Annotated in this window: 59 protein-coding genes (2 of these 59 running past the window's edge); 11 read left to right on the forward strand and 48 right to left on the reverse strand. The window is 36.2% G+C overall.

Translation table 11 applies throughout. The features are described 5' to 3' along the window. Positions 1-114 carry the end of a helix-turn-helix transcriptional regulator gene (locus tag IGJ32_RS08545; RefSeq protein WP_010737898.1) on the forward strand. Its footprint begins 552 nt before the window's first position, so the window shows 114 of its 666 coding nt (coding positions 553-666); its start codon lies off the left edge, out of view; its stop codon occupies positions 112-114. Positions 115-369: 255 nt separating this feature from the next. Here IGJ32_RS08545 and IGJ32_RS08550 read toward each other — a convergent pair whose 3' ends face one another. Genes IGJ32_RS08550 through IGJ32_RS08560 form a run of 3 tightly spaced genes read right to left on the reverse strand, consistent with a single transcriptional unit; the run spans position 370 to position 3,502 of the window. Beyond that, positions 370-1,788 carry a cation:dicarboxylate symporter family transporter gene (locus tag IGJ32_RS08550; RefSeq protein ID WP_034700793.1) on the reverse strand — a complete coding sequence of 473 codons (1,419 nt, stop codon included), beginning with the start codon at positions 1,786-1,788 and terminating at the stop codon, positions 370-372. Between the two features lie 14 nt (positions 1,789-1,802). Next, positions 1,803-3,131 (reverse strand): CoA-disulfide reductase, encoded by a 1,329-nt coding sequence (locus tag IGJ32_RS08555; RefSeq protein ID WP_342081811.1) that lies wholly within the window; start codon positions 3,129-3,131, stop codon positions 1,803-1,805. A 17-nt stretch (positions 3,132-3,148) separates the two neighbouring features. Next, positions 3,149-3,502 carry a Rid family detoxifying hydrolase gene (locus IGJ32_RS08560; RefSeq protein WP_010737901.1) on the reverse strand — a complete coding sequence of 118 codons (354 nt, stop codon included), beginning with the start codon at positions 3,500-3,502 and terminating at the stop codon, positions 3,149-3,151. Positions 3,503-3,768: 266 nt separating this feature from the next. Between IGJ32_RS08560 and IGJ32_RS08565 the strand changes: the two genes are divergently transcribed. Next, a complete protein-coding gene (locus IGJ32_RS08565; RefSeq protein ID WP_034700797.1) occupies positions 3,769-4,908 on the forward strand; it encodes a trans-sulfuration enzyme family protein in 1,140 nt (379 codons plus the stop codon). A gap of 236 nt (positions 4,909-5,144) precedes the next feature. Here the strand turns inward: IGJ32_RS08565 and IGJ32_RS08570 are convergent, their stop codons facing one another. From IGJ32_RS08570 to IGJ32_RS08580, 3 genes are all read right to left on the reverse strand, one after another. Further along, the gene (locus IGJ32_RS08570) at positions 5,145-5,504 is read right to left on the reverse strand and encodes a MerR family transcriptional regulator (RefSeq protein ID WP_010718439.1); all 360 of its coding nucleotides are present in this window, start codon (positions 5,502-5,504) and stop codon (positions 5,145-5,147) included. Positions 5,505-5,773: 269 nt separating this feature from the next. Continuing rightward, a complete protein-coding gene (locus IGJ32_RS08575; protein ID WP_342081812.1) occupies positions 5,774-7,180 on the reverse strand; it encodes a M24 family metallopeptidase in 1,407 nt (468 codons plus the stop codon). Positions 7,181-7,190: 10 nt separating this feature from the next. Next, entirely contained in the window at positions 7,191-7,952 is a 762-nt protein-coding gene (locus IGJ32_RS08580; RefSeq protein WP_034700802.1) for a DeoR/GlpR family DNA-binding transcription regulator, read from the reverse strand. 260 nt (positions 7,953-8,212) lie between these two features. On the opposite strand from IGJ32_RS08580, the gene IGJ32_RS08585 reads away from it, so the two are divergent. After that, entirely contained in the window at positions 8,213-8,770 is a 558-nt protein-coding gene (locus tag IGJ32_RS08585) for a pentapeptide repeat-containing protein (protein WP_342081813.1), read from the forward strand. 176 nt (positions 8,771-8,946) lie between these two features. On the opposite strand, the gene IGJ32_RS08590 is transcribed toward IGJ32_RS08585, so the two are convergent. From IGJ32_RS08590 to IGJ32_RS08640, 11 genes are all read right to left on the reverse strand, one after another. Beyond that, positions 8,947-9,633: a response regulator transcription factor gene (locus IGJ32_RS08590; protein ID WP_010718443.1), complete on the reverse strand. Its 687-nt coding sequence runs from the start codon at positions 9,631-9,633 to the stop codon at positions 8,947-8,949. A gap of 10 nt (positions 9,634-9,643) precedes the next feature. Next, entirely contained in the window at positions 9,644-12,226 is a 2,583-nt protein-coding gene (locus IGJ32_RS08595; RefSeq protein ID WP_274456562.1) for a sensor histidine kinase, read from the reverse strand. 85 nt (positions 12,227-12,311) lie between these two features. After that, on the reverse strand, positions 12,312-12,845 hold the full coding sequence (locus IGJ32_RS08600) for a potassium-transporting ATPase subunit C (protein WP_342081814.1): 534 nt from the start codon (positions 12,843-12,845) through the stop codon (positions 12,312-12,314). A 12-nt stretch (positions 12,846-12,857) separates the two neighbouring features. Further along, the gene (kdpB, locus tag IGJ32_RS08605) at positions 12,858-14,888 is read right to left on the reverse strand and encodes a potassium-transporting ATPase subunit KdpB (RefSeq protein WP_143351483.1); all 2,031 of its coding nucleotides are present in this window, start codon (positions 14,886-14,888) and stop codon (positions 12,858-12,860) included. 9 nt (positions 14,889-14,897) lie between these two features. Next, a complete protein-coding gene (kdpA, locus tag IGJ32_RS08610; RefSeq protein ID WP_096708909.1) occupies positions 14,898-16,574 on the reverse strand; it encodes a potassium-transporting ATPase subunit KdpA in 1,677 nt (558 codons plus the stop codon). 309 nt (positions 16,575-16,883) lie between these two features. Further along, on the reverse strand, positions 16,884-17,837 hold the full coding sequence (lacD, locus tag IGJ32_RS08615; protein WP_232088589.1) for a tagatose-bisphosphate aldolase: 954 nt from the start codon (positions 17,835-17,837) through the stop codon (positions 16,884-16,886). Positions 17,838-17,871: 34 nt separating this feature from the next. Then, the gene (lacB, locus tag IGJ32_RS08620; RefSeq protein ID WP_063627351.1) at positions 17,872-18,387 is read right to left on the reverse strand and encodes a galactose-6-phosphate isomerase subunit LacB; all 516 of its coding nucleotides are present in this window, start codon (positions 18,385-18,387) and stop codon (positions 17,872-17,874) included. A gap of 14 nt (positions 18,388-18,401) precedes the next feature. Continuing rightward, entirely contained in the window at positions 18,402-18,830 is a 429-nt protein-coding gene (gene lacA / locus IGJ32_RS08625) for a galactose-6-phosphate isomerase subunit LacA (protein ID WP_010718450.1), read from the reverse strand. Between the two features lie 27 nt (positions 18,831-18,857). Further along, on the reverse strand, positions 18,858-20,291 hold the full coding sequence (lacG, locus tag IGJ32_RS08630; protein WP_063627353.1) for a 6-phospho-beta-galactosidase: 1,434 nt from the start codon (positions 20,289-20,291) through the stop codon (positions 18,858-18,860). Positions 20,292-20,304: 13 nt separating this feature from the next. Continuing rightward, positions 20,305-21,963 (reverse strand): PTS transporter subunit EIIC, encoded by a 1,659-nt coding sequence (locus IGJ32_RS08635; RefSeq protein WP_342081815.1) that lies wholly within the window; start codon positions 21,961-21,963, stop codon positions 20,305-20,307. A 12-nt stretch (positions 21,964-21,975) separates the two neighbouring features. Continuing rightward, a complete protein-coding gene (locus IGJ32_RS08640; RefSeq protein ID WP_034700819.1) occupies positions 21,976-22,287 on the reverse strand; it encodes a PTS lactose/cellobiose transporter subunit IIA in 312 nt (103 codons plus the stop codon). A 219-nt stretch (positions 22,288-22,506) separates the two neighbouring features. Between IGJ32_RS08640 and IGJ32_RS08645 the strand changes: the two genes are divergently transcribed. After that, positions 22,507-23,265 carry a DeoR/GlpR family DNA-binding transcription regulator gene (locus IGJ32_RS08645; RefSeq protein WP_034700821.1) on the forward strand — a complete coding sequence of 253 codons (759 nt, stop codon included), beginning with the start codon at positions 22,507-22,509 and terminating at the stop codon, positions 23,263-23,265. Positions 23,266-23,492: 227 nt separating this feature from the next. On the opposite strand, the gene IGJ32_RS08650 is transcribed toward IGJ32_RS08645, so the two are convergent. The 3 genes from IGJ32_RS08650 to IGJ32_RS08660 form a co-directional block, all read right to left on the reverse strand. After that, positions 23,493-24,452 carry a transketolase family protein gene (locus IGJ32_RS08650; RefSeq protein ID WP_034700823.1) on the reverse strand — a complete coding sequence of 320 codons (960 nt, stop codon included), beginning with the start codon at positions 24,450-24,452 and terminating at the stop codon, positions 23,493-23,495. Beyond that, positions 24,453-25,310: a hypothetical protein gene (locus IGJ32_RS08655; protein ID WP_034700825.1), complete on the reverse strand. Its 858-nt coding sequence runs from the start codon at positions 25,308-25,310 to the stop codon at positions 24,453-24,455. A 1,573-nt stretch (positions 25,311-26,883) separates the two neighbouring features. Beyond that, on the reverse strand, positions 26,884-28,302 hold the full coding sequence (locus tag IGJ32_RS08660) for a glycoside hydrolase family 1 protein (protein WP_342081816.1): 1,419 nt from the start codon (positions 28,300-28,302) through the stop codon (positions 26,884-26,886). A 194-nt stretch (positions 28,303-28,496) separates the two neighbouring features. On the opposite strand from IGJ32_RS08660, the gene IGJ32_RS08665 reads away from it, so the two are divergent. Together IGJ32_RS08665 and IGJ32_RS08670 are read left to right on the forward strand one after the other, a co-directional pair. Continuing rightward, positions 28,497-29,210 carry a GntR family transcriptional regulator gene (locus IGJ32_RS08665; RefSeq protein WP_034700829.1) on the forward strand — a complete coding sequence of 238 codons (714 nt, stop codon included), beginning with the start codon at positions 28,497-28,499 and terminating at the stop codon, positions 29,208-29,210. Positions 29,211-29,357: 147 nt separating this feature from the next. Then, positions 29,358-30,704 (forward strand): PTS sugar transporter subunit IIC, encoded by a 1,347-nt coding sequence (locus IGJ32_RS08670; RefSeq protein ID WP_342081817.1) that lies wholly within the window; start codon positions 29,358-29,360, stop codon positions 30,702-30,704. 562 nt (positions 30,705-31,266) lie between these two features. Here the strand turns inward: IGJ32_RS08670 and rplS are convergent. The 9 genes from rplS to IGJ32_RS08715 form a co-directional block, all read right to left on the reverse strand. Next, complete coding sequence (gene rplS, locus IGJ32_RS08675) at positions 31,267-31,614, reverse strand: 50S ribosomal protein L19 (RefSeq protein ID WP_002286913.1); 348 nt, start codon at positions 31,612-31,614, stop codon at positions 31,267-31,269. A gap of 137 nt (positions 31,615-31,751) precedes the next feature. Further along, on the reverse strand, positions 31,752-32,501 hold the full coding sequence (gene trmD / locus IGJ32_RS08680) for a tRNA (guanosine(37)-N1)-methyltransferase TrmD (RefSeq protein WP_342081848.1): 750 nt from the start codon (positions 32,499-32,501) through the stop codon (positions 31,752-31,754). After that, a complete protein-coding gene (rimM, locus tag IGJ32_RS08685; RefSeq protein WP_342081818.1) occupies positions 32,491-33,015 on the reverse strand; it encodes a ribosome maturation factor RimM in 525 nt (174 codons plus the stop codon). The genes trmD and rimM overlap by 11 nt, the downstream gene beginning before the upstream one ends. A 150-nt stretch (positions 33,016-33,165) precedes the next feature. Next, on the reverse strand, positions 33,166-34,008 hold the full coding sequence (locus IGJ32_RS08690; protein ID WP_342081819.1) for a hypothetical protein: 843 nt from the start codon (positions 34,006-34,008) through the stop codon (positions 33,166-33,168). Between the two features lie 107 nt (positions 34,009-34,115). Continuing rightward, positions 34,116-34,364, reverse strand: coding sequence for a KH domain-containing protein (locus tag IGJ32_RS08695; protein WP_010718463.1), 249 nt, complete (start codon positions 34,362-34,364; stop codon positions 34,116-34,118). An 11-nt stretch (positions 34,365-34,375) separates the two neighbouring features. Beyond that, positions 34,376-34,651: a 30S ribosomal protein S16 gene (rpsP, locus tag IGJ32_RS08700; RefSeq protein ID WP_010718464.1), complete on the reverse strand. Its 276-nt coding sequence runs from the start codon at positions 34,649-34,651 to the stop codon at positions 34,376-34,378. Between the two features lie 100 nt (positions 34,652-34,751). Next, positions 34,752-35,522 carry an ABC transporter permease subunit gene (locus IGJ32_RS08705; protein WP_342081820.1) on the reverse strand — a complete coding sequence of 257 codons (771 nt, stop codon included), beginning with the start codon at positions 35,520-35,522 and terminating at the stop codon, positions 34,752-34,754. After that, on the reverse strand, positions 35,519-36,418 hold the full coding sequence (locus tag IGJ32_RS08710) for an ABC transporter ATP-binding protein (RefSeq protein ID WP_207413661.1): 900 nt from the start codon (positions 36,416-36,418) through the stop codon (positions 35,519-35,521). Before IGJ32_RS08710 ends, IGJ32_RS08705 begins: the two co-directional genes overlap by 4 nt. Continuing rightward, complete coding sequence (locus IGJ32_RS08715; RefSeq protein WP_010737914.1) at positions 36,418-36,618, reverse strand: PLDc N-terminal domain-containing protein; 201 nt, start codon at positions 36,616-36,618, stop codon at positions 36,418-36,420. The genes IGJ32_RS08710 and IGJ32_RS08715 overlap by 1 nt, the downstream gene beginning before the upstream one ends. Positions 36,619-36,956: 338 nt before the next feature. Between IGJ32_RS08715 and IGJ32_RS08720 the strand changes: the two genes are divergently transcribed. Next, the gene (locus IGJ32_RS08720; protein WP_010718468.1) at positions 36,957-37,511 is read left to right on the forward strand and encodes an NADPH-dependent FMN reductase; all 555 of its coding nucleotides are present in this window, start codon (positions 36,957-36,959) and stop codon (positions 37,509-37,511) included. Positions 37,512-37,727: 216 nt separating this feature from the next. Here the strand turns inward: IGJ32_RS08720 and IGJ32_RS08725 are convergent, their stop codons facing one another. The 5 genes from IGJ32_RS08725 to IGJ32_RS08745 form a co-directional block, all read right to left on the reverse strand. Beyond that, positions 37,728-38,447: a thioredoxin family protein gene (locus IGJ32_RS08725; protein ID WP_342081821.1), complete on the reverse strand. Its 720-nt coding sequence runs from the start codon at positions 38,445-38,447 to the stop codon at positions 37,728-37,730. After that, positions 38,444-39,919, reverse strand: coding sequence for a hypothetical protein (locus IGJ32_RS08730; protein WP_368020268.1), 1,476 nt, complete (start codon positions 39,917-39,919; stop codon positions 38,444-38,446). The genes IGJ32_RS08725 and IGJ32_RS08730 overlap by 4 nt, the downstream gene beginning before the upstream one ends. Then, on the reverse strand, positions 39,858-40,631 hold the full coding sequence (locus tag IGJ32_RS08735) for an ABC transporter ATP-binding protein (protein ID WP_010718471.1): 774 nt from the start codon (positions 40,629-40,631) through the stop codon (positions 39,858-39,860). Before IGJ32_RS08735 ends, IGJ32_RS08730 begins: the two co-directional genes overlap by 62 nt. 141 nt (positions 40,632-40,772) lie before the next feature. Continuing rightward, positions 40,773-40,985, reverse strand: a complete 213-nt coding sequence (locus tag IGJ32_RS08740; RefSeq protein WP_010718472.1) for a hypothetical protein — start codon at positions 40,983-40,985, stop codon at positions 40,773-40,775. A gap of 42 nt (positions 40,986-41,027) precedes the next feature. Next, positions 41,028-41,927, reverse strand: coding sequence for a hypothetical protein (locus IGJ32_RS08745; protein WP_342081823.1), 900 nt, complete (start codon positions 41,925-41,927; stop codon positions 41,028-41,030). A 173-nt stretch (positions 41,928-42,100) separates the two neighbouring features. Here IGJ32_RS08745 and IGJ32_RS08750 point away from each other — a divergent pair, with 173 nt between their 5' ends. Beyond that, positions 42,101-42,322, forward strand: a complete 222-nt coding sequence (locus IGJ32_RS08750) for a helix-turn-helix domain-containing protein (RefSeq protein WP_228196763.1) — start codon at positions 42,101-42,103, stop codon at positions 42,320-42,322. A gap of 117 nt (positions 42,323-42,439) precedes the next feature. Here the strand turns inward: IGJ32_RS08750 and IGJ32_RS08755 are convergent, their stop codons facing one another. The 5 genes from IGJ32_RS08755 to IGJ32_RS08775 all read right to left on the reverse strand — a co-directional run bounded on the left by IGJ32_RS08755 (position 42,440) and on the right by IGJ32_RS08775 (position 46,009). After that, positions 42,440-42,970, reverse strand: coding sequence for a dihydrofolate reductase family protein (locus IGJ32_RS08755; protein WP_178287258.1), 531 nt, complete (start codon positions 42,968-42,970; stop codon positions 42,440-42,442). A 5-nt stretch (positions 42,971-42,975) separates the two neighbouring features. Then, positions 42,976-43,557 (reverse strand): DNA-3-methyladenine glycosylase I, encoded by a 582-nt coding sequence (locus IGJ32_RS08760; RefSeq protein WP_010737917.1) that lies wholly within the window; start codon positions 43,555-43,557, stop codon positions 42,976-42,978. A 216-nt stretch (positions 43,558-43,773) separates the two neighbouring features. Then, positions 43,774-45,192, reverse strand: coding sequence for a signal recognition particle protein (gene ffh / locus IGJ32_RS08765; protein WP_010718476.1), 1,419 nt, complete (start codon positions 45,190-45,192; stop codon positions 43,774-43,776). A gap of 15 nt (positions 45,193-45,207) precedes the next feature. Further along, positions 45,208-45,546, reverse strand: a complete 339-nt coding sequence (locus IGJ32_RS08770; protein ID WP_010718477.1) for a putative DNA-binding protein — start codon at positions 45,544-45,546, stop codon at positions 45,208-45,210. Further along, on the reverse strand, positions 45,506-46,009 hold the full coding sequence (locus tag IGJ32_RS08775; protein ID WP_010718478.1) for a DUF523 domain-containing protein: 504 nt from the start codon (positions 46,007-46,009) through the stop codon (positions 45,506-45,508). Before IGJ32_RS08775 ends, IGJ32_RS08770 begins: the two co-directional genes overlap by 41 nt. A gap of 195 nt (positions 46,010-46,204) precedes the next feature. Here IGJ32_RS08775 and IGJ32_RS08780 point away from each other — a divergent pair, with 195 nt between their 5' ends. After that, on the forward strand, positions 46,205-46,909 hold the full coding sequence (locus tag IGJ32_RS08780; protein WP_010718479.1) for a response regulator transcription factor: 705 nt from the start codon (positions 46,205-46,207) through the stop codon (positions 46,907-46,909). Further along, positions 46,906-48,639, forward strand: a complete 1,734-nt coding sequence (locus IGJ32_RS08785; RefSeq protein ID WP_063627360.1) for a sensor histidine kinase — start codon at positions 46,906-46,908, stop codon at positions 48,637-48,639. Before IGJ32_RS08780 ends, IGJ32_RS08785 begins: the two co-directional genes overlap by 4 nt. Positions 48,640-48,737: 98 nt before the next feature. Here IGJ32_RS08785 and IGJ32_RS08790 read toward each other — a convergent pair whose 3' ends face one another. The 6 genes from IGJ32_RS08790 to IGJ32_RS08815 form a co-directional block, all read right to left on the reverse strand. After that, a complete protein-coding gene (locus IGJ32_RS08790; RefSeq protein WP_342081825.1) occupies positions 48,738-51,203 on the reverse strand; it encodes a cation-translocating P-type ATPase in 2,466 nt (821 codons plus the stop codon). 182 nt (positions 51,204-51,385) lie between these two features. Then, positions 51,386-52,276, reverse strand: a complete 891-nt coding sequence (locus IGJ32_RS08795) for a phosphate ABC transporter substrate-binding protein (protein ID WP_010737921.1) — start codon at positions 52,274-52,276, stop codon at positions 51,386-51,388. A gap of 515 nt (positions 52,277-52,791) precedes the next feature. Further along, on the reverse strand, positions 52,792-53,004 hold the full coding sequence (locus IGJ32_RS08800; protein WP_126343546.1) for a hypothetical protein: 213 nt from the start codon (positions 53,002-53,004) through the stop codon (positions 52,792-52,794). Between the two features lie 280 nt (positions 53,005-53,284). Next, positions 53,285-53,497, reverse strand: coding sequence for a hypothetical protein (locus IGJ32_RS08805; RefSeq protein ID WP_014834536.1), 213 nt, complete (start codon positions 53,495-53,497; stop codon positions 53,285-53,287). Between the two features lie 146 nt (positions 53,498-53,643). Further along, positions 53,644-53,883, reverse strand: a complete 240-nt coding sequence (locus IGJ32_RS08810) for a hypothetical protein (protein ID WP_063627364.1) — start codon at positions 53,881-53,883, stop codon at positions 53,644-53,646. 203 nt (positions 53,884-54,086) lie between these two features. Continuing rightward, complete coding sequence (locus IGJ32_RS08815) at positions 54,087-54,563, reverse strand: hypothetical protein (protein WP_010718484.1); 477 nt, start codon at positions 54,561-54,563, stop codon at positions 54,087-54,089. A gap of 206 nt (positions 54,564-54,769) precedes the next feature. Here IGJ32_RS08815 and IGJ32_RS08820 point away from each other — a divergent pair, with 206 nt between their 5' ends. Next, the gene (locus IGJ32_RS08820) at positions 54,770-55,114 is read left to right on the forward strand and encodes a hypothetical protein (RefSeq protein WP_014834534.1); all 345 of its coding nucleotides are present in this window, start codon (positions 54,770-54,772) and stop codon (positions 55,112-55,114) included. Between the two features lie 150 nt (positions 55,115-55,264). Here IGJ32_RS08820 and IGJ32_RS08825 read toward each other — a convergent pair whose 3' ends face one another. From IGJ32_RS08825 to copB, 3 genes are all read right to left on the reverse strand, one after another. Continuing rightward, the gene (locus IGJ32_RS08825) at positions 55,265-55,843 is read right to left on the reverse strand and encodes a prevent-host-death protein (RefSeq protein ID WP_081127999.1); all 579 of its coding nucleotides are present in this window, start codon (positions 55,841-55,843) and stop codon (positions 55,265-55,267) included. A gap of 59 nt (positions 55,844-55,902) precedes the next feature. Beyond that, positions 55,903-57,195: a helix-turn-helix domain-containing protein gene (locus tag IGJ32_RS08830; RefSeq protein ID WP_128427349.1), complete on the reverse strand. Its 1,293-nt coding sequence runs from the start codon at positions 57,193-57,195 to the stop codon at positions 55,903-55,905. Positions 57,196-57,652: 457 nt separating this feature from the next. Beyond that, positions 57,653-57,671: the 3' portion of a copper/silver-translocating P-type ATPase CopB gene (gene copB / locus IGJ32_RS08835; RefSeq protein ID WP_373169221.1), read on the reverse strand. The gene runs 2,219 nt beyond the window's last position; the window shows 19 of its 2,238 coding nt (coding positions 2,220-2,238); the start codon falls outside the window, past its right edge; it ends in the stop codon at positions 57,653-57,655.

Consider the following 57,671-nt stretch of genomic DNA (forward strand, 5'->3'; position numbering starts at 1 on the left):
AATGAAAAAGGAATCTTCCAAATCAAAGGCGCTGTTTCACAAGTGGCTAAGATTCTCAACATATCAGATCCCAGCGTTTATCGTTACCTGAAGATTGCTGAAGGAGAAAAGTAAAGAGATTGCGAAAGCATCGGTTACCTCCAATGACAATAAGCAAGCATTTTTTTAACAGCTTCTCAGACATGATGGGCTTTGAAACTAAAGACGGCACTCCTCTTCACTAAGGAGTGCCGTCTTATTTCTTGGTTGTTTCACTTTTGAAACAGGCGAAAGCTATAGTAAAAACGATCTAATCAGCGAGTTGGTATCAACTCATTACCTAGATATCATTTGATCACTAATTGAACACATAACTTTTCCCATTGTCTATTACTCTTCTTCATTTTTTTTATTCAATGGTGCCAAAAACGCTTGTTTATCAAATGTTCCTTCCCACTTATCTACCATAATCGCAGAAACCATTGAGCCTGCGACGTTCAACATGGTACGTCCCATATCAACAATCGGATCGATACCAAATATCGCTCCAATACTTGTGATCGTGTGTCCAAACCCTAAGCCATTAAGAGTAACTGTCGCAGCAACGGTCGCCGTACCAGGTACACCAGCAATTCCGATGGATCCTACCGTAACGACAACGACCACCAAGAAATAAAAGGATAGATCCATTTCTGCGCCAACAGCTGATCCCATTAAAACACCAAGCATAGCAGGGAATACACCAGCACATCCATTCATACCAATCGAAGTTCCTAAAGTAGCAACAAAATTTGCCGTTTCTTGAGACACACCTAGATCTTCTTCCAGATTTTTCAAAGTATAAGGTAAAGTTCCTACACTTGAACGGGAAGAAAAAGCAAACAATAGTGTCGTAAATGCTTTTTTGTAAAAAACAATTGGATTCACACCCATGAATAGTAATAAAATGACATAAACGATCAACATCAAAAGAACGCCAGTATATAGAGCTGCAATAAATCCGATCATTCCCATAATTGCTTGAATCCCTCTAGAAATAATTGTATTACTTACTAAAGCAACAACCCCATACGGCATCAACTTGATCACGTTAGTTAAAACGGAAATGACGGTTACTTTTAATGAGTCCAACAACGTAACAAAAGGTGCCACTTGATCCGGTTTTTTGACTTGTAAGAAGCGAATAGCTCCAGCAAACATAGCCGCTATGATCACAACCGATACAATACTCCCATTATCCCCCATCACACTAACTATATTGTTAGGTATCAGTTTCAAGAAAAATTCCGGGAAACTTTGCGAAGCAATATTACTAATACTTTCTGCTTTGTCTGCTGCCAAGTCTCCAGCAAACTCTGCACCGTTAAGCCGATAGAGTTTGACAACCGCAATCCCCAATGCCGCAGAGATAGCCGTAGTCCCTAGTAATGTTGCAAAAGTTTTTCCCGTCAAATATTTTAACCGTTCTCCTTTGACATCAATCACTACTTTGATGATCGATAAGAACACGACAGGAATAGCTAGCAACTGGATCATCTTCAAGAATCCTGAACCAACTAAGGCATACCAGGCATTGATTTCCGTTCGAGCAAATTCGGTATAAATTTCGCTATCGGAACCAATCAAATCAATGACAACCCCTAAAAGCAAACCAAGAATAAGAGCATAAATCATTCGTTTTGAGAAATTAATCCGTTTGTCTTTGAGGTACTTCATTACCCCGAGGGATAGAATCAGCAAAGCGATTCCTCCCGCAGTATAATAATTACTTACTTTCAGAAATTGAGTAAAAAAAGGTGCATCGATCAATTTATTCATCCCCTTTATTTTGCAGTATTTGCTACAACATTTAGTGCTTCCCACGTAGAAGAAAAAGGTGGTGCATAAGCAAAATCAACAAATCCTAATTCTTCAGTCGTTATTTGAGCGTGTATCGCAACAGCTAAGCCAGTCGCACGAAGAACTGTTTCATTTTTCCCGAATAGTTGGGCGCCATACAACACTTTTGTTTGTCGGTCATAAACCAGTTTGATCATGATTTTTTCTTGAGTTCCATAATAATTCGAGTGATTCATTGTCTCAATACAAGTCGTTTTGATATCTAATCCTTTTTCTCTTGCCATTTTTTCAGTGATACCAGTCGCTGCTGCCTCATACTCTCCTACTTTGATCGCACTGCTGCCTAATGTCCCTGAATATTCCTGCATCTGTACACCGCTAAGATTGATCCCAACGATCCGTCCCATTTTATTCGCTGTAGTCGCTAAAGGAAGGTAAATATCCCCTAAGATTCGATGGGGAATCGAAGCACAGTCACCTGCCGCAAATACATCTTTTTGAGACGTTCTCCCATATGTATCGATTTTAATTGCACCATTTCCTAACAATTCCAATTGATCATTCAAAAAGCTGGTATTAGGAACAAATCCAGCAGCAACGATCACCGCATCCGCCTGATAACTTCCTCTATTCGTTTTGACAGCTACCACTTGTTCATGATTTTTTTCGATCTCTAGAACAGACTCCTCCAAGGAAACCCTTACATTTTCTTCTTCAATAGCTTCTTTAATTTTAGTAGAAAATTCCGGATCAAATGAACGATTCATCAAGTGAGGAGCCATCTCGATCAAATGAATATTTTTTCCTGCTTTCGTTAACTGATCAGCTACTTCAATGCCAATAAATCCACCACCCAGGATGACAATATTTTGATAATTTGATAATTCTTGCTGTAGTCGTTTGACTTCATTAAGTTTTGTAATCGTATATACACCACTGGAATCAATACCAGCAATGTTAGGAACAAACGGCTTTGCACCGACAGCCAGCATCAGACGATCATAAGTTTCATGACTCACTTCATTTGTACTTAAATTTTTTACAGCTAACGTTTTAGTGGCAAATTCGATTGATTCTACTCGATGGCGCAACAATAATTTAATTCCTAAACGTTCGATTTGTTCAGGCGTTCGAGCAAACATCTCTTGTTCATCATTAAATTCTTCACCTAAATAATAAGGAAGCCCACAAGCGCCGAAAGAGATATAATCCTCTTGTTCAATCACGATGATTTCTGCATCTGGATTGACTCTCTTTGCTTTGGCCGCTGCGCTCATTCCTGCAGCAATTCCACCAATGATTATTATTTTCATTCTTTCTTCCTCTTTTCTTATGCTTTAGATAAAACCCATTCGATTTCTATTAAAGCATCTTTTGGTAAGGCAACGACTTGAAAAGCTGATCGTGCTGGGAAACGTTCACCAAAGTGTTCTGCGTACACTTGATTAAATGCTTCAAAATGATTCATATCAGTTAGAAAACAAGTCGTTTTAACCACTTGATTCATGGTCAAGTCTAGCTCCTCCAACACTTGTGATATATTGATCATGATTTGGTTCGCTTGTGCTTTAATCTCTTCAGAAACGATTTCACCAGTGGTTGGATCGATTGGTAACTGTCCAGAAACAAAGATCAAATCTCCCGCCACGCGATATTTTTCATACGGTAATTTGTTGCTACTCATTCTTTTCCTCCTTTAATAATTTTTTATCATAGAATACAATTACACTAAAAAATTATCATATATTTTTAAGGCAGTCAACCACTTTCAGAGTTTTTAAAAACCGCAAAAATTCTTTTATTTAAAATAAAATTATAAAAACTAATGTTATTTAAAATCTAACGCAAGCAATTAATTCCATTGATAATTTTTTATCAAGAAAGCGTTGACATAACGGAAATGAATGTGTTATTTTTGAGATACATGAAGTAGGTTTGGAGGAAACCCATATGAATATCAATACAAAAATTCTACACGATTACCCAGTCATCGACCCAGTTACAGGCGCATCGTCGATACCTAAATATCAAACTTCCACGTTTCATCAAAAAAATGTCTTCACTCACACAGGTTTTAGTTACACTCGTTTTGGTAACCCTACTGTCGAAGCGGCGGAAAAATGTATTGCTTCATTAGAAAACGCGCAGTTCGGTTTAGCCTTTTCATCAGGAATGGCTGCTATTAACGCTGTCCTGTTCCTTTTATCCAAAGGAGATCATTTAGTACTAGGTAAAAATATTTATGGTGGAACCTTCCAAAGCATCCATCTTTTCTTAGCTCGTTTCGGGATCGATTGCACTTTTGTTGATGAAACGGATATTGATTCTTGGCAAAAAGCGATTAAAAAAGAAACAAAAATGTTTTACATTGAAACTCCTTCCAATCCATTATTAACAATCACTGATATAAAGAAAGTGACTGAATTGGCTAACGAGTATCAGATCTTAACAGTTGCAGATAATACATTTATGACACCCATTTCACAACATCCTTTAGATTTAGGTGTTGATATCGTGATACATAGTGCAACAAAGTTTATCAATGGACATAGTGACGTTGTTGCAGGTTTGGTCGCTACAAATAACGAGGAGCTGTATCAGCAATTAAAGGAACATCAAAAAGCACTGGGCGGGATTTTAGGTCCTGAAGATGCTTGGCTACTATTGCGCGGCGTTAAAACGCTGGGGTTAAGAATGGAAAAATCAGTTCGAAACGCTAGTGAATTAGCTAACTTTCTTGTCAATCATCCGAAAGTAACAAACGTTTATTATCCTGGTCTTGAACAGCATGCTGGACATTCGATCCATCAAAAACAATGCGAAGACTGTGGTGCTATTTTGTCATTTGAAGTAGATTCAGTTAAGCAAATTGAAACCTTATTCACACACTGTCGTGTACCAATCGTAGCTGTCAGTCTCGGAGGTGTGGAATCCATCCTTTCTTATCCTTGGGCGATGTCTCATGCCAGTATGCCTGAAAAGGATCGATTAGCGATGGGTGTCACTGAAACTTTAGTTCGGCTTTCATGCGGGATCGAAGATGTAGAAGATTTGATCGCTGATCTTGATGATGCGTTAAATGCTATGTAGTTTCACTCACTATCTGATATTCATGGTGAGTTCTATCATCGAAAATAAGCCGGATAGTCCCAAAATAGTTCCTCCTATTTGGGATTATCCGGCTTATTTCTTAGAGTTAGACACTTCCGACACGCCTTCTTTTTCATCAAAATTTTTTATTTCATCATTGGTAAAAATTTCAGAACTGTTGTATTTGGGCTATAAAAGTTCTCTTAACCAACTGTTGGCTAACATGGACTAATATCTTATTGTTCTAATAAATACCGATCGTAATTCTCGATTTTCTTATGTAATCGTGTTAAACACTCTTGCATCTCATCGATCTTTTGAATCAAATGCTGTCTTTCTGTCATCAATAATTGCTTCCTAGCAGCAATTGTCTGGTCTCCTTGCTTACACAATTTATTGTATTCGATCAACGACTCAATGGATAAACCAGCATTTCTCATACAAATTGTAAAATCTACCCAGTTGAGGTCTTCTTCTGTATAATCACGGATTCCGCCTTTCGTGCGATGTACAGGCGGAATGAGACCAATTTTCTCATAATAACGCAATGTATCGGGCGAGATCCCTTTCGCTTCGCTCACTTGTTTGATGTTCATAGTTGATATCCCCTTTTTTCTGCTCCATCTCGTTCATAATTGACTAGCCTAACATTTATCTGCTTGGCCAAAACCAATAAACGAATGAAGATTTATGCATGATCATCGTCGCATTTGAAACAACGTACAAAAAATGATCTAGTCTTTCGGCTTTCACTATAAGGGATTTTTCTCAAAAAAGCTAGCAGACCTCAAAGAAATTCGTAGAAGTAACGAACCATACAGCTCCTGTTACTCCTACGAATTTTCTCTTATCATTCACTCGTACATCAAGATGTGGATTTTATTCTTTGTACACGAAATGCTTGATTCTTTGCTAAATAAAAAGGGCGTAAGTATGCAACCGTATTGGAAAGCGGTAAAATGTCTTTACTTAAATCAATGTTTAGCACTTCTTTCAAATACGTTTGACGAATCATAATGCGTTGCCATAATTCTGGATACTTTTCTTTGATTTTTCCTTGCAGTGCCTCATCAGCTAATACCACACATTCTTCCGCACTAACACCTGTATAACCCGGAACTGAAGGAATGATATCTAGTTGAAAAATCATCCCATTTTCAAGTATTTCTTGCGACTCTTGATAAATAGGTGAAGCTAACCACTCTTCATCTGCTGTCAAGTGACCAGGATTTAAATGCCAATGGAACTGTTTTTTTGGTAAAACAGTCTCAACTAGTTGATAAACTTCTTCGCCTCTCATCCCCACTTTGATTGTTTCTAACCAATGAACAATTGCTTGAAAATAAGGTTTAGCCACTTTTTCTAAATAATCCGCTTGCTCTGATGGAAGTTGTTTTTCATGTTCGATGACAAACCCGGTTCTGCTAGATAGACCACCTTTAAACCCAGTAGTTAAAGACAACGCATCCCCAAGTTTAATTGTTTTATCGGTTGGGTAAAGATTAGCATATTCGAAACGTTGCCCTGTCGCAGCAATTGTCACTACCGTGTTCGGTTGTCCTTTTCCATTTAACAATGCTCCAATTTCAGACTCTTTTACACCTACTTCAATCTTGTTTAGTGCTTGTAACATGCAACTAGAAGCTAGATTGGCACCAAATTCATAATGAGCGATCTCATTGGCATTATTTGTTCTCCGTATTCCTTTTTCCCCGATCAACAGCGAACTAGCATTTAGTAGTTCAGTCGTTTCACCTTTTGCTTTTTCGATTGCTTCAATAATAAAGTGAGGAACATCGAATAGCTTGGTCGCTTCTTTCTTCCGTGTAGTAAACATTTTCCAACCAACTACCCCGATTTTTTTCTTTTCAACGAACCCTAACGAGGTAAATAATTGTTCTAAAGGTTGTTCGTGATCCATTGGTTGATTCGGCAATGAAAAAGGTGGATAATGAACCAAATCTGATTGGATTCGTGCATGTTTACATAGTTTCAGATTTTCATTTCCCAAAATCAAGGTACTTTTTCCACTATTTTCCATAACAAATAATCCTTCTTCAAACCGTGGAATAAATCCCGTAAAATATTCAAAATTGCTACCATGCTCACGATCTGCATAAATGATTAGTGTGTCAATCGCTTCTTCTCTCATCCTTTGTATCATTCGTTTTTTTCTCATCTCAATCGTTTCATCTGTTAAGAAAACCGGTGAGACATCTGCAAATGTTTTCGGCTCAGTCAACACATCTAAAATTATATTTTTCTTTTCCATACTTACTCCTTTATTGATCTAATATAAGACATTCCACCTGATTATTTATCAAAGCTTGTTGCAACTGCTTGCTGGGAGGTTGATCTGTTACTAGAAAATCAATCTCTTTTAAATCACAAACCTTAAAAAAACCGGTTTTATCCATTTTTGTATGATCTGCTAAAGCAACCACCGTTTTTGCCTGTTTGACCATTTGGCGTTTGACAAGTCCTTCTTCTTCTGTATGGATGAATATCCCCTCAGAAGATAAAGCAAAAACACCTAAAAATGTATAGTCTACACTGTATTGTTTTAATTTCTCAATAGTATCTGCGCCATGTAAAAAAAGTTGTGTTTTGTGCAATTTTCCCGGCAATAGCGTAATCGTAGTTGCTGACCTTTTTGCCAACAGCATCGCATGAGTCAAAGAATTAGTGATAGCTGTCAAAGGTTTCATCCCTATTTGATTGATCACACTTTCTACAGTAGTGGAGGAATCGAAAATAACCGATGAATTGTCTTTAATGATAGCTGCAGCGGTTTTTCCTAACTGAAGTTTCACTCCATTTAATTTAGTTGAACGTTGCTCATAATCAAAAATAGTTGCTTCTCTTTCTAATAAAATCGCTCCGCCGTGTGTTCTGCGAACTATATTTTTTTCTTCTAACTTCATTAAATCACGCCTGATCGTGTCTTTAGATACTTCCAGCTGTTCTGCTAAGTCATCAATCGCAGCATTTTGTTTTTCTTTCATGATTTTGATTATTTTTTTCAAACGAATTTCCCTCAGCATGAAACCGCCTCCCTTAAGTCACTTTACTACAGTTTGCAACACTTTGCAATATTTTGCAATTTATCGCATTTTGTCGCAAAAAAATCGCCAAATGCAATCAAATGATTTGTGCTATAATAAGCAGACAACGATGATTCCGTTACTGATATGAAAAAATCTTATATAGGAAAGTAGATGAATCTATGAAAATCGTTCCTCCAAAAATTTCTCCCACATTACCACTTAAGCCCTTTTCTACAATCTATTCCGAAGAGGAACCAATGCTTGAAATGTGCAAAGTAGTCAATGACGAAGCAATCGAAGCATTTTTCGATCGTCCACGTTTTTACAATATGGAATTTGATCACTGTCAATTTACAAATAGCGATTTTAGTCAGGTCGAGTTCGTAGATGTTCGCTTTACAAATTGTGATCTTTCCAACGTCAATATGACAAAAGCCTCTATCCACCGAGTAGAATTTATCAATTGCAAACTACTTGGGACAACCTTTCAAGAATCAACGATTAAAAACGTTACTTTTAAAGATTGTCTAATCAATCTAGCTGCTTTTGGCTATGCTAAAATGGAGAATAATCAATTTTGCCATTGTTCATTGGAAAACGCCGATCTTTATCATTGTCACTTCAAAGGAATCATTTTTGACAATTGTGAATTGAACGAAGCGAATTTTCAGCAAACCTCTTTAAAAGGCATTGATTTAAGCTCCTCTAATTTTGAAACATTAGGCATTACGATCAATGAATTAAAAGGTTGCCAGGTCTCAACCTACCAGGCCTTAAAATTCTCAACATTGTTAGGACTAATTATAAAAGAGTAAGTGAATAACCTAGGTTTAATTCCCTAGAAGTAATACGATGAACACCATAAAAAGGTCATGAAAGATACAGTAAGCTCTGGTTTGTTCGGAGCTATTTGTTTCTTTCATGACCTTTTTGAACTATCTTTCTTGGATCTAATACTTATTAAACAGACTTCACTGTTTCATCTTTATGTTTACGAGCGGTAATCACGTAAACGATAACCAACACCAATTTCAGTAATGATATATTCAGGCTTCAACGTATTTGTTTCAATTTTTTTGCGGATATTTGACATATTGACTCGCAAAATTTGGGAATCTTCGCTGTATGGTCCCCATACTTGGGTCATTAATGTTTGGTAAGTGACTACTTTACCAATCTGCTCAAATAAACATTTAAGTAATCGATATTCATTTTTTGTTAAATGGATTTCTTGGTCATTTTTATAAACCAACTGCTTATCAAAATCGATTTTCAATGCATTATTTACTACGATCAACGTCTGTTCTTCTTTGGTTTTCTTATGACGTAAAGCTGTTCTTATACGAGCTAGAAGTTCGTTAGTCCCGAAAGGTTTGGTGACGTAATCATCTGCTCCTAAATCAAGGGCGGCTACTTTTTCATTTTCGTCCTTTCGTGCAGAGATCACCACGATCGGAAGATCCATCCGTTTCCTCAATATTTTCAAGAGATCCATTCCATCAATATCCGGTAAACCTAGATCAAGTAAAATGACATCAAATGTTTCTGCCTGTAAAGCAGTTAAAGCTTCCATCCCATTTGCTGCTACCGTTAATCTATATTGTTCTCGCTCAAAAACCACTTCCATGAAGTCGGTAATATTGGGATCATCTTCAATCAATAAGATCATCTTATTCATAAAAAACTCCTTACTTTAAATAGATTCGGACAATCGTTTCCCCATTATCGGCAATCATCTCCATTTGTCCGTTATGAGCACGAATGATCGTGTTGACAATACTTAACCCAATTCCCAATCCGTTTTTAGAATCAACAGGCACCTCATTTGGTTGAGTCAGATTATTTTGGATTTTTTGAAATTGTTCGATAGGAATCTCACCCTTATTTCTAATCTCAATCCTCGTTTCTTCTCCATTTTGGCTCACAGTCAATCGTACAGGTTGCTGTTTTTCACCGTGTCTCAAAGCATTCTCAATCAAATTGAACAAAGCTTGTTCAATTAAAATAGGATCTGCTTGGATGAATAGCATGTTTTCTGGTAATACGACATCTAATTGGCTATCTGGATACACTTTTTTCAAATGACTATACACAGCTTCGATAATTTCTTCAATCGGTTCCGCTGATTTATTCACTTTCATTGTATTCATATTGATCCGTGTAATCGATAATAAATTTTCCACCATCCGAATCAACCATTGGGACTCATCTTGAATATCTTGCAATAATTTTTGTTGGGTTTCTTTCGACACACTTTTTTCATTGTTTAACGTCTCCGCAATCCCTGAAATTGCCGTTAATGGTGTCCGCAAATCATGCGAGACCGCTCGGAGCAAATTGCTGCGGACTCTTTCTCGTTCATTCTCAAGTTCGATTTGCTCTTTCTCATTTTTCAATTGATTTTGTTCCAGAATCGTTGCCAGTTGTGTAATGAGCAACTTTAAATAGTTTAGTTGATCGTTTTGTAGGTCGTGGGAATGACTTCGTTCCATTCCTAAAACAGCTACGACTTTTCCATTAGTAAGGATCGGCAAATAGAATCCTTTTGCTCCTCCGAGGGTATCGGTTCCATTTCCTGCTTCCTGTTGATTTTTTGCTGTCCAAACAGCTACTGCAATTTCTTCACTGATGTTAAGTCTTGATTTTTTCCGATCGACACGATGCACACTTTTCACTTGTCCTTCAGAATCAAAGAGAACCACTTCCCGATCTAACAAACGTGAAAGATACGTCGCAGTAATATCAAAAATTTGTTGTTGATCTTGTGCCAACACATATTGTTTATTCAATTCATAAAGAATTTCCATTTGATGCTCTTTTTCCATAGAATAAACTGCTTGTTTTTTTAACCGCACCATTAAGTTACTAATCATCAGAGCAACTAAAAACATGATCAAAAGAGTGAACGGATAGCCTTGTTTATAGACTGTCAATGAATAAAGCGGCTCAACAAAAAACCAATTGAACGATAGTACACTAAGGATTGATGCTAAAGCGCTCCAAAAATAACCGGAAGTCATCCGAGCGACTAATAAGACAAAAAAGAGATAGATCAACATCAGATTTTGATCACCGACGTTCAAATACTGCATCAACTCAGTAATTAAAGTGGCACAAAAAACAGCACCTAATGCATACCCTAGATCTTTCCCGCCGCCTTCAATGATTTTTCTTGTATGAAATAAAAAAGATGGTCTAGTTTCTTGAAATGGGATCAAATGGATCTCTGTATCATTCAATCGCTTCAGCAATCGGTTTTCAAACGATTCTAAAAATAATCGTTCATACCATGGTTGTCGTAGATTCTTTCCCATGATAATATCTGTAATACCAGTCATTTTAGCGTATTCAACGATCGTTTCAAAGCTTCCTTCTTCTTCCATACTGATCACTTCTCCACCAAGTTTGTCGGCAAGAGGTAAATTTGTTGGCGTGTCTTCATGTGAACGAATCTGAATAACGACCCATTGCGCACCTAAGCCCTGCGCTAATCTTGCAGTCCAACGAATACACTTTTCTGCCATTTTAGGAAAATCGTCATTAACAATAGTCAACAACTTGCTTTGGATTCGATTGGTTTGACTACTAACTTGATTGATATGGTCGGAAGCTCTTTGGATCGCTAAACCTCTCAGATGATTCAACTTTTGTGGGGTAAAAAAATTTTTTAAGGCTCGTTTTGCATTTTCGTTGGTATAGATCTTTCCTTCTTCTAACCGTAAGATCAATTCTTCCGGCTCAACATCGATCACTTTCAAAGATGCTTGTTGAAAGAAAGTGTCTGGCACGGTTTCTTTTACTTCCACACCTGTTACATTAACAACAACATCATTCAAACTTTCGATATGTTGCACATTAATCGTTGTAAAAACGTTGATTCCAGCATTCAGTAACTCTGCCACGTCTTGGTAACGTTTCTTATTTCTTGATCCATGCGCATTGGTGTGCGCTAATTCATCGATCAAAACTACTTCTGGCTTTCGCTTGATCAAGCGATCAATATCAGGTTCAAATAAAGTGATTGATTTGTAATTGATTTCTTTAGGTGGGATCTGAGGCATACCTTCGAGTAGTTGATTCGTTTCTGGTCGATCATGAGGCTCAATATAGCCAATCACGACATCTTTACCTAAGGCAAATAATTCTCTAGCTTCTAAGAGCATCGCATACGTTTTCCCGACACCAGCCGCAAAACCAAAGAATACTCTTAATTTACCTTTCTTCCCTTGCTGTCTTTGCATAAAATCTTCTGATACACTCGATAACGACATCCTTTCCCCCTCCAACTTATCCTTTATGTAAGTCTGAGCCATTTTCCGATTGGCTAAAACCAATCAAGAAAATGGCTAGAACCGATTATGAATCAGACATCTGATCTAACGAAAGATTCAATTGTAATACATTAACGTATTTGCGATCTGAAAACCAATCCTTATGGCTGTTTTTTTCTATTATAGCATAGATATCCGCTTCTTTAAGACCTCGCTCTTGAGCGATTTTTGGCACTTGAAAATTGGCTGCTTCCACACTGATATCTGGGTCTACACCACTTGCCGAAGCAGTCACTAGATCCACCGGAACTTCTTTTTGATCTAGATTTTCTTGAAGCTGTTTTTTCGTTCTCTGTTCCACACGTGAAGCCTGTTCCTTGGATACCGGTGACAGTTGGCTAACTTTTTCATTCCGTCCAGAAAAATAGCGAGTTGATTCAAAAGGTTGCCCAATCAACTTCGAACCTATGACTTTCCCATCATTGGTAACTTGACTGCCATTAGCTTGTTCATTGAAAAATAGTTGACCGACCCCGGTAACTAGTAATGTATACCCCCCTCCGAAAACAAGTAAACTTAACAATAAAAAACGAATACTTCCCATAACTGTTTTTCGCATCACTTTTCTCCTTTACAAAATCACGAATGATAAAATGACATCAATCAGTTTGATAAAAATAAATGGTGCAATGACACCTCCTAATCCATAGACAAGTAGATTATGTCGCAGGATTTGACTAGCTGGTTTTTCCTGGTAAGCAACACCTTTCAACGCTAATGGGATCAATGCCACAATCACCACCGCGTTATAAATGACCGCAGATAAAATAGCTGTTAAAGGCGTACTAAGTCCCATGATGTTCAATTGATCTAATTGTGGATAGATGCTATAGAACAAGACTGGGATCACCGCAAAATATTTAGCAACATCATTGGCAATACTAAAGGTCGTTAACGCTCCACGAGTCATCAATAGTTGTTTGCCGATTTGAACTACTTGCAGGAGTTTCGTAGGACTTGAATCTAAGTCGATCATGTTCCCTGCTTCTTTGGCAGCCTGGGTTCCTGTATTCATTGCCATCGCTACATCAGCTTGTGCTAATGCCGGAGCATCATTCGTTCCATCACCCGTCATTGCTACAAGGTGACCTTTTTCTTGGTACTCACGGATTAATTCCATTTTGTTTTCTGGTGTTGCTTCTGCCAAAAAATCATCAACGCCCGCTTCTGCCGCAATCGCTGCAGCCGTCAAAGGATTATCCCCTGTGATCATGATCGTTTTGATCCCCATTTTCCGCATATCTGCAAATTTTTCTTTCACACCATTTTTTACAATGTCTTTGAGATAAACAACACCTAAAACTTGGTAATTTTTGACAACTACTAATGGGGTTCCCCCTGCACGTGCGATTTGAGCCACTAATTGATCGCATTCTTCAGGATAGGTATGTCCATTTGCTTCCACGTATTTTTTCATAGTGTCAGCCGCACCTTTACGAATTTCGTCCCCGCGATAATCGATCCCGCTCATTCTTGTTTTGGCACTAAAATCAATAAATTTCACCTCAGATTGCTGAAATTCACGTTCCCGTAGATTGAATCGTTCTTTGGCTAAAATCACAATGCTTCTGCCTTCCGCTGTTTCATCTGCCAAAGAGGAAAGTTGGGCAGCATCCGCCAGTTCTCGTTCACTCACTTGATGAACTGGTAAAAATTCACTTGCACGTCGATTGCCCAGCGTAATCGTTCCAGTTTTATCCAATAATAAGACATCGACGTCTCCTGCCGCTTCGATTGCTCGACCACTCATGGCAATGACATTTTCTTTTGTCAATCGACTCATACCAGCAATACCGATCGAAGAGATCAACGCACCAATTGTCGTGGGTGCTAAACAAATCAATAACGCAATCACAATGATTAAAGAAAGCGGGCCACCTTTTCCTGCCAGCAGACTACTAAAGTGAGTAAACGGGATCAGCGTAATCGAAACTGTTAAGAAAATGATCGTCAAAGTGATCAAAAAGATTTGCAGTCCGATTTCATTGGGTGTTTTTTTTCGTTGGGTGCCTTCCACCATCGCAATCATTTTATCTAAAAATGATTGCCCGTTTTCGGAAGTGACCCGTATCACTAAATAATCAGAGACGACTGTCGTTCCTCCTGTCACAGCGCTTCGATCCCCTCCGGATTCCCGAATGACTGGTGCTGATTCTCCAGTAATGGCACTTTCATCGACGGAGGCAGCCCCTTCAATAACGTCCCCGTCTGCTGGGATTTGTTCACCTGCCTGGACATAAACCAGATCGCCTTTTTTCAAATCAGAAGAACGGATCTCAATAAAGTTTTTTTCTTGCACATCTTCTAAACAGGTGATCTTATAGGTCATTACTTCTTTCTTCGCTTGCTTCAAACTATCCGCTTGTGCCTTCCCACGACCTTCAGCAACGGCTTCAGCAAAATTGGCAAATAATAGAGTCAACCATAAGAAAACCGTAATCGCAAGACTAAACCATAATGGTACATCCATCGGGTAAAAACACAAAATGGTTGTCAAAATCGCGCCTAAATAGACAACAAACATGACTGGATTTCTTAATTGCTGTCGTGGGTCCAACTTCTTGAACGATTGACCCACAGCCCATAAATAGATTTTTTTCATTTTTCTCACTCACTTTACTGTAAAATACTCAGCAATTGGTCCTAAGGCTAATGCTGGTAAGAAACTCAAGGCGCCGATCACTAAAATGACAATAATCAACATCGTAACAAACGTTGGACTGACGGTTGATAATGTCCCTGGACTCAACGCTGCTTTTTTCTTATTCCCCATATTTTCTGCTAGGAATAAAATCGCAACGATCGGTAGATATCTGGACAGCAGCATCAAGAAACTGCCTAAATAGTTAATAAACGGCGTATCTGCTAATAGACCTCCAAATGAACTCCCATTATTATTCGCTAAGGAAGTTGCACCATATAATAATTCACTAAATCCATGAGGTCCTTCATTAGTTAACCAAGTGAAGACTTCACTGTGGCTGATCAAGGCCATAGCTCCAAAGAGGGTCAACATTAAAGGAGTCAAAATAACTAAACTAGCCATCTTGATGTCAAACGCTTCAATTTTTTTCCCTAAATATTCGGGCGTACGACCAACTAATAAACCAGCAATAAAAACGGCTAACAAAAGAAAAGCAAGCATGCCGTATAATCCACTACCAATCCCACCAAAAATAATCTCTCCTAATTGCATCAAAAAGAGTGGGATCGCTCCACCTAATGGCGTAAAACTATCTAGCATCGCATTGACCGAACCATTAGAAGCAGCAGTCGTGCTGACAGCCCATAAACTTGACCATCCTACACCGAAACGAACTTCTTTTCCTTCCATGTTGGCCGAACCTAACACTTGAATAAAGTTTGGTCCATAATATTCACTAACTGTTACCCCGATAAACGCTAATAGAACAAAAGTGGTTGCAACGATCAAGATCGTCCGCCCTTGTTTCCATTCTTTTACCCAAAAACCTAGTGTAAAAATCAATGCAGCAGGAATAAGCAAAATGGCAATATTTTCCAAAAAATTCGCTAAAATCGTTGGATTCTCAAAAGGATAAGCTGAATTTGCTCCAAAAAAACCACCACCGTTCGTTCCTAACTGCTTGATAGCTACTTGGCTTGCTACTGGTCCTAGATACAACCACAAATCTTTTCCTTCTAATCCTTGATAAGCTAGCCCTGATTGAAACGTTTGGATCGTTCCTTGAGAGATCAATAAGATAGCTAAAACGATGGAAAGCGGCAATAAGATATAGACTAGACCTCTGGTTAAATCTTGCCAAAAATTCCCTAGCCGTTTATTTTTCACTTGAGTCAAACCTCTTAATAAGGCAATCAAAACTGCTAAACCAACACCTGCAGATACAAAATTTTGAACTGTTAAGCCAAACATTTGCGAAAAATTCGATAAGGTAGTTTCCCCAGCATAGGCTTGCCAATTAGTATTCGTTACAAAGCTAACTGCCGTATTGAGGGCTAATGGGAAAGAAAGATTTTTAACTGTATTCCCTCCCGGCAACCATTCTTGTGTCATTAACAGACCAATCAGTAAAATGAGCGAAAAAAGGCTTAATGACAATACACTAAAAATGTAGCGTTTCGCCGTCATTTCTTTCTGACTGACTGGTCCGATTATTTTATAAAATAGTTTTTCAACGGGTTGCAAAAATCGTACGCCTTTAGGTATGTTATTTTGCATGATTTGTTTAATATACCACCCAAGAGGTAACGCTAGAATTAGTAACACAAATAAAAAAAACAATCCTTGATAAATGATACTACTCATAACTCTTCCCCCTTAAATAAAAACCAGAAAAGATAAATCATTAATAAAGCACTAATCAAACCAAATATAATCATCATTTTTCCTCTCTCCTTTATGATTTGATCATACAAAAAAAGATATAAAGATAGTGTGAAACTTTAAATCGTTTCTTTACACTATCTTTATATCTCTTGATTATTTATTCTTGTCTATTTTTCTCCATTATAAAAATAGAAGAAGCGTTTCAAAAAATGTTCATCCTATTATAAAGCTTACCGCTACGTTTATACCCGTTGTTACCCTCCGAACAAATGGTATTCATAGCCTTTTTTATAACGCTACTGGTGTTGCAGTTTCTTGCAGCACTTGGTTGAGTTGTTGGATTTTTTTACTTCCTTCTTCGTTCATCCACGTCATTGCCGCTTCTTTTCCGTGTTTGACAAAAGTTTCTACCCCAGCACTCCACGTTGCCCGACCACAAAGAACCCCATTGAAGGTCGATCCTGCTGCCTTGGCAAAACGTAGTGTTTCATAAAATAATTCTGCTTCGACACCGGCACTTAAAAAGATATAAGGCAAATGGGTAGCAGCAGCTTGTTCTTGGAAAAATTTCGCTGCTTCTTCTTTCGTATGTACGAAATCTGTTTGACTATATCCTTCTACATATTGCATGTTGACAGGAACTTCCACTTTCAAGACATCGACATTGAATCGCTCTTCAGAAAACTTCTCCATCATTTTTATGACTTTGCCAGGTTTTTTCATCGCATATTCTTTTGATTGACTATCAGAAATGTTTTGATCATATGAAACTAATTCTAAAAAGAATGGTAAATTTTCTGCCTGACATTCTGAGCCGATCCGTTCGATAAATACCTGTTTTCGCTCATTGATTTCGTCACTTTCATCAACATCATAATAAAGTAAGAATTTACAAGCATCTGCACCTGCCTCTTTTAGATTCTTAACTGAACAAGTAGGTAAAAGATCAGGAAGTCTTCCAGGAACGGTACTATCATATCCCGTTTTTTCATAGGCAAGAAGTAAGCCAGCTTCTTGCGCTTTCGCTTTCGCTGCAGGCAAGCCATACTCTGGGTCTAACAAAATCGCTGACGCATCTTTTGTTAGTTGCGAAGACACGATCATCTTAAATTCTTCCAGCTCTTTAGCACTTGCTTCTTCTCCTTTTGCTTTGGTAAGCATTTTACGTAATGCACCTCGTTGATCAATTGCTAAAGCGGCAAAGATTTGTTCTTTATTCCAGAGTTTTTTTAAATGTTTCATTTTTCCATCCATTGCTTCTATGTCACGCTCCTTTTTAGTCTTCGTATTCGCCCATTTCCCATTTTTTAAGAAATTTTGCAAAAAATTCCGGCTTCTCTTGCGAAGCATTTGTGCTTTCACACTGGTTGATTTTTTCGATCAACTGTTTGTTTTTATCTGTTTCTTGATATTCTGCCTGAATAAAGGCTTCGATGACATCACAAATCAAAAATTCTCCTGTGATTCTGGCACCAAAACCAATGACGTTCGCATTTAGTTGCTCTTTTGCATAGATGGCACTGGTCATATCACGAACCAACGCACCTCTTACTCCAGGTACTTTATTGACTGCATTGGTAATCCCGACACCTGTTCCACATAAACATACGCCTAAATCAACTTCTTTTTTAACTACTGCTTCTCCAATTTTTTTCCCATATATCGGGTAATGTGTGCGGGTAAAATCATAGGTCCCTACATCCACTACTTCATGCCCTTTTGATTTCAAAAAATCCGCAACTGCTATTTTTGTATCTGTTACGATGTGGTCACATCCAATTGCTATTCTCATTATCTGCTCCTTTCTTAACCCATTTCATTTAACATATCTACACGAATCTGATGACGACCACCACTATAAGATGCGGTCAAAAATCCCTTAACGATATTTAACGCAAGCTCTTTACCAACAATCGCTGCGCCTAAGGTAATCATTCGGGCATCATTATGATCTCTAGTCATATAAGCACTTCTTTCATCCGACACTTCAGCTGCCACGATTCCTTTTATTTTTGTTGCGACCATAAAGCTCCCTGCACCATAACCATCAATAGCGATCCCTAGACTTTCCGGGTGTTCTTTTAAATCTGTTGTGATAGCTAATGTAGATGCAATAAAATCTTCTGCTGGTTGAATACTTTTATCTTCTACTTCAAATCCCTCTTGCACGAGCTTATCTTTTAACCATTCTTTTAATTCCATTCCGTCGCTATCCGCACCAATGACTACTCGCATACTCATTTTTCCTCCTGTTTAGTTTTCTCATTTCTCGCTAGTTTCATTTTTAATCGGTTGATCCAATACTTTTTCTTTGCTGATTTTTTGGTACCAATAAGCACTCTTTTTAGGAAATCGTTGCTGCGTATCAAAATCTACGTAAAATAATCCATAACGTTTATTGTAACCATTCGTCCAAGAAAACATATCCATCAACGACCAAATAAAGTATCCCTCAATTCTCACACCTTGGTCGATCGCCCGTAAAATAGCGGCTAGATGAAGACGAACATAATCGATCCGCTCCTCATCATTGATTTGTCCCGCTTCAAAATGATCCTTACTCCCTAAACCATTTTCTGTTACATAAATTTTTCCATAGTTCGGATAATTCTGTTTGATCAAGAGAAGCATATCTTCCAACCCTTGTGGATAGATCGGCCAATCCCAGTCAGTCGTTGGGATTACAGGATTTGTTACCCTTTCTCCTACACCTTGCAAGGCAAAGATACTACTTCCTTTTTCACCAGTTCCGTTATGTTGGATTTTTGATGTTCCTGTATAGCCTTTTAAAAAATGACTCGCATAATAATTGACTCCTAAAAAATCAATCATTTTTGCTGCTTCTTTTAGATGATCAAAATCTTCTATTTTGAGTTCAAGCTGCGCCCCATTTGCAGATAAGATCTCATTGATCACACGCATCGTTTCTGCTGAGTATTCCCCTTTAAACGTCGCATCCAATAGAAATTGATTCGCCAAGATATGTTCTTTCTTCGCTGACAGGCTATCTTCTCTCTGATCAGTTATCCCGTACTTTGATTCTAAAATATGAACGATCCCGATCTCACCTTGGTAATTAGCTTCCTTGTATTTTTTGACTACGCGAGCGTGGGCAACCATCATGTTGTGCATCGATTGGATCGCTTTACCCAGCTCATATTGATTGTTCGGCGGAAAATGACCGATGATGTATTGACCGGCAACCACTGACCAGGGTTCATTGATCGTGATCCAATGTTTCACTTTGTCCCCGTATTCTTCAAAACAAAATTGCGCAAAGTCAACATAATCATCCACCATATTTGCAGACAACCAATCACCATCTTTAAATTGCTTCTCTGGTGTATCAAAATGGTGCAAAGTCACAAACGGCGTGACTCCATTTTTGATACAAGAATCGATCAAACGATGATAAAATTGGACACCGATCGGATCGACCTTCTCTCTCCCACTAGGAAAGATCCTAGACCAGGCAATCGAAATCCGAATGCCATTGATGCCAAACTGATGACATGCTTGTAAGTCTTCTGCATAACGATTATAGAAATCACTTGCTTGACTAGGGTCAAACGTCCCTGTCTTTTTAAGGTAATCATCCCAATAATTTTTCCCACGGTTTCCTATTGAAAGGGCACCCTCAGCTTGATAAGCGGCCGTTGCCGCTCCAAAAATAAAATGTTCTGGAAATTTATTCATCGCATCCTCCACATCATGTTAGATTTTCAAAAACAAAGTTGACCGCATCAGTAGGTGCTTTTGCAAGTTTGACGTACTCGATTCCCGTAGTAGAAACAGTTTGTGTTTTATGGTCCTTCGCACTTTCTCTCAGTTCCTCAAGCATCGAAGCCATTTGCGGAGCTAAGATAATCAAGTCAAACTCGCCAATCTGATCTTTATGTTGCCCATAAGCCATTGCCGTCGCATCCACACCGATACTCAATTCCTTCGCACCCTTTTTAATTGCATTGGCTAACATCGAACTAGTTGCTCCATTGGCACAAAGTACAAGAACATTAGTCTGATCATTCTTTTGTTTAGCAAATGCCGGTGAAACGACTGCTGATTTGACAGTTGTACTTTCCAACTGATCCCCGTGCCCTATTTCTTTTTCTTTCACTAATAATTCATTGTCATAGGCTTTGAAAAATGGATAGTAAATCGCAAAATCAACAGTTAATAAAACAATCATCAAAACGATCGATAGTCCAGCAAAACCTGTCCCTAAGATCAACCCTACTGGTCCAGGAGTTGTCCATGGCAGATTGTAGATGAATCCATTCATATCTAACACCTCAACAAAAAATTTAAAGATCCAGACATTGAGGATTGGTGCAAGAATAAAAGGAATAAAAAAGATAGGATTCAATACGATTGGTGCACCAAACAGCATGGGTTCATTCACACCAAACAAAACGGGAATCGCTGAGGCACGTCCCATTGTTTTTAACTGCTTTGACTTTGCTAGAAAAGCAAACATCAACGTAATGACCAATGTCGCACCCGTCCCACCTAGTGTGGCAACAAAGTATTGTAAGCCTTGAGATAAAATTTTCGGTGCATGTTCCCCACTTTGAAACAGTTGAAAATTCATCTCTACATTTGTTATGTAGATGGCAGCAACAGCTGGCTCAACAATAGAGGGACCGTGGATACCGACAAACCAGAAAAACGCCATTGCCCCAAAAATGAGTGCTAACCCAAAATAGCCATCGGCCGCTGAGAAAATTGGTTGGAACAGTTCAATCAATTTTTCTGAAAACCCACTACCGACAAGGTTACGAAAACCCAAATCAAATCCCCAAAAAAAGACGGTCGACAGTGTAATCGGGATCAAATCCTTAAATGTCTGTGAGATATTACCAGGAACTTCCTCTGGCATTTTCACTGTCAAATTCTTGCTAACACAGAATCGATAGATATTAGGAACAATAAAACCAACAATGAACGCTGTCATCAATCCTTTGGTCCCCATGTAATCAGAAGCAAATCCACCTTCTAACGAATCAACCCCAACAATCAAGAAACCAATAAAAGCAGCGATCATGGTTGAAGTACTATTGATTTGATTCGTTTTTGGCAATTTAGTATTAAAGTTTTCTGTCAAACTCTTGGTCACTGTAGCAGCCATTAAGATCCCTAATATCCCCATGGACCCGTTATACGCTTTCATTAGAATGGATTCTATTTCTTCTCCCCAATGAAAATTGAATGCGTTGGGAACATATGCTACCAATAAAAAAAAGCTTGAAAAAAGAATGACAGGGATAAGACTGATAAAACCATCCCTAATTGCTCTTAAATAAGAATTATTAGAAATTTTCTCAAAAAACGGTTTCATTTTTTCGATACGTTTGATCATTGCATTCATACCCAGGCTCCTCTATGATTTTTTATAAATATTAAAGAGATGTTGAATGACATCTTTCAATAGCAACGTGGTCATTAGATGATCTTGGGCGTGAACCATAATAAACCCTACTTCAATTGTTTCACCACTCGCTTCAGCAGCTAACATTTTAGTTTGAGAATTGTGCGCTTCAACCAAACTCTGATTGGCTTCTTCAACTAATCCATTGGCTTCTTCAAATTCCCCCTTCTCTGCTTTAGCTAACGCTTCGATCAATTTCGATCTTGCTTCACCAGCAAAAGCTACCACTTCAAATCCAATCATTGCTACTGTTTCTTTATCCATTTTTCTTCCTCCATTCTCTTACAAGAACATTATATTTGTTCCAGTTTATGTTTGTTTGTGTTCGTTTTTGTCCTTTACAAACAAATAGTAACCGAATGTTTTTAACATGTCAATCTATTTTCTTATACAAACCTTTAATATTTGACAACCTCCTTTGAATGTTTTATGTTTATTTCAAACAAAAAAATAAGAACCACGAAATATCAGGGAGTTTATATCATGTTAAAAGAAGAACGACAAAAATACTTATTAGCACAACTAGAGAAGAACGGCATCGTGAAAGTGGCCGATATTGTTCAAGAATTGAAAGTAGCTGATATGACTGTTCGTAGAGATTTGCAAGAATTGGAGGATAAGGGGTTAATCATTCGCATTCATGGTGGTGCCAAACTATTAAATCCTAAAACTTCCGTGATCGAACTAAGTCATCGGGAAAAAAAGGATCTTCATTTGTCAGAAAAAATAGAAATTGCCACAATCATTGCGAATCATATCCACGAAGGCGATACTGTCTTTTTAGGACCTGGAACAACGATTGAATTAGCTTATGATTTCTTGACGATTAACCACGCTAAAATCATTACCAATTCGATCCATGTGTTTAACAAATTCAAAAGTGATCCTCGATTTGAGATCATCCTGATCGGCGGCTCCTATCGAAATAAGACCGGCGCTTTCGTTGGGACGATCGCCAATGATTTTATTGCAAATATCCATGTAAAAAAAAGTTTCATCGGGGTAAATGGATTAGATAAAACATCCGTTTTCACTTCAAATGAAGATGAAGGATTGACTCAACGTTACGCATTGAACAGCGCTGAAACACGATATATCGTAGCAGATCATCATAAACTTGATAAAAAAGATTTCTATGGCTTTTATCCACTCCAAGAAGTCGACTATTTGATTACCGATTCTGCTATATCCGATAGTCAAAAAGAAACTTTTGGCAAACATGTTCAATTATTAATTGATTAAAACTCTTTTAAGTAGTTAAAGAAACGAAAAATTAAAGGAAGACAGCGCCCAAATGGCCCTTTCATCGGGCCAATCCAAACGCTGCCTTTTTCGTTTTCTTCATTCCCTTGATCAATCAAGGCTCTTTATGTATTTCGATTAGAATCAATATTTCATATGCTTTCTTTGATACACTAATTTTTTTCAAGAAATTTTATCCTTTATCATGATCCAGCTCAATTTTTCCGTTATCGATCTAGCTCATTCGCTAATATTGTTTCAACAATCAACTGAACCACTAAGTCAAAACCTTCTGTCTGGATTGGCACATCCGTTTGTTGCCTAAGCTTCACAATCTCTATCTTTCTCAACGGAACAGCTGCTTTATTTTCTGTAAGAGCTCTGTTCACCGCACTGCTCAAGCCACCAATAACTGCATAATTTTCGATAGTGACCACTTGTGTTTTCCCTTTCAACTCGTTAAGGATCAACTGTTTATCGATTGGTTTGATCGTAAACATATCAATGACTTCGCAACTAATTTGACAGGACTTTAACCGCTTAGCAACATTGAGGGCTTCGTAAACTAATCTGCCAGCGACAATAATTAAAATATCTGTTCCATGCCATACAATATTTCCTTTGCCTAATTGAAAAGTCGTTTCTTTTTTATAGATATTAGGTATCCTTTTATTTTCTCCGCGTACATAGTGAATACCGCTCAATTGGCTAAATTCTTTGATGATCCATGCCATTTGCACCTCATCTGTTGCTTCACAAATAATTGAATTTGGGATCATTGTCATCAACGCTAAATCTTCCCCTAGTTCATTGACGCGTTCCTTTCCATTTCGATTAGAAGCGAAATATTCCCCAAAAATATTGATGGTATTTCCACCGTATCCTTCGGAAATAAATAATTGATCAAAAATTTTTCGAATCGCATGAGAATCAAAAAGATGGATAAAAGGTTGGTAGCCAGCTAAACTTAACCCCGCTGCAATACCTACCATGTTCTCTTCATCCACAGGCATGTTGAGATATCTCTTTGGGTGTTCATTTTTTAAATCAACCCAATTACTAAATGATTCAAACTTATTTTCTAACGCAACGATATTGTGGTTTTTTTTCATTAATTCATTTAATGTATCAACTATGCAAGTACGAAGTTCTTTCCTTACAGATAACGAGTTACTTAACTGAACCATTTAGCTCATCCTTTCAAGCTTTTCTTGTAATTTCAAAATCGTTTTTTCTATCTCTTGATGGAATGTTTTAGGAATTTTTTTACTTGAATCCTCATGATCGTCCATTGTTAAGTCTGATAGCACTCGCTCTGGATAACTTTCTAAAACAATACAGAAGGCTTGTGTCGTCCTCATTTTATACTCTTCAATCGCCTCATTGATTGCTTTGATATTTGTCCCATCAACGAGCAACGTATAAAACCCAGCCTTCTCTGCTTTTCTTTTCAATAGATAAGATTTCTCATACCTTTTGCTTAACTGTTCTCGTTTTCTATAACCACTATCAATAATTACCAAGCAATGATCTAATTTAAAATGAGCAATACACTGAAATACTTGCCAGCAACGTTCATCTTTTAATTCGTCTTCATCCATCACTAAATAAACATCATTTTCCTTATTTGCTATTTTTAATCCCATCGCAAGACCTGCAGCTATTGCAACACCGTTATTTAAGTCCCCGATTGTCACATCGATTCCAGGAGTCTTTGAACGATCTAACTTTTTAGGGAGTCTGTCCCCTTGATGACTCATCGTCCATAGCCACTTCTTATCAAAATACCCTAGATTAGATAAAGTACTATATAATTCCAATACCGCATGACTTTTAGCTAAAACTAATTGATCACGATTTCCCCAATCTGGTTTTTTCGGGTCAATCTTCATCTGTTTACCGTATAAAACAGCTAACAATTTGATCATAGAAAAAGAACAATCCATTGATTCTTCTCCTCTTTGTTTAACACTTATCAAAATATCTAGTTGAATGTTTAATGCTAATTTTTCCAATTGAGTCACTTGTTTATGATCAATAGCCATAACGATTCCTCCTATAAATGAATTAGAGAATAATTCATGATGCCATACAGATTTTTCACATGATATGTATACTTGCTCTTTTATGATCTGATCAAAATAAGATGATACTCCTTAATCTACAACCTCACTGGACACTTCCCTCCTTTTGAACTGAGTGTAAAGCCATTTTATGTCATCTTATGTCCCCTTTTCCTTCCCTACCCCTTCATATATAACATAAGTACACATCTCATAATATATTCAGTATATTCATTTATAAAATAAAAAAATAGAAAATATTTAATAAGATAAATTTGTTATAATAAAAACAAAAAGTCTGTTATCATAAAAAAATATTACAACAAAAAAATTACATTAGCAATATTAAGAATAAAGATACACATAATAAACGAGATACACCTTCCTATTAAAAACGTTATTTTAAAATAACAATAAAAAATATTTATCTTATTCCATTACCAAACTACCTCACTGAAACCGGAGTAAATTGTTTTGTTAAAAATGAAAATGACTCACCCTATAAAAACTCTTTCGGTATTTCCCATCTGAATATTCCGATCCCTCTTCAATCTCACTGCTCCTAATTATTTTAGACTTTTTGATTTCCGGCTGTACTAGGACATACTGGTGCGTTGGTTTACTCATTGAATCTTCTATTTTCAAAATAATTTGCAGTTGTTCGTATAGCTAAATGAAATTTCTTGCTAATGTTCATTCAATCGTTGCTTGAACAATTAGTAAAAACATAGAAAAACAATCAGGTATCTAATTGACATTCCGTCGTTTTCATTTACGTGGAAAACAGGATCCATTAATTAAGCACCTTCGCACTCATGGTACTTAATTGAAGAAAATTCGTGAAAGATTGTGCCTAGAACAGAAAAAATAAGCCTGACTTTGACGTAATGAATCAAAATCAGGCTTACTTTCTTTTTAGGTTAATGATTGTTTCAGACCTTTCATTTTACAAAAGAATACGCTACGCTCTCAACTACTATCCCAGTTACTAATCAATGTGTGATAGTTAAACAATTCGTGCACAATACTGAAAATGGCTTCTGTTTTTTTGAACAAAGCGATGAGCTATTTATAGCCAGTAGATCTATGGGAACAAATAAACGAACACCAAGCGTTTTTTGTGTTTCTCTTGAAGTCGTGAAAAGAGTGTCTTGACCTGAGCGCTCACCAAGTAAAAACTGCGATGAGTAATCGCAGGAGCATTAAGGATGAAAATCTCGAAACAGCTCCCCATGTTTTGAGATTTTTTGACTTATCGCCGAAGGTCAGCTCTTTGAACACCGTGAATCAGAGGTCGTGAAAACATCGGGTAGCTCTGATGACAATAAGAAAGAATTTTTTGAAACAGCTTCTCATGTTTTGAAAAATTCAGGCTTATTTCAAGGAGCTGATGTTTGAACACCGTTTATTCGTTTTTAGAGATACTAGAAGATACTGAGAGAACTTTTTTCCCAGTCCCGATGCTTATCTGAACAATCCCATTGAATGAATAACTCTATGATTTCTAGATAAAAGATTTTCAAACAAAAATACAAGTTTTTCCACTCATTTTTTGCTATACCAATCGATCAATATCATACTCAAACCCATTTTGATTGCTTAACTGTTTATAGAACTCACCACTTTTCTTGATCGTCCGTTTTTGGGTTGGCAGATCAAGAGAAATTAGTCCATAACGGTTCTTATATGCATTGATCCAGGACCAGCAGTCAATAAAGGTCCAAAGATGATACCCTTTGATATTACAGCCGTCATTGATTGCTTTCCAAAGATAAGCGAGGTGATCTTGGATATATTCGATCCGGTAATCATCAATCACTTGCCCACTTTCATCCATAAAGCGTTCCTCATCTGCTACGCCCATCCCATTTTCAGAGATAAAGGATTCGATATTCCCATAGTTTTCTTTGATATCCATGCATAAATCATGGATACCTTTTTCATAAATTTCCCAACCACGATATTCATTCATCCGACGTCCCGGCATCACATGATTCTCAAAAAACCAATCCGGTAAGAACGGACCCTCTTGATTGATTGCAGTTAAACGAGCCTTCACACGACGTGGTTCATAATAGTTCAATCCTAAGATTTGTGCCGTGTTCTCTTTGATACAACGCAGGTCTTCCTTGGTATAATCCGTTGGCAATTGATTATATTCACGTAAAAGGTTAATTAATTTTTTTGGATAAACACCCTTGACCATTGGATCTAAAAAGCTGCGAACATAAAAAAGATCCGCAATTTCAGCTGCCTTCACATCAGCGGGGGTTTGACTCCTTGGAAACGTCGGGCTTAAATTCAAGATAACACCTATTTTACTGTTCAAATTCAACTCTTTGTGTGCTGCAATTGCTTTCGCGTGAGCCAAAATAGTAAAGTGAGCCGCTTGCGCTCCTCGTTTGAAATCAATCAAATTTGGATAATGGAAGTCTTCCAAATATGACCCTAAGATCGGCCCCAACGGTTCATTGAAAGTGAACCAGTGGTAGACGAGATCGCCAAACTCCTTGAAACAAGTAACTGCAAATTGCACATATGCATCGACAACTTCCCGTGATTCCCAACCGCCTTTATCCTGTTGGGCTGCTGGCATATCAAAATGATAAAGATTGGCGAATACTTTAATACCATTGTTATTCATCTCAGTAAATAAATCCCGATAAAATTTAACCGCTTTTGGATTTACCTCCCCTACTCCATCATTTGGGAACATCCGCGCCCAAGAGATCGAGACCCGAAAGGAATTATGTCCGGTTTGCTTCATCAGTTGAACGTCTTCTTTATAACGATGAATGTGATCTGTCGTAATTTCTGAACTAATCCTTTGATAAAAACGGTATGGTTGTTCTTTGTACCAACGTTCCCAAACCGTTTCGGCTTTTCCAGTTTCACCACGACCTTCTGCTTGCTCAGCTGACCAAGCAGAACCCCACCAAAAGTTTTCTGGAAATGTTAATTGTTGTTTGTTCATTGTATCCTCCTAAAATGACATTCTCTTGAGTACTACTCCATCATAACACCGCTTCCAATAAATTGGAATATTTTTTTATTAAAAAATATATACTTTTTATAAATGTTAATTGTTTTACCCTTTAAAGATTGCTAAAATTAAAGAAAGGTATATAATTATTTATATCTTTACACGGTAACTATAGGAGGGAAAAAATGAAGAAGAATGCGAAATATATGGAAGTTTATTCTGATGTAAAAAAGAAAATTGAAAACGGTACTTACGCGATCGGTGAAAAATTACCAACTGGTTCCGAATTGGCAAAACAATATCATACGAGTAAATTGACAGTAAAAAAAGGATTAGACATGTTAGTTTCTGAAGGAGTTTTACATAGTCGAAGTGGATTTGGAACCGAAGTTTTGCGCAAACCGATCCATAATTCGAAAGTTTTCGGTCCAAGCGAAGGTTTTATGAGCGTAGTTGGCGAAGAACATGTAGACTCTGAAATTCATATGTTTTCAATTGAATTACCGTCAAAAAAAATAGCAGAGCGATTACAGATTAACGACAAGGAATACATTTATAATATTGTTCGCAGTCGTTTTGTCGATCAACAACCCTATTCATTGGAACAAACTTTTATGCCGCTATCAATTATTCCTGGTTTGGAACCTAAACACTTGAAAAAATCGGTTTATTCCTATATTCGCAATGAACTGCAGTTAGAGATCAATGCTTCTCACGTTTGGATGAAGGGCGTACTGGCAACCGAGTTTGATGCAACTATATTAGGAATTGATGCGGGAGACTTTATGATTGAAGTTGAAAAAAGTGTTTCTTTGGCAAACGGGACTCCTTTTGAATACTCCATTACAAGGCATTTGTATCAAGATTTTGTTTTTGAAGCCGTTTTTGTTGAAAAATGATTGAAAGAGCTGAGGAAATCAGCTCTTTTTTTTGCCCTTTTTCATTAAAGTATATAATTTTAAAAAAAGTTATTTACTTTTATCAAATTTCGTTCTATTATTGAACTACGGTAAGTGCTTACAAATAAAAAACAAGGAGAATATACCATGAAGAAAACAAATAAGAAGGAACAGGTGTTTGAACGATTTGGTATGATCGCATCGAAGCTAGGAAATCAAATTCATATGCGTACATTACGCGATGCATTTGCAACATTCATGCCATTTATGATGTTAGCTGGATTCGTGACTTTGATTAATTACGTTATCTTAGAACCAACTGGTTTTATGGGTAAAATTGTTAAACCCGAAACATTAATGAAAGTTCAAGAAATTGGCATGTCGATCGCCAATGGAACATTGAGTATTACGACGCTATTAGTTGTAGCTGCAGTTTCTTATCATATGTGTGTTAGCAGAAATTATACAAATCATATCGCAGCGGTTTTAGTTTCGATCTCAACTTTCATCGTTTTAACACCAATGAAAATGATGTTCACTCCGGAAAATACAAAAAAAGCGATTGAAGTAACCGGAGTTATTCCAGGTTCCCATACAGGTGCATCAGGAATGTTTGTCGGAATCTTTGTTGGATTAGTAGCTACTGAGCTATTCATTAAATTATCTACAAATGAAAAATTGCAAATCAAACTATCTGGAAATATCCCGCCCGCAGTGTTGAAGTCATTCAATGTATTGATCCCGATCATGATTACTGTTACTGGTTTTGCGATTCTATCTTTCGCTGTCAATCAGTTATTCAACATGGACGTAAATGGCTTGATCACTAAAGCGATCACGGGACCTTTAAGTCACATCACAACTGGTTTACCTGGCTTTATCTTAATCACATCAATCGCCAATTTATTCTTTGGTTTTGGAATTCATCAAGCTGTAATTTCAGGTTCTTTACTTGATCCGTTCTTATTACAAAACATGCAAGAAAATATGGCAGCTTATGCAAACCATGAACACATCCCACATATTATCAACATGGCTTTCAAGGATACTTTTGCTGTTATGGGTGGTTCAGGAAATACGATCGCCTTATTGATTGCGATTTTCATCTTCAGTCGTCGAAAAGATTATAAAGACTTTGCTAAACTATCGGTAACACCAGCGATGTTTAATATCAGTGAGCCGATCATCTTTGGATTACCGATCGTATTTAACTTGAGTCTAATTATTCCGTTTGTGTTAGCACCAATCTTCTCGTTAGTAACTGCCTACTTTGCGACTGCAGCCGGCTTAATCAATCATGTGGTAGTTCAGATACCGTGGACCACACCACCAGTTATTTCAGGATTCCTTGCGACAGGTGGGGATTGGCGAGCAGCAGTACTGCAAGTTCTAATCATTGCGGTTAGCGTATTTATCTATCTACCATTCCTACGAATTGATGAACACGTAACGGCAAAAATGGCTCAAAAGGAAGCTGAAATCACTAATCAATAATTGACACCTCCGCTCCTAAAAAAGTGGCCTTTCTCGTTTAGTAAATATGTAAAAAAACGTCCTCAATTCTCTTAACAACCGACATTTGGGATCATCGTTGCATTTTGAATAAGTTGAAATTATGAGACTGATGAATCAGAACAGATTCTTCAGTCTCATTTTCAGTTAACTTGCCAATGACAAAACGATTGTTAGTAAAAACATTCAAAAAAAGTTCTTATTATTCAAGGACTGTCGCAATTTATATTTTTAGACACTCTCTAGCAGGATTTTTTTCTGATCTCTTTAATACGCATAGCGTTTGCGTGTAGTACATATAAACTTGATAAGCTGATTACGTTCACCTACCAGATCTGTCGCCCCTTTGGTATGAATAGGACTGTCATCGTGTCATCTGATTGACGTATATTTAAGATATACCAAAGTGACTCGACTTTTTGCTCCTTGTTTGCCACTCTTGCAAATCTATAATGTCAAACAATCTAGACTTACTGCTTATAAAAATAATCAAAAAAAGAACCCTTGAAAATCAAGGGTTCTTCCACTATCAGATAACGATAGATTAACGACGGATTTCTTTGATACGAGCAGCTTTTCCGTGTAATGCACGTAAGTAGTACAATTTTGCACGACGTACTTTACCGTAGCGAACGACTTCGATCTTTGCAACACGTGGTGTATGCAATGGGAATGTACGTTCAACACCTACTCCGTTAGAAACTTTACGTACTGTATAAGTTTCGCTGATTCCAGCTCCGCGGCGTTTGATTACAACACCTTCAAATAACTGGATACGTTCACGTGTACCTTCGACAACTTTCGCATGAACACGTACAGTGTCACCAGGGCGGAAAGCTGGGATGTCAGAACGTAGTTGTTCTTTTGTTAATTCTTCGATTAATGGATTCATTGATCTTTTCTCCTTATTCCAAACATTCTTATGAGTTTTCCCTCACAGCGGAACATCGTAATAGTTAAGTGCTTTTGCACTCACCATAAGATACTATCATACTATCAATTTAGTGTAAAGAGTCATATTGATATTTCTTATTCTATTTCGTCTGATTCTTCTTTTTTGACTTCTTCTAACAATTTCATCATTTGTGGAGTCATTGATAATTGTTCCAATAAGTCAGGTCGGCGTTGATAGGTTCTTCTTAAGGATTCTTTCAGTTGCCATTCTTCAATCAATTTATGGTTTCCATTTGTTAAAACTTCTGGGACTTTCATCCCGTTAAATTCTGCTGGCCGTGTATATTGAGGATGTTCCAATAATCCCGTTGAATAAGAATCTGTTTGAGCGGATGTTTGATTTCCTAAAACGTCCGGTAATAAGCGCACCGTTGCATCGATCATCACCATTGCGCCGAGTTCGCCACCAGTCAAGACATAATCACCTAAAGAGACTTCATCCGTAACTAGCGAACGGATTCGTTCATCATAGCCTTCGTAATGTCCACAAATAAATACTAAATGTTCTTCATTCGAAAATTCTTCCGCCATCGCTTGATCAAATCGTTTACCAGCTGGATCCAATAAAATCACACGTTTTTTTGTTTCAGGATTTGCTTGTTCAATTGCTTTGATATTGTCATAGATAGGTTGGACTTTTAACAACATCCCTGCCCCGCCACCATATGGATAGTCATCGACCGTTTGGTGTTTATTATCGGAATAGTCTCTAAAATTAGAAACATTGATCTCTAACAATCCTTTATTGACCGCTTTACCGATGATCGATTCACCCATTGGTCCTTCAAACATTCGTGGGAAGAGTGTTAAGACATCAATTTTCATCATCGATCAATCCTTCTGGAATCTCGACGTAAATGACCCCATTTTCTAAATCAACTGTTTTAACCACTGAGTCAATATAAGGAAGCAAAACATCCTTTTTCTTTGGTCGTTGGACTACCCAAACATCGTTAGCACCTGGTGAAAGAATTTCTTTGATTTTACCTAATTCATTTCCATTTTCCTCAACGACCTTTGCTCCAATGATCTCATGATAATAAAATTCATTTTCTGGCAACTCGATCGTTTCTTCTTTTGAAACTTTTAAAATACCGTCTCGATATTTTTCAACATCGTTGATTGAAGGATGCCCTTCAAAACTTAACAAGTCAAAATTTTTATGTTTACGATGACTTTTGACGGTTAATTCAATTGGCACTTTCTTCTCTTGAAACAAGGTAAGTACAGCACCTTTTTTATATCGTTCTTCTGGAAAATCTGTGGTAGAAATGACGCGCACTTCTCCTTTGATCCCTTGAGTATTTACGATTTTTCCAACATTTAAATATTCAGTCAACTTGTATCCCCTTTTCCTTTTCACACATGTTTCAACCAAACAATGGATTTTAAATGGCTGAACGTGTTTTTGACGTATCTGCCTTATTTTAGCATGTGTGCATATGCAATTCTACTTTCTTTTCGCTTTTCTATATCATTTTCCAATCATTTATTGGTTCATAGAAACAGCCATTTTCAATGCGGAAAGAGTATCTTTGTGGGTAACAGTATAAACATTTTTAGGCTCTTGCCAGCTTACTTGTGTAGCTTGTTGGGAAGAATCATTCATTTCAACCGTAATTTTCCCGTACTTCTCAGGAGCAGGCAAACTTGCTTTTTCTAAGTAAGCAACGATTTCTTTGGCTAACGGTACAGGATCCTGTCCTTCAATATTACTTGCCCGGACACGAATACTCCAATTTCCTTCTTGCCATTCTAGAATACTAGATCCCGCTGCTCCTTGTTGATAGCCAGTAATATTGTAGCCCAAATCGACTTGTCGGCCGTTTGTATCAACCGTAACTGGTTGCAAGGCATCAATTGCTTCTTGACTAGAAGCAAAGCCATACTGGTAAAGATAAGAAGCCATCGGGGTTTCTTGGTTTAACTCTTTGGCATTTAAGACGTAGGCTTTGGGTAGGTCATAGTATAAGATCGAAAAGCCCTGTTTGGTTTCGGCAGCAGCGATGTTTAATTTCCCTGTTGTAATCGGAATCTCTTGTGGCATCGGTGTCGTTGGGTATTTTTCTTTCAGTTCTTCAAATGCGGTTTGTGCTTGTTTATTCTGTGTAGATGTTTCTGTTTTTGTAGTCGCCGTTTCCGTTGTATTTCCAGACATCTCAGAGCTTTCACTCTTTTTGGTTGTTGATTGAGTATCTGTTTCTTTGGAAGTACTATGACTCGTTGAATGAGTCGCTGGTGTCACCGTATCAGTTGTTTCAGTAGAATTATTTGTCCCTTGACAGGCACTTAAAAGTAAAAGAGCTGGTATCAATAATGCAACTTTTTTCATAGGTATCTACTCCTTTCTATACTTTAAGGATACGCTTTCTATACTCATTTGCCAAGTAGTCCCCTCAAAAAGAAAAAAGCTGTCTCGTCAAGACGAAACAGCTTTTTTTATTCCTTATGATCGATGATATTTAAACGCACTTTTTTCGGTGCATTTGTTCGTACCCCGTAAACGATCGTACGAATTGCTTTCGCAACACGCCCTTGTTTACCGATGATACGACCAATATCTTCAGGAGCCACAGTTAGGTTATATTCATAGAAGTCTTTTGACTCAGTGACTTCTAACTGGACTTGTTCAGGATAAGTGACTAACGGACGAACGATTGTTAAGACTAATTCGCTTAAATCTTTCATATCCGATCACCTTATTTCTTTGAGAATTTAGCTTCGTGGTGTTTTTGCATAACGCCTTCTCTTGAAAGGATGTTACGTACAGTATCAGAAGGTTGCGCACCTTTAGATAACCAGTTAAGAACTAAATCTTCTTTTAAAACTACTTCTGCAGGGTCTTTCAAAGGATTGTAAGTACCTACAGTTTCGATGAAACGTCCATCACGAGGAGAACGTGAATCAGCTACGACGATACGGTAAAAAGGACTCTTTTTAGAACCCATACGTTTTAAACGGATTTTAACTGCCATTATATATTTCCACCTCCATTGTTTTATTCACAAGTTGTAGTGTAACAGTTTTTTTTTACCCTGTAAAGCTTTTTTTCTTTACAGCTAATAAAAAATTTTTTCAACTCTCTTTTTTATTGAAAAAAAGAATTCCTGTCACTAAAAAGGCAGCAATCATCAAACCTGTTACCACTAAAGAAAAAGAATAGTTACTCGAATCAATCCTTTCCCCTAATGCGTTCGAAACTGTCGTTAAATAAAAAGGAGAATACTCAGCAACTTTTGTAAACATAGATAACAGATAACAGCCAGCCACACAAAACCCTCCACAAGCTAGCACAAAATAGCCAGAAGAAATAAAGGAGGACAACCATAGAAATAAAGTATATAACCACACACCCCATAAATAATAATAAAAACTTCTTGTCCCTAATTGAACAACCAGCTCATTATCCCAATAAATAGCAGTATAAAAGTAAGTAATGAAGGAACAACCCCAAAAACCAACTGCCCAAAAAAACTGTCCCATGATCCATTTAGTAAAATAAATTTTCCAGCGAACCATCCCTTTGGTTAAAAGATTAATCAATGTTCCTTTTTGATATTCATTCGTCAAGGTCGAGCTAAACAATAACAAAAACAATAAAAGAAACATAGGCATGTTTTTATAAAATTGTCCCCAAGAAGTCAGCGCATCTACATTGACTTCCCCGATTTTCATACCAGATGCTGCTAAATTTTCTGACATCGATTGAACGATGTAGGGTGTTAATTTGGCTATCAGTGGATTCATGATCCCAAAAATGATCGTTAATGAAAGCAACAGTAATAATCTACCTGTACGCCAATTTTCCTTCCATTCTTTTTTTGAAAACGCGAGTAATTGCTTCATTTGTCCACCACTTCCATAAAAATTTGTTCTAAGGAAGGTTCTAAACGATGAATCGATTGAATCGGTAATTTGTGATCAACAATTAAAGATAGTGCACGAAGTAAGTCTTCGTTAGTTCTGCCAGGATAAATAAGGGTTTCATTTTTCATGATTGCTCCCGGCAAAAGCGATAAAAATTCTTGAGAATGTTTCACAGTTGAAAATTGGATTTCAAATCCTTCATTTTTAGGATGGGTTTTCAATTCTGCTACCGTGCCCGATAAAACGATTTCTCCTTCATTTAAGAAAGCCACTTCATCACAAATTTGTTCCACGTCTGATAGAATATGTGTGGAAAAAAGGATCGTTGTTTGCTCTTTGACACGTAATAAGATATCCAAAATTTCTTTACGCCCCAATGGATCCAACGCCGAAGTCGGCTCATCACAAATAAACAGTTTTGGTTCATTCAGTAACCCCTGGGCAATCCCCAAACGTTGCTTCATCCCTCTTGAAAAAGTCCTAATCCTTTTTTTCTCGTGAGCCAATCCAACTAACGCTAATAACTCTTGCGTTTTTTGTTGGATTTTATGTTTAGGCATCTCGGTGATTTCCCCGCATAATTGCAAATACTCTTCGGCGGTAAGGTAGTCATAAAACATCGGAATATCTGGCAAATAGCCGATCCAGCGATTCGTTTTTGTTTGACCATAGTGAACTGTTTCATCATTAACCTTGATTGTTCCAGCATCTTTTTTTAGCAACCCCAAAATCAATTTCATCGTTGTCGTTTTCCCTGCACCATTTTTTCCAATAAACCCAAAGATCGTCTTTTCCTTGACGGTAAGGGAAAGATGGTCCAACACTTTTTTTTCACCAAAAGATTTTGATACATCGATTAGTTCAAGGATCGCCATTATGCCTCCTCCTTACCGAACACGAAATACAAGATTGGACCAACAAATTGAAATCCTATGAGAATTACTATGATCCAGAGTGTTCGACTGCCAAATCGATAATGCGTATGAGTCAAAATATGATAAAGGGCATAAAAAAATAACCCAAGTTGTATGATCACTAACGGGATCAAAAATGGTAAAAACTCGTTAATATGCATTTGTTCCACCTACCAATTTCATCTTTTTATTTGATGCTGCGTTACCCCAAGTCATGCGATGATGTGTACCGATGTTTCAATGAGAAACATTCTTTATCAAAAGTTCATGTACTACACTCTTTTCTAAAAAAATCACACAAACTCCTTTAGACAAGACTTCTATTCACTAATTATAGAAGATCCATGTCAAGTGAAGCAAATATATATACGTAATAACTACTATAAGTAGTCGAAAAAAGTAGTTAAGTTAGTCGCTATGTTCCTCAAGTGTTTTTATTTGCTGAGTTTACTTATTTTTTGTAAGATAAATATAGAAAGTTTGAAGGAGGAATTGTTTTATGACTAAAAAAATTGGATTTTTTGTAGGTAGTTTGCGTAAGGATTCGTACAATAGAAAAGTAGCAGAGGCTTTCGCTAACTTGCTACCTGAAGGATATGAAGGTGTTTTTGTAAAGATCGATGATCTGCCTTTTTATAACGAAGATCTTGAAACTCCAGAGAATGCTCCTGCTGAATGGAGTCGTTTCCGTGATGAGGTCAAGGAATTAGCAGGTGTTGTTTTTGTTTCTCCAGAATACAATCGTTCGGTTCCTGCTGTACTTAAAAATGCGCTAGATGTAGGCTCTCGCCCTTACGGTCAAAGCGCATGGGACGGCAAACCTGGGTTAGTTGTCACTGCTTCCCCTGGCGGTATCGGTGGATTTGGCGCGAACCATCACCTACGTCAATCACTTGTATTCTTAAATGTTCCTACCTTACAACAACCTGAAGCTTATATTGGCAATATTGCAAATTTAGTTGATGAAGAAGGTCATATTGTGGAAGGAACACTCAGCTTCTTCCAAACGATTCTAGATGCTTATCTTGATTTTTTAAATAAATTAACTAAGTAAAAATTAGCTTTGATAAGCGATGGGTCGAATCAAATAGATCATATATGAAGGAAACAATCGAAAAAAGGTTGTGACCTGTCTAGCTCTGAAAAACAAGCCGAAGAATCCGAAAATAGCTTCTCCTATTTTTGGAATTCTTCGGCTTGTTTTCCTATTTATGGTCAAAGTACTATCACTACTAGAATCTGTCATACTAGCATAGCCCCCGCGATCTAATTATTTACTTATTTGTTCAGTTTTGAGCTGAGTAAATTGTTTCATTCTATTTTCTATCTCATTATAGGCCTTATTTCCATGAAGTACTTTGACAATTTTACCACCTTCCATAAAGATGACTGCTGGCACGCTAACCACACCAAGTTCATTATAAAACTTTTTAAAATTAGATACTTCTTCTTCATTTCCAGTAGTATTCAGGTAATTGATTATCAGACCTTCTTTACTTAAAAATGAACTTAATTTTGGCTTAAAAATGATACATTCTGGACAATTGTCTCTTCCCACATAAATAACTGTATCTTCATTACTTTTAATTAATTCCTTGATTTCATTTATAGATGTTTCCTTAAACGGTTCTTTATTTAATACAATACTATTCATTAAGAGAACTTGTAGCAAAATGGCAAACAATGAAATTATTAAATATATCATTTTCTTATAGCGTTTTGTATATGTAATTCCTAATATTACAAAAGTGAAACAAAAATAAAATAATAGAATTTGTATCCCAAAATTCTGATTAAAATTAAATTCAATTGCGTTTCCTAAATCATTCGTATTCCCTATGACAGTAAATAAATTATAAGGTGCGTGAAAATTTGTTCCATAAAAAAAACTGATCAAGCAAATAGGGATAATTGACATGATTAACATCAAAAATGTAATAAAAAATGATATACCGCTACATTTTAAAAGATCAACGAATATTTTTCTCATAGACTTTCCTTCTCCCATCTAAAATTAATAATAGAAATAGTTACTAATATACCGATTAATAATAATAGTACTATCAGAAAGAGTTGCATGGAAAATGAAAAAACGCTAAATTTATTTATCAAATAAGAGATTGGAAATAATCCCACAGTTCCTAAAAAAATTAGACTTATTTGTGAAGATGGATTATTTTTATTATATGGAAATGCTATTCCTAAAATGAAGCAACAGATAGTAGATACAGTAAAAATACTTAATGAAATAAATAATTCTTTCCAACTATCTAAAGACGCTACTACACATGTAGTAAGGAATAGAATTACACCAATAAAATAGGCACTTAATAGTTTGGATAAAATATAAGTGTATTTTCCAATCCCTAAAAATTTATAGAAAGTTAACATTTTATTATCTATACCGTAACAAGGAAAAGGAAGAGTAGCGATTAATAATGCGTTAAATTTTAATAATAAAAATGGTGGTATAGAAGTTTCAGAAATAAAAATAAAAATATTCAATCCATACAAAATAAATAAAAGCAGGCTAGTGTTTTCTGAACGTAATAATAATTTAACATCTTTGAAAAAAAGACTTAAATATCTATTCATTGGACTTTGCAAACTCCATAATATTTTCGAGTGATATTCATCGTTTCTTTCAACTCCTGAAAGTAATGTAAAACTGAAAATACATATAATAATACTTATAATTTGACTTGAAATTATCAATATATTGTTCACTATAAAGCTATCCCCTATAAATAATTTACCTACCAAACCACCATTCCAAATCAAAAGATGATTTGGAAATAGATCGTAGTTTACTAGAAACATATGCATATTTGTAATCGTATTGAATCCTACTCTAGCCATAATAACTGTTTGAATTAACAAAACAAAACTTTTTATATAAGGTATTTTAATTCTACTCCCCATAAAATAAAGGCAATTATAACTGATGTGTGATATGGTAGTAATGAATAACGACTGGGAAAAAAATAGCGCTGATATAATGATAGGTATATGAATTGATACATCATGCTGTATTAAATGAGGAACTATAATAATAGAAAACATTAAAAAAGGAATTACTATTTCTATTATTAATTGAAAAGAATAATAACCGATATACTTGATATGGGGTTTCAAGTCCAAACTGTCTAAAACTTTTAATATTTTAGAATTATTTGGATCAATAAATTTTAAAATGACAAATAAAAAGAACGTAATAACAGATAGAGAAATTAAATATGTTAAAACTGCTGAATATAGTATTTTTGAATCTCCATTTAAAAATAGTACAATCACATCTTTAGTTAAAACATTAGCCAAAAAAGTTGATATACCGATCATACTCAAAACAAAAATATAAGAAAAAATTTTTTTGGCAGTCGTATCTATTAACTGTTTTAATTTATTTCTGTATACTGTTATAATCATTAAAAAAATTATTAAGAATTTTTTCAAGTCTGTCACCTCGTTCCTTCAAAAAAGCTACTTCTAAGAAAATATCCTCTATTTTTTCTTTCCTATAATTTAATTTCAACATATCAGGCATACCGCTTTCTAGTATTTTTCCATTACTAATTATTGATATACTGTCACAAATTTCTTCTACAAAAAGTAAATCATGACTAGTAATTAAAATTATTTTCCCTTGTCTTTTTAATTCATAAATGATTCTTTTTATTATATATATAGCTTCTACATCTAGTCCTCTACACGGCTCATCTAAAATTAGAACCTGAAAATCTCTCATAATTGTTGATATGATTTGTAACTTTTTTTTCATTCCATGCGAATATGAACTTATTAAATCATGAATATCTTCCTTCAAATCAAAAATTTCTAGTAATTGTGCAATTCTTTTATCTGTTACACCTATTGACAATTTTTTTATAAATAAGAGATATTCAATACCAGTTAATTCTTCAATCAATATAATCTCATCTGATACATAAGCTATTTCTTTATTTATTCTGTAGTTTTCTAAAGGTTGATTGCATAATGAAATGTTACCACTATCCTTTTTTACAATACCTAGGATAGTGTTTATCAAGGTGGTTTTTCCAGATCCATTAGGTCCAGCTAAGCAAAGAATCTCTCCATGTTTAATTTCAAATGAAGCCCACTTTAGACCTTTTTGAGACTTCTTGTATATCTTTCTCAGTCCTTCAATTTTTAACATATACCCTCCCAAAAATAATTATTAATTAACGCAAATAAAAACAAAAAGGAGTGATATATAATATACAGCTGTATATAGTTCCTCCTTTTTGAAAATGTATGTCCCAAGATATGAATAATGTTTTTAACTTGATTTAATTAATTATTTACATCCTAACCTAACTGAGCCGTTACCATTTACATATGACCACGATCCTGTAAAGTTTTTACCTTTAGTCAAACAGTACAAGACTGCTGCTCCAACAATAGTAATAGCAAGTAAAAGTAAAATTGCTATTGCTACTACATACCAAACTACTTTATCTTCTGTTAATGATATATTTTGTTCCACTATTTTTGGTGTTGAATAATTCATTTAACACTCACCTTTCTTTTTGCTATTATAAGAACATTAAGTCTAATGACTTAACAACTCTTTTACTATTTCATAACCATCACCAAATATCGGTAACAAATTGATTATGTGAAATAAGAATATAACTGCGGGAATCCTTACCCACAACTCTTTGGATAACAAATAAAGTATAATTCCCAGTAAAACAGTAAATACTGCTCCAGAAGCTCGAACTTTTATACTTAAACTTTTCCTTAATTTGCCTCTAATTATAGAAAAAGTGAATCTTCTTAATACTAAATAACCTGAAAAATTTTTCATAATTGATCTATACACGATTAAATGTACTGTTTCATGTATAACTAAACTAATTAACAAATTTAAATATATATATAACGGTAGTAACAATAATAAAAAATTAGCATTCCAAATTTTAATATAATTTTTAAGTAAATATACAACAATCAACTCCGCTATAATTATGAATGCTATCGGAAAAATGTTTTCTTTAAACACATATTTAAAAATCTCACAAAAATTCCCAAATTTATTTTTCCCCTGAATATCATAGCGGATTCTTGTATCATTTTTTAAATTTTGATATTTCCATAATAGGATACCTATAAATGATGCCCTCTCGATTGGAAAAAAATTTAATATTCCTTTTTGATTCATTGAAATTAAAAATAACTTAATATCGGTATATAATGTATCTAATGACGTGGTGGGAAATATACTTTTCATCCATTGAATTAAATCTAAAAAAAAGATATTTTTACTATTAATCAATTTATTACAAATAATTTTCCCAATATTATCTAGCTCAATCCTTAACTCAGGTATTTTATCATCAGATAAATAATTTCCTTCTATTGTTATTGAAGATGGTATTTCAATTTTAAAATCATCAAATCTAGTTAAATTATTTTTGTAAAAGGTTTTTCTAAAAAAATACTTATCCAATCAAATCTCCTTAATTTATCATTTTATAGAAAGTAAAGTAATCGTTTACTTTTATATATGTAAATCGTATACCCTTGTATTATTTTAGTAAAGGGGAAAATTTCCCCACACAACACCTTTTAAATACAATATGTTACCTATATAATTCAAAGTGAAGCGCTTTATATTAAGGGGTGATTTGTATTTTCTATGCAAGGTGGTTAAAACGAAAAAGATTAAAGGCAAATTATACTCAAACATTTGTTGCAAATTATCTCAATGTAAGTCGAGAAACCGTTTCTTGTTGGGAAAGAGGAAAAGGAAGACCTAATTACGAATGTTTGCGCAATATTTTTAATCTTTATCGTTGTAGTGATAAAGAAATCGCTCAATTTATTAACATGAGAGACGATTAAGACTTAAGTTAGTTATAATATACATCATACTAACTTAAGTCTTAATCGCCTTCTCTCTTGATTTAATCAAACTATTTTTAAACAATAATACTTGCCATCACAACATAATCTTTCCCATCATATTCCACGATTACTTACATAATGCAATTCAATGAACTCTCCAAAATAATTAGTATCAACTAGTTTCAATCGTTCTTCGTATGCGCCTTCTTGAAACAATCGAATACCTTCTCCTAAAAGCACAGGTGCGATTTGGATCCACCATTCATCAATTAAATGATTTTCGATCAAAGGTTTCAATAAATTCCCACCACCAACGACCCAGACTGTTTGGTTAGAATGTTCTTTTATGTTTTTCACGAATGAAACAGGATCTTCATGAACAACTGTTGCATCATTTAATACCAGCTCTTTATTAGAAGAAAATACAAAATTCTTTTTTTCAGGATACAGATGGTCAGTTGCTAACAATTTTTTTGCTTCCTGATAAGTTTTTCTTCCCATAATCGTTTGATCAATTGTTTGATAAAAAGCCTCGTAAGTTGTTTTTTCTCCAGTTGGTGTGTCAAATAACCACTGTAAACTATCCTCTTTTGTTGCTAAGTAGCCATCTAAACTAATGGCACCATAAAAGACGATTTTCCCCATCATATTCACTCTCCTTTTCCCATCTGGCTGACTTCTTGTTTGCGAAAGCAATGATCTAAATGGTCATTGACAATTCCCACAGCTTCTAAAAAAGCATATATCGTTGTGCTTCCGATGAATTTAAATCCGCGTTGTTTTAGATCTTTGGCGATTTGATCAGATAACGGGCTCGTTGTTGGTACCTCATTTTGTTCTTTATACGAGTGATTGATCACTTGATGATCCGAAAATGACCACAAATAATCCGCAAAACTACCAAATTCATGTTGGATTTTTTGGACACCCTGAGCATTGGCTACCGCTGCTTCAATTTTACGACGGTTACGAATGATCCCTTTATTTTCCATCAACTCATTGATTTTTGCTTCTGTATATTCGGCTACTTTACCGATCGAAAAAAAGTCATAAGCTTCATCAAAGGAGGCACTTTTATTCAAAATCGTTTGCCAGCTTAATCCCGCTTGATTGATATCTAACATCAATTTACGAAAAAGTAATTGATCATCATATTCTGGAACACCCCAAACTGTGTCATGATAATGTTTCATACTTGCTGTTTGCTCACCCCAAGGACATCTTCGTTTCATTCTCTTCACCTCTTAGCTTTATTGTACCATTCCTTTGTTTCTCTATCTAAAAAGAGGAACGCTATGGCAGGTAGTTTTTGAATTGGGTTTATCTATTATGCAAAAAAAAGAATCGCAAAGCCAGCAGAAGCTAACTCAACGATTCTTTCGATGGATGAAACGGTAAACAAAATTCTACTATTATAATAGAAGTACGATAGACGTACGATAGAAGCTTTATTTCCGTTTTTTCTTTTTCTTTTTGTTTTTCTTGATCATGCGATTCATCGCCATTTTTCCAAGTTTTCCTTTGACACCTGTGCCAAACATTTGGTCCATTCCAGGAATATTCATATCTCCCTTAGACATTTGTTGCATCATTTTGCGTGATTCTTTAAATTGCTTAATCATGCGGTTAACTTCAACCACACTGTTACCAGAACCTGCGGCAATCCTTCTGCGACGACTTGGATTCAATAAATCAGGGTTTTCTCTTTCTGCAGGTGTCATTGAGTAAACCATTGCTTTTTTACGTTCGACATCTTTAGGATCTACTTTGACATTTTCAATCCCTGGTACTTGGTTCATCCCAGGAATCATTTTGATCAGATCCTCTAACGGTCCCATCCCCATCACTTGATCCAACTGTTCAATGAAATCATTGAAATCAAATGAATTTTCCCGCATTTTTTTCGCTAATTCTTCTGCTTTTTTCTCGTCATAGTCTTGTTGCGCTTTTTCGATCAACGTCAACATATCGCCCATACCAAGAATACGGCTTGCCATACGGTCTGGGTGGAAAACTTCAAGATCTGTTAATTTTTCCCCTGACCCGATGAATTTGATTGGTGCGCCAGTCACAGAACGGATCGAAAGTGCTGCACCACCACGTGTATCACCATCTAATTTAGTAATAACTACCCCAGTGATCCCTAGTTGTTGGTTAAAACTATCTGCCACATTGACAGCATCTTGACCGGTCATCGCATCGACAACCAACAAGATTTCATTCGGTTGTGTTAATTCTTTGATTTGTTTCAATTCATCCATCAGGGTTTCATCGATATGCAGACGCCCCGCCGTATCGATCAGAACATAATCATTTTTCTTTTCTTTTGCTAATTCCATCCCTTGACGAACGATCTCAACTGGACTAACATCTGTTCCCATATCAAAAACAGGGACATCTAATTGTTGCCCTAGAACTTTCAATTGATCGATCGCAGCTGGACGATACACGTCACCTGCGATTAGTAAAGGACGTGCATTTTCATTTTTCTTTAAATAGTTGGCTAGTTTACCAGTAAACGTCGTCTTACCTGCCCCTTGCAAACCTGCCATCATGATGACTGTTGGAATTTTTGGTGATTTATTCAATTCAACAGTTTCTGCCCCTAAAGTGATCGTCAATTCTTCATCAACGATCTTAACGATTTGTTGTGCAGGTGTTAAACTTTCTAATACTTCTACACCAATCGCCCGTTCTCGAACACGCTTCGTAAAGTCTTTTACTACTTGTAAGTTTACATCGGCTTCTAGTAATGCAAGGCGGATCTCCCGCATCATTTCTTTGACGTCAGCTTCTGAAACTTTCCCTTTTTTTCTTAACTTGCTCATTGCCTGTTGAAGGCGCTCCGTTAAATTTTCAAATGCCATGATTTCTTCATTCCTTTATTCTTCAATTTCTTGGATCTGTTTCACATAATCAAGGAGAACTTCATCTTTAGGATAAGTTTCCTTTACATAAGTTTTCATTTTTTCTAATAACTGTTCCCGAACAATATAATTAGAGAAAAGATGGAGTTTCTTTTCATAATCTTCTAAAATCTTACTGGTTCGTTTGATATTATCGTATACTGCTTGGCGACTTACTTCATACTCTTCTGCTATTTCTCCTAATGAAAAATCGTCTGCGTAATACAACTCCATATAATTCATCTGTTTTTCGGTTAAAAGCGTAGAATAAAATTCAAAAAGTGCGTTCATTCGGTTCGTTTTCTCGATTTCCATTCTGTTCACCTCGCAATTTCAACCATTCTTCATCAGAGAGTACGGTCATCTTTTGTTGGATAAAATAAGCAGTTGCCACACCAGTTCCAGACTTCAAGGTTCCTGAAAAACTCCCATCATAAATAAGAGAGGAACCACAAGAAGGACTTTTCGCTTTTAATATCACTAAATCTATTTCTTGCTCTTTTAATTTTTGATAAGCATGGATTGCCCCTTCTTGGTAGGCTTTTGTGACGTCTTCACCATTTGTAGTGATCACTTTTGCCTGACCATTCCAAACGTCAAATCCATCGCCACCAACGATTTCTGCTGGGGCTCTAGGAGTTGAAAGACCGCCCATTACTTCAGGACAAACCATGATCGCTTTACCTTCAGCGACCAGTTTCTTTAATTCCGGCACAGCTTTTTCTTGTCCATCATACCGACATAAGACACCGCCTAAACAAGCGCTAATTCCGATCAATTGCCACTCACTCCTTTATCCAACAAAGTGCCTTCCTATTATACCATTTATTTAGTTGGTAAAATAGTCCTTCTACTGGATTCTATGCTAAAATAAGAAATGTCTATTCATGACACTTAATTAAAAAAACCAGGCATTAGTTGATAGCTGTTTTTAAATAAACAAAAAGAATGAACGCAAGAAAAGGGAGAAGTTATGAAAAAAGTATTAGTGGTAGATGATGAACCTTCAATCGTCACATTGTTGACATTCAATCTGGAAAAAGAAGGGTATCAAGTAACAAGTGCTTTAGACGGACAAAAAGGACTGGAATTAGCACTGGAAGAACCTTTTGATTTTATGATTTTAGATGTGATGCTGCCTTCTATAGATGGTATGGCAATCACCCAAAAGTTAAGACAAGAAAAAATTGATACTCCAATTTTAATGCTAACAGCCAAAGATGACCAGGTCGATCGGATCATCGGTTTGGAAATTGGTGCTGATGATTATTTAACAAAGCCTTTCAGCCCTAGAGAAGTACTTGCTCGAATGAAAGCTATTTTTCGCCGCATCGAACCACGCCATGTCCAACAAGAAGAAGCAGAACCTGCTTACCTAACGATTGGACAGATCAAAGCAGATTTAACGAATTTCCAAGTAACCGTAGAGGAACGACCAATCGAATTAACGCCAAAAGAATTTGAACTGCTCGTTTATTTTATGAAACGAAAAGATCGTGTAATTGATCGTGATACGCTGCTAAATCGCATCTGGAATTTTGATTTTGCAGGTCAAAGTCGAATCGTTGATGTCCATGTCAGTCACTTAAGAGAAAAAATCGAAAGAGACCCTAAACATCCAAAATATTTAGTGACAGTTCGCGGTTTTGGCTATAAATTTCAGGAACCAAAACGATGAATTGGAAAAAAATTTCTGAGCGTGTCTTCTTTTTCATTCTCTTAGTGGGACTGTTTTTCGGTGGCTGGCAAATGATTTCTCAATATTTCAAACAACAAATCATCGAGCAACAAGAAAGCTATCTTTCAAAAAAAGGGCAATTGCTGATCCAGCAATTGACTATTGATGATTTATCTTCGAAGCATAATCAATCAGTTTTAACAGACTTTGTTCATCAATCAAATGAACGACTAACCTTATTAGCTCCAAATGGTACAATCCTATTCGATACGACCGATCACTCACTACGAGGGCAGCGAAATACTCGTCCAGAAATCAAAGCAGTCCTTGATGGCGGCTCACTAGGTACTTCTTTAAGAATGAGCAGTACGTTAAAGGAAGAACTATTATATGTAGCACTACCGATCAAGAAGAATGGGCAGTTGGAAGCCATTATTCGAATCGCAGAACCAACAAATGGCTTTTTGCCAAGAACAGAAAATTTTCGTCGTTGGGTCTTTTTCTTCTTTTTGGTTTTCTTCGTTGTTTTGTCCAGTATGAGCTATTATTTGGTTTATCAACGTAACCGTCCCTTGAAAACCGTGCTGCCCGTCTTAAAGAAAATGGTCAAAAACCCTGATAAAACCGAGACCATCATGCAAACTTCTGATCAATGGGAAGAACTTTACCAAACGATCAATGCTTTGAGTGAACAAATGAGTAAAGTCTATCGTGCCTATACGACCACTGAAGAACAATTGTATACTCTACTGAATGAATTAATGATTGGTGTCTTTTTGATCGATTCAGAGTCACATCTGCGACTATTGAATCCAAAAATGCAGGCACATTTAGGGGTACATGATTATCAGCCTAATCAACGGTATACTGAGATCATTCAAGAGCCAAAATTAATCCAATTGATTCATCAAGTTACGCCAAATGAACCATTGATCCATCAAGAAATTACTATTTCAGAGGGACAACAAACATTAGACATCAGCTTACGTTACTTCAATAGTTCTGAAGAGACTGGGCAGATTCTAGGCGTGGCTTATGATCTCACAAAAGTAAGACGATTAGAAAAACTGCAAAAAGACTTCGTAGGAAATGTTTCTCATGAACTTAAAACACCGGTTACTTCATTGATCGGATTTACTGAAACACTGCTGGATGGAGCCAAAGATGACCCAAAAATATTGAATGAGTTCCTATTGATCATGCAAAAAGATGCGATTCGTTTAGATAAGCTGATCCGAGAAATCATTCAGTTATCAAAAGATGAAGAAACGGCACACGAAACGCAAACCATCCATTTAGCAACTTACTTTGAACAAATCATTCAAAGTTACCAACCAATGATCGAAAAGAAACACTTAACCCTGGAAATGCAACAGAAAGAAAAATCATTTACAACTCAAACTGAACTCTTATACCCGATCATCAAAAATCTGATCGAAAATGCAATCCAATATTCTAAAGAATCAGAGAAAATAATCATCCGTTACGAGGTTGACAACCAATTGACATTCTCTGTCCAAGACTTTGGTATTGGGATTGATCGTGAAGATCAAGAAAGGATCTTTGAGCGCTTCTATCGAGTGGATAAAGCACGTAGTCGACACTCAGGTGGTACTGGTCTAGGTCTGGCTATTGTGAAAGATTACGTCAATCTCTTGGGTGGTACGATCAAAGTGGAAAGTCATCCAGGAATGGGGTCGACTTTTACCGTCACCATCCCTCCAGCATGATCACCTTTAAATCTTCAAAAAATGAATGAACAAGTGAAATAGCGGAACAGAAAAAATAGGCGGTTGGCATAACCGCCTATTTTTGTTTTGTCTATCTGTTAATCGTGTTTATTGTCTACTGAAAACAGCACTTTGAGCCAGAACCAAGCAGACCGTTTTTTCTTTCCATCTTTCAATTGGCTGTAATTTTCAATCATTCGCGTATACTGCCGGAAAATCGAGTCCGCCGCAAAAAATAGAATCAAAAGCAACAGAATCGAAACGGGTGAAATAGCGGAGATAGAAAATAATTTATGCAGAAAGACGACTGAAAATAAGATACCTGCTGCACAAAATAAAATGATCCGCCCTCTGAATTGGTTCAATGGGTGACAAATTTTATAGAGTACGAGAAAACCAACCGCTGTCAGTAGCATCGTTGAAGCAGTGGAAACATCTGTCTTGTTCAAATGCAAGATGACACCGCCTACCACTAAAGTCCCCACGACAGTCATATCTGTTAGCCCACCAGGAATGGCTTTTTCTAAGACATTCACCATAAACTTTCCTTCAATTCGATTTTTGTTTTCTTCAAGAGCAAGTAAAAACGATGGCAAACCAATCGTAAACAGACTAATCAATGTAATTTGAGAAGGCTCCAACGGATAAGTCAGTGCGAACAAGACAGAAAAGACGGAAAGTAAGAAAGAAAAAATATTTTTTACTAAAAACAAACTAGCAGATCGTTCAATATTATTAACAACTCGCCGACCTTCTGCTACGATCTCAGGCATTCTAGAAAAATCAGAATCTAATAAAGCAACTTGCGCAGCTTGGATCGTTGCTTCGTTGCCAGAAGCCATAGCGATACTACAATCAGCTTCTTTCATTGCTAAAATATCATTGACACCATCACCAGTCATCGCAACTGTATTTTTTTGTTTAAGAAGCTGAACGAACTGCATTTTTTGTTCAGGCTTAACCCGTCCAAATACGGTGTATTTTTCCACTGCTGAGAGATAATCTTCCTCAGCAAGTTGAGAAACATCAATATATTGGTCTGCATTAGCAATGCCCGCCTGTAATGCGACAGTTGAAACGGTCTGCGGATTATCCCCTGAAATCACTTTGATTGCTACCCCTTGTTCCTTAAAATAAGCAAATGTGTCAGGGGCTTCTTTTCGAATTGGGTTGGCAATCAAAAGATAAGCAAGCGGAATCACTTCTGCTTCTAAAAGTGCTTCGCTCAATATTCCTTGGTAACTACCGAAAACCAACACACGATAGCCCTGATCAGCATATTGACTAAATTCATTTTTAACTGTTTCGAAACGTTCACGTAAAACCATTTCTGGCGCTCCTAATACATAGACCCCATCCGCAAATGTTACGCTACTGAATTTTTGTACCGACGAAAAAGGCAAGATAGATAAAGGTTCTTGATCTGTAGGCTTATTAAAGTACGTTTTGATTGCTTGCATCGTCGCATTGTCATTTGCCATAGCTTTAGCATAATCTGAAATGAGTTCTTGAATCCTAGTTGCCTGTTGCTCCGCCTGCTCATTTTTAGCAATCACTAGTTTTTGTACAGACATCTGATTTTCAGTAATAGTTCCCGTTTTATCTACACATAGTACATTAACCCTTGCTAAAGTCTCTATGCTTTTCATATCATGTAATAATACTCGTTGCTTAGCTAAACGAGCGGCACTCATTGCTAGAGCGATCGTTGTCAATAAGTACAAGCCTTCTGGTATCATCCCGATTAAAGCTGCTTCCATGGCTACCACACTTTCTTTGATCGTGTTGCCATTAAAAAAGTAACTTTGTGAAAACAAGGTGATACCGATGGGAATAATAATGATCCCGATCCATTTGATTAATTTATTCAGCGAAGCAATCATTTCTGATTGTTCGCCTCCTCCCATTTTTTTTGCTTTTGCTGTTAATTGGGAGATGTAAGAGTCATAGCCAACCTTGTCTAATCGTGCATAAGCCTTACCAGAAACGACAAAGCTCCCTGACATCAAATAATCATCTACTTCTTTCACGATCTCATCTGCTTCACCTGTCAAAAGTGCTTCATTGACTTGTAATTTACCGTCTAAGACATAACCGTCTGCTGGAATCTGTTGACCCGTTTCGAGCAAGATGACATCATCTAAAACTAATTCCTCCATATCGATCTTATTGGCTACGCCGTTTCTTACGACTGTAACTTTTGCTGCATTCAGTACACTCAAATTATCTAATATCTTTTTTGAGCGAATCTCTTGATAGATAGCAATTCCCGTGTTTGCAAGAATCACTGGCAAAAAAGTCAAATTTTTATAGGAACTAACTAGACATAATAAAACTGCTAAGACGATAAAAATCAAATTAAAATAAGTAAATATATTTTGCAAAACGATTTGTTTGTTCGTTTTAAATGATGGGTCGATCGTTTCATTTGTTGCTTGAGCATGCACTCGTTCTGCAACTTGCTCATCTGTTAGCCCCTCTCGATAATCGGGAGCATATCTTGTAATATTTTTAACTGAAGTTTGATCTTTTTCAACTTCCGTTTGATGACTAAATATTCTCATTTACCGTTTACCTCGATTATTAGTATTATATTTACCTTAATACATTTGTAAAAAAAAAGCCTATGAAATGACTAATAAATATCTTTCATTACTGTCATATTCATTTGCAGGAAATAGCTAAAAAAAAAGCATGCCTGTTAAAGGCACACTTTTAGGGGTAGCAGATTTGAATACATGATTGCTTATTTTAAGTTTCCTTCAGCATCACGTTCTACTTTCATCGCAGTAATTGGTAAGTAACCGAGTTCTTTCACCGGTCCTTGTTGGATTTCGTCTGTCATCATATAATCTAAAAATTTTTGAACTTCTGGGGAAGGCTCACCTTTTGTATACATGTGTTCATAAGACCAAATTTTCCAACTGTTGTCAGCAACATTTTCTTCTTTTGGTTCTACACCATCAATACTTAAAGCCTGTGTTTTATCATCCAAATAAGAAAAAGCAAGGTAGCTGATTGCGCCAGGAGTTTGGCTAACAATTTGTCGAACAGTTCCTGATGAATCCTGTTCTTGTGATTGTACTGGAGTAGCACCATCTAATCCCCACTTTTCAAAAGTAGCTCGTGTACCACTACCATTTGCCCGATTGATGACATTGATTTTTTCATCTTTCCCACCTAGTTCTTGCCAATTGGTAATTTTTCCAGTGAATATATCAATTAATTCCTGTTTTGTAATATTTTTGACGTTCGTGTCTTTATTGACGATTGGCGCCATACCTACCACCGCAACTTTATGATCCTTTATTTTACTTGCATCTACGCCTTCTTTTTCCTCAGCAAAGACATCGGAGTTTCCGATCGTCACTGCCCCAGACTCGACCTGACTTAACCCAGTACCACTTCCGCCACCTTGGACAGAGATTTGATAGTTGGGATTTTTTTGGACAAAACTTTCTTGTGCTGCATCGACTAGAGGTTGGAGCGCAGTAGATCCGACAGCCACGATTTTGACTTGATCGCCAGAAGTTGCAGAATTATTTTGTGCTGCGGAGCCATCCGTGCTACCAGAACCGGAACCACAGCCAGCTAACATAAGACCTAAAACACCTAAAGAAAATAATACTTTTTTCATTGATATACCCCTTTCTTATTTACAAGTAAATTGTAACAATCCACTGTAAATCCTGCATATTGAAGGTGTAAATATCCAGTTAATTTATGTAAAGTTATCGTAAATCGAAGCCAAATAAAAAGGCTTCGTACTTTTTGATGTTGGTGAAATTCACCGACAAATTTTTTATGATGTAAAAATAGAGAGAAGAGCCCCCCTGAAATCCTTTAAACCATGATCCGTCACGTAAAACTATTTTAACCAAAAAAAAACACAGAAAGAAGTTTTCTTCTTTCTGTCCAAATGATTCTAGACTTTCTCTTTACCAACGTCATTTGACAAAAAGCCCAAAAATAAAGGTTAATTTATATCAAAACTAACCTTGAATCCTTTTCTTTCTTCTCTATCTACGATATACTATAATTAAATAAAGGAGCTATGCGCTAACATAGCCCTTAATGTCTAGTCCGTTCAAAGCGGATGGCATTTTTTAACAAGTTTAGAGCCTGTCTACTCTGCCAAAAGTTGAGACGGCTCTATTTTTTTTGTTCTTTTTTGAACTTTAACCATGCTAAAATCGAATCACTAGCTTTCGCTATTGCAGTAATTATTACTGCTGCTGTTCCGATAATAGCAATGATTTGATCCAATGAGAACAAATCAGGCATTTCCTTTCTAAAGAGTACGTCCAACAAGCTAATAAGCCCATAGGCATCACGCCCCCTCAATTGGATTTGCCAAACCGCCACAAACTTTCTACAATCATCATTTGACAAAAAGCCCTATTCAAGTAATAGAATAGCAATTGGGATTAATGATTCTACTATGATTGAAGAAGTAGCAATATGCTATATTTAATGTCATGCAGAACAACACTTCGCAAACAAAGTTACTTTTCAAATTTAGATAAATGGGTTATAATAAAAATGAAAGGGCATGCTGTAACATGCCCAGTGTAGTCCGTTCAAAGCGGATGGCATATATACAAAGCTTTAGAGCCTGTCTACTTCGCCAAAAGTTGAGACGGCTCTATTTTTTTTGTTCTTTTTTGAACTTTAACCAAGCTAAAATCGAATCGCTAGCTTTCGCTACGGCAGTAATTACTACTGCTGCTGCTCCGATAATAGCAATGATTTGATCCAATGAGAACAAATCAGGCATTTCCTTTCTAAAGAGTACGTCCGATAAGCTAATAAGCCCATAGGCACCACGCTCCTTCAATTGGATTTGCCAAACCGCCACAAACTTTCTACAATAATATTATATCATAGAATGAAGATCTTTAGCTTGCCTAAAAAGGCTATTTGAATTTTTTAAATAGGTTGATTATTATACGAAAAGAGATATTTCCTTTGCGGAATATGTAATACATTCAGTTATTTATTCTTTTATATTTCGATTTGATTTTCTTCATTATATTCTTCTTCAGGCAACATTGCTTCATTCATATCTTCATCCATTGATTGCGTATCTAACTTCTTACTTAGTGAATACTCCATTTCTATGTTTATTCTAGTTTGTTCTACCACTTTTTCTTTGAGTTCTTCCTTTTGTGGGAAACGAAGCTGTTTTTTCGCTATTTCTAACTTCTCTTCTATTTCCTTAAGTTGTTCTTGCTTTCCTGCCATCCTTTCAGGTATTTTTGTTCAGTGCTTTTAAAACGTCGAATCATGCCAATGCCTATTTTGGGATCAAGTAGTGTGATATAAAAAAGGTTTCCTCTTTCTGGCCAAATGATTCTAAGATTCTCTTCTTCAACATCATTTGACAAAGAGCAAAAAAACACTGTTCGCTACTATCATTTGCTCACAATGTTTACTTTTTATTGAACCTATTTATTAACTTCGCCGGACAGTTTTTCTTCTATTCTTAATTTTGCTATAGAATAAAAAATGACTGCTAATAAAAACGAAAGAATCGCTAGATAAAAACTTGGTTTAATGGTCAAAAAGTACATCGAAGTTTCCCCTGTATCTTTCAATCCGCTTTCACTTAAGCCATTCGGTCCAACAATGATTCGTGGCAGAATAGAAAAAAAGGAAGTAAAAACCAACATACAAGAAAAATGAATCAAATGCCAATTATAACTATTCATAAATTTATTTGTCAAAATCAAGCTCATACTCACTAAAAAATAGAATAGTGTTAAAATCGGAAAATTTTTCGATACTACAATCCCAGTACCATGAATTAGCCCCAAAATTTCTGCTCCCTGAACAACGGCATTCACCCAAGTAAACGGCAACAGCAGAATTGGAAAAAACCAAAAAAATAAATACAATTGTTCAAGTTTTATTTTCTTTTTCATCACTTTACTCCTACGCGATTTTTTCTTTCACCTACTATAAGCGTTTTCTCTAAAAAAATTAGGGGGAAAATCTTTTTTTTTAGAGATAAGGCTATGAGAGTTTATTCATTTAATCTACAAATTTCAAAAAAGTGTTTGATTATTAGCTGGTTGATTTTAGAATGAAAGTAGAAGAAATCGGATTCACCTGATTGGGGGAACACACCATGAAAAATCATGGAAAAAAATTAATTTTGCTCTTACTTTTCATTCCGTATGTGTACTTCTCTTTACTACTAGATTATCGGTATCATTCTGTTTTTGGCTTGATTTTTTTGATTTTTCTGTCTTTTTACGCTGGCTTTAGCTTCCAGAAAAAGCAACAGTTACTCTTTCTCTTCTTTATTAATATTAGTTCAACATTCATTTCTTATTTGATTTGTCACTATTACTCTGATTGGCATTTCTTTTACCAGCCATTCAAACCAACCCAACTGATTTTACTGCTTTCGGTTTTGTATTTGATCCCTCAAATTCTTGGGGCTTTTTGGGCAAGAATTTTCACTCGTTAAATCAGTGAATCGAAAAAATATGACTAGCAAAGGATCGGTAACCACCCAATTTTTATAGAAAATCAGCTATGATTTCTCATTGATCCTTGTAAAAAAGTCTGAAAAATCATAGCACCGAAAGAAGCAAAAAATAAAAATTTACGCTATTCATTAAAGTTCATGCAGATAAATTTTTTTTATAATAATTTTATCAAATAATTGTGATTGACTGTCTTGTTCACCAATAATCTCAGCAATTACTGTACGACTGTTTGGTTTTCTACGTAACTGATAATTGATCTTTCCAGTTGCGGTCAATTCGTTTAACATATCGACCACTCCTCCAAAGCCCGTCTTTTTCGTAATGAAACCTAGTGTAACCATTCGTTCATCTAAATTTTTAGCAGAAATCGTTATACCAGTAATCAAATAACGTTTCAGTGTTTGTACCAACTCATCTAGACCATCAGAAGTCGAAACGACAGCAGCTGTTTGGTCAGTGTAGTTTCCAAGTAGTTCATTACTTTCTATAGGTGCCTGTACTTCTTCATTTGCCTTCTGACGTAAATCTGCTAATTCTTGTAACAGTGTTTCATATTGCTCTTGTGTCAACATCACTCCTGCAACTTTTTCACGATTAAATATATATACACCGGTTTCAGCTTTTCTTGCCTGATCAAATACATCCATCGGTGATCGTTTTACTTCAGTGATTGAAGATGTAGGAACTTCTAATTTCTTTAAATCCAAAAGACATCCTCCTTTACTCATCTTCTTTATTATAACACACCCTTTTCATATGATAAAAATCAATTTTTCGTATCAATCCAATAATCAATATCTGATAGTAGACGATCTACCCCAAAAGAAGGTTGGTAGAAATAAGTCTTTTGATGTTTACTATTATTTAATGGAAAAAAATGGTCCGTAATAATCAATTGTGCATAACTTGGAGGGATTGATCGAGTACAAACATGTATGGAGGTCCGTTTTCGATGTCGCAAGGTCTTATCCAGAACAGAAGCTAGGCGGCGCGCTTCCTCATGATCGTAACGAAAAAAAAAGACGATTTTTACTTCTGGTGGATAGATTTCCAGGTATCCTCTTTCTTGCAAAACTTTAAGTAAAAGTAGGCCCCATTCATACGATGGATATGTAAGTGCTTGTTGTAAAGCCATCCGGTATTGATAAAGTTTTTCATTAACATTCGGCACCAAACGCAAGCTTTCCTGATACTCATGAAATTCCTCTTTGACTACTCTTTCGTGTAGTCCAATTGAGTAACGGAGCCACTCTTGATAGATAACTCGCGTAATCGTTGTTTTATTCGTACTTTCAAATTCACTAGCCAACCAAAACAACGAATCCAATTTCTCTGTTAAGGTCATTAATTTTCGGTAGATTTTCGTTTCTTCAATTTTTTTCCAGTATTTTTCGATAATGATGTTGCAACTTAAACGAACGATACAGCGGTAATTTTTTTCGCGGACAGATAAACGTTGTTCGTGTCGGAATAACAACTCTGGAAAAAGTTCAAAAAAAAGCGTGCGATGTTCGTCTAATATTTTGATTTCGGCATTTTGGTCACGTGTCTCCAACAAATGGATAAATAATTCGGAAAAAGACTGTTCTGTATCCCCAATAAAAAAGAGGGGAAAATCTTTAAGAAAACAGAAAAAAAGATAGCGTATCTTTCTTTCAGAACCATAAAGTTGTTGTTTTCGATAAGAAAAAGACAAATGATATTCACCCAGCCATTTTCTTAGACGCTCTTGTGAGGAGCGATCATACTCTTGTTGATACTCCGTGTTCAAAATCAAATCCTTCAATAAGCAAAAGGACGAAGAGTGGATCAGAAAATCAAATAACAAATAGGGCTCACTGTAGCCTTTATTATAAATCAGCTTTACGCTTTTTTTATGTTGAATCAGTTGGATCGGAAAATCTCCTTCTTCTAATCTTTTTAAATATCGATCGATCGTTTTTACATCAACTAATAGTTTTTCTGCTAGATCCGTTTTTTTCCACGATAAATCTTTCATTTGATGGATCAATATAAATAGATTTTGTACATTTTTTGACAATAATCTTTGCCACTTCATTGGCGTTCCCTCACTTATTTTTTACTGTGTGTTTCAGGAGTACGATCAACTATAGATTAATACATCTCCCTATATATAAATTACGAAAAAAAACATTTTTTCTTCTTTAATTCAAACGAAATTCATTAAATTCTAATTTAACAGATCGAAAAAGTTAACTACTGCTATTTTTTTCTTACCGTCACACATTGAACTGTGCAAAATTTCGTACAATGGGAACAACTATGGTTACTGATTATTTCTTGAATACCTCTCTCAACCTCTCTCCTGCCATTTTTTCTTTTCATTTTGTCTACATAAATAAAAAAGACAATCTTTAACGACCTTTGCTAAATTTGATTCGCTGAAAAATAGCTGCTTACCAGTTTTCATTTGAATAAATTTGCTTGTGTTTGTCCTTAAAGATTGTCTTTTTTCTATTCTTACACTCACTCGTTAATCAAGTAACGTTAACAACTTATTTTAAAGTTAGGGCG

It is taken from the genome of Enterococcus sp. DIV1639a, assembly GCF_050530445.1.
In the GTDB taxonomy this organism is placed as follows: Bacteria; Bacillota; Bacilli; order Lactobacillales; family Enterococcaceae; genus Enterococcus_B; species Enterococcus_B hirae.

Coding starts and splice junctions, on each gene's coding strand:
- IGJ32_RS08660 (WP_342081816.1), bottom strand. CDS start 28,302: ATGAACAAACAACAATTAACATTTCCAGAAAACTTTTGGTGGGGTTCT.
- IGJ32_RS08755 (WP_178287258.1), bottom strand. CDS start 42,970: ATGGGGAAAATCGTCTTTTATGGTGCCATTAGTTTAGATGGCTACTTA.
- IGJ32_RS08635 (WP_342081815.1), bottom strand. CDS start 21,963: ATGAATGCAATGATCAAACGTATCGAAAAAATGAAACCGTTTTTTGAG.
- kdpB (WP_143351483.1), bottom strand. CDS start 14,888: ATGAAAAAAATCTATTTATGGGCTGTGGGTCAATCGTTCAAGAAGTTG.
- IGJ32_RS08815 (WP_010718484.1), bottom strand. CDS start 54,563: ATGAAAAAGAAAATAAAACTTGAACAATTGTATTTATTTTTTTGGTTT.
- IGJ32_RS08645 (WP_034700821.1), top strand. CDS start 22,507: ATGTTAAAAGAAGAACGACAAAAATACTTATTAGCACAACTAGAGAAG.
- IGJ32_RS08790 (WP_342081825.1), bottom strand. CDS start 51,203: ATGAGAATATTTAGTCATCAAACGGAAGTTGAAAAAGATCAAACTTCA.
- IGJ32_RS08740 (WP_010718472.1), bottom strand. CDS start 40,985: ATGAATTATTCAACACCAAAAATAGTGGAACAAAATATATCATTAACA.
- IGJ32_RS08715 (WP_010737914.1), bottom strand. CDS start 36,618: ATGCATATTAACGAGTTTTTACCATTTTTGATCCCGTTAGTGATCATA.
- IGJ32_RS08640 (WP_034700819.1), bottom strand. CDS start 22,287: ATGGATAAAGAAACAGTAGCAATGATTGGATTTGAAGTGGTAGCTTTT.
- lacG (WP_063627353.1), bottom strand. CDS start 20,291: ATGAATAAATTTCCAGAACATTTTATTTTTGGAGCGGCAACGGCCGCT.
- IGJ32_RS08560 (WP_010737901.1), bottom strand. CDS start 3,502: ATGAGTAGCAACAAATTACCGTATGAAAAATATCGCGTGGCGGGAGAT.
- IGJ32_RS08575 (WP_342081812.1), bottom strand. CDS start 7,180: ATGGAAAAGAAAAATATAATTTTAGATGTGTTGACTGAGCCGAAAACA.
- IGJ32_RS08565 (WP_034700797.1), top strand. CDS start 3,769: ATGAATATCAATACAAAAATTCTACACGATTACCCAGTCATCGACCCA.
- IGJ32_RS08595 (WP_274456562.1), bottom strand. CDS start 12,226: ATGTCGTTATCGAGTGTATCAGAAGATTTTATGCAAAGACAGCAAGGG.
- lacB (WP_063627351.1), bottom strand. CDS start 18,387: ATGAGAATAGCAATTGGATGTGACCACATCGTAACAGATACAAAAATA.
- IGJ32_RS08710 (WP_207413661.1), bottom strand. CDS start 36,418: ATGGCGATCCTTGAACTAATCGATGTATCAAAATCTTTTGGTGAAAAA.
- IGJ32_RS08820 (WP_014834534.1), top strand. CDS start 54,770: ATGAAAAATCATGGAAAAAAATTAATTTTGCTCTTACTTTTCATTCCG.
- IGJ32_RS08600 (WP_342081814.1), bottom strand. CDS start 12,845: ATGCGAAAAACAGTTATGGGAAGTATTCGTTTTTTATTGTTAAGTTTA.
- IGJ32_RS08725 (WP_342081821.1), bottom strand. CDS start 38,447: ATGAGAAAAATATTCGTTGATCTTTTAAAATGTAGCGGTATATCATTT.
- IGJ32_RS08720 (WP_010718468.1), top strand. CDS start 36,957: ATGACTAAAAAAATTGGATTTTTTGTAGGTAGTTTGCGTAAGGATTCG.
- IGJ32_RS08735 (WP_010718471.1), bottom strand. CDS start 40,631: ATGTTAAAAATTGAAGGACTGAGAAAGATATACAAGAAGTCTCAAAAA.
- lacA (WP_010718450.1), bottom strand. CDS start 18,830: ATGCGAGTAGTCATTGGTGCGGATAGCGACGGAATGGAATTAAAAGAA.
- IGJ32_RS08690 (WP_342081819.1), bottom strand. CDS start 34,008: ATGAAAAAAGTTGCATTATTGATACCAGCTCTTTTACTTTTAAGTGCC.
- IGJ32_RS08830 (WP_128427349.1), bottom strand. CDS start 57,195: ATGAAGTGGCAAAGATTATTGTCAAAAAATGTACAAAATCTATTTATA.
- IGJ32_RS08585 (WP_342081813.1), top strand. CDS start 8,213: ATGCTTGAAATGTGCAAAGTAGTCAATGACGAAGCAATCGAAGCATTT.
- IGJ32_RS08695 (WP_010718463.1), bottom strand. CDS start 34,364: ATGAAAGATTTAAGCGAATTAGTCTTAACAATCGTTCGTCCGTTAGTC.
- IGJ32_RS08785 (WP_063627360.1), top strand. CDS start 46,906: ATGAATTGGAAAAAAATTTCTGAGCGTGTCTTCTTTTTCATTCTCTTA.
- IGJ32_RS08665 (WP_034700829.1), top strand. CDS start 28,497: ATGAAGAAGAATGCGAAATATATGGAAGTTTATTCTGATGTAAAAAAG.
- IGJ32_RS08580 (WP_034700802.1), bottom strand. CDS start 7,952: ATGCTGAGGGAAATTCGTTTGAAAAAAATAATCAAAATCATGAAAGAA.
- kdpA (WP_096708909.1), bottom strand. CDS start 16,574: ATGAGTAGTATCATTTATCAAGGATTGTTTTTTTTATTTGTGTTACTA.
- lacD (WP_232088589.1), bottom strand. CDS start 17,837: ATGAAACATTTAAAAAAACTCTGGAATAAAGAACAAATCTTTGCCGCT.
- IGJ32_RS08655 (WP_034700825.1), bottom strand. CDS start 25,310: ATGGCTATTGATCATAAACAAGTGACTCAATTGGAAAAATTAGCATTA.
- IGJ32_RS08795 (WP_010737921.1), bottom strand. CDS start 52,276: ATGAAAAAAGTATTATTTTCTTTAGGTGTTTTAGGTCTTATGTTAGCT.
- rpsP (WP_010718464.1), bottom strand. CDS start 34,651: ATGGCAGTTAAAATCCGTTTAAAACGTATGGGTTCTAAAAAGAGTCCT.
- IGJ32_RS08570 (WP_010718439.1), bottom strand. CDS start 5,504: ATGAACATCAAACAAGTGAGCGAAGCGAAAGGGATCTCGCCCGATACA.
- IGJ32_RS08555 (WP_342081811.1), bottom strand. CDS start 3,131: ATGAAAATAATAATCATTGGTGGAATTGCTGCAGGAATGAGCGCAGCG.
- rplS (WP_002286913.1), bottom strand. CDS start 31,614: ATGAATCCATTAATCGAAGAATTAACAAAAGAACAACTACGTTCTGAC.
- ffh (WP_010718476.1), bottom strand. CDS start 45,192: ATGGCATTTGAAAATTTAACGGAGCGCCTTCAACAGGCAATGAGCAAG.
- IGJ32_RS08670 (WP_342081817.1), top strand. CDS start 29,358: ATGAAGAAAACAAATAAGAAGGAACAGGTGTTTGAACGATTTGGTATG.
- IGJ32_RS08650 (WP_034700823.1), bottom strand. CDS start 24,452: ATGGTTCAGTTAAGTAACTCGTTATCTGTAAGGAAAGAACTTCGTACT.
- IGJ32_RS08760 (WP_010737917.1), bottom strand. CDS start 43,557: ATGAAACGAAGATGTCCTTGGGGTGAGCAAACAGCAAGTATGAAACAT.
- IGJ32_RS08810 (WP_063627364.1), bottom strand. CDS start 53,883: ATGGCAGGAAAGCAAGAACAACTTAAGGAAATAGAAGAGAAGTTAGAA.
- IGJ32_RS08780 (WP_010718479.1), top strand. CDS start 46,205: ATGAAAAAAGTATTAGTGGTAGATGATGAACCTTCAATCGTCACATTG.
- trmD (WP_342081848.1), bottom strand. CDS start 32,501: ATGAAAATTGATGTCTTAACACTCTTCCCACGAATGTTTGAAGGACCA.
- IGJ32_RS08770 (WP_010718477.1), bottom strand. CDS start 45,546: ATGGAAATCGAGAAAACGAACCGAATGAACGCACTTTTTGAATTTTAT.
- IGJ32_RS08590 (WP_010718443.1), bottom strand. CDS start 9,633: ATGAATAAGATGATCTTATTGATTGAAGATGATCCCAATATTACCGAC.
- IGJ32_RS08705 (WP_342081820.1), bottom strand. CDS start 35,522: ATGAAGCAATTACTCGCGTTTTCAAAAAAAGAATGGAAGGAAAATTGG.